The 56,671-nt window shown below is 58.2% G+C and carries 53 protein-coding genes, 3 tRNA genes and 1 pseudogene (1 of these 57 cut by a window edge); 41 read left to right on the top strand and 16 right to left on the bottom strand.

The genetic code is table 11. The features are described from left to right. Window positions 1-92: 92 nt before the first annotated feature. On the top strand, window positions 93-848 hold the full coding sequence (locus CK911_RS16030; RefSeq protein ID WP_042017967.1) for an outer membrane protein assembly factor BamD: 756 nt from the start codon (window positions 93-95) through the stop codon (window positions 846-848). 137 nt (window positions 849-985) lie between these two features. On the opposite strand, the gene CK911_RS16025 is transcribed toward CK911_RS16030, so the two are convergent. The 6 genes from CK911_RS16025 to asnA all read right to left on the bottom strand — a co-directional run bounded on the left by CK911_RS16025 (window position 986) and on the right by asnA (window position 8,256). Further along, entirely contained in the window at window positions 986-2,314 is a 1,329-nt protein-coding gene (locus tag CK911_RS16025) for a CoA-disulfide reductase (RefSeq protein ID WP_098971184.1), read from the bottom strand. A gap of 98 nt (window positions 2,315-2,412) precedes the next feature. After that, the gene (locus tag CK911_RS16020; protein WP_042017965.1) at window positions 2,413-3,813 is read right to left on the bottom strand and encodes an L-cystine transporter; all 1,401 of its coding nucleotides are present in this window, start codon (window positions 3,811-3,813) and stop codon (window positions 2,413-2,415) included. 136 nt (window positions 3,814-3,949) lie between these two features. Continuing rightward, complete coding sequence (locus CK911_RS16015; protein ID WP_172954036.1) at window positions 3,950-5,251, bottom strand: serine dehydratase subunit alpha family protein; 1,302 nt, start codon at window positions 5,249-5,251, stop codon at window positions 3,950-3,952. Between the two features lie 21 nt (window positions 5,252-5,272). After that, window positions 5,273-5,941 carry a transcriptional regulator gene (locus tag CK911_RS16010; RefSeq protein WP_098971179.1) on the bottom strand — a complete coding sequence of 223 codons (669 nt, stop codon included), beginning with the start codon at window positions 5,939-5,941 and terminating at the stop codon, window positions 5,273-5,275. Between the two features lie 148 nt (window positions 5,942-6,089). Then, the gene (locus CK911_RS16005; RefSeq protein WP_098971177.1) at window positions 6,090-6,878 is read right to left on the bottom strand and encodes an ABC transporter substrate-binding protein; all 789 of its coding nucleotides are present in this window, start codon (window positions 6,876-6,878) and stop codon (window positions 6,090-6,092) included. Between the two features lie 385 nt (window positions 6,879-7,263). Then, complete coding sequence (asnA, locus tag CK911_RS16000; RefSeq protein WP_098971175.1) at window positions 7,264-8,256, bottom strand: aspartate--ammonia ligase; 993 nt, start codon at window positions 8,254-8,256, stop codon at window positions 7,264-7,266. A 154-nt stretch (window positions 8,257-8,410) separates the two neighbouring features. On the opposite strand from asnA, the gene asnC reads away from it, so the two are divergent. Further along, on the top strand, window positions 8,411-8,872 hold the full coding sequence (gene asnC, locus CK911_RS15995) for a transcriptional regulator AsnC (RefSeq protein ID WP_033135290.1): 462 nt from the start codon (window positions 8,411-8,413) through the stop codon (window positions 8,870-8,872). A gap of 102 nt (window positions 8,873-8,974) precedes the next feature. Here the strand turns inward: asnC and CK911_RS15990 are convergent, their stop codons facing one another. Continuing rightward, window positions 8,975-9,739: an ABC transporter substrate-binding protein gene (locus CK911_RS15990; protein WP_098971172.1), complete on the bottom strand. Its 765-nt coding sequence runs from the start codon at window positions 9,737-9,739 to the stop codon at window positions 8,975-8,977. An 87-nt stretch (window positions 9,740-9,826) separates the two neighbouring features. On the opposite strand from CK911_RS15990, the gene CK911_RS15985 reads away from it, so the two are divergent. Continuing rightward, window positions 9,827-10,363: a DUF2301 domain-containing membrane protein gene (locus CK911_RS15985; RefSeq protein WP_042017958.1), complete on the top strand. Its 537-nt coding sequence runs from the start codon at window positions 9,827-9,829 to the stop codon at window positions 10,361-10,363. On the opposite strand, the gene CK911_RS15980 is transcribed toward CK911_RS15985, so the two are convergent. Then, window positions 10,360-10,764: a CBS domain-containing protein gene (locus CK911_RS15980; protein WP_098971169.1), complete on the bottom strand. Its 405-nt coding sequence runs from the start codon at window positions 10,762-10,764 to the stop codon at window positions 10,360-10,362. The genes CK911_RS15985 and CK911_RS15980 overlap by 4 nt on opposite strands. Before the next feature lie 162 nt (window positions 10,765-10,926). Here CK911_RS15980 and CK911_RS15975 point away from each other — a divergent pair, with 162 nt between their 5' ends. Then, complete coding sequence (locus CK911_RS15975; protein WP_098971167.1) at window positions 10,927-11,631, top strand: SDR family oxidoreductase; 705 nt, start codon at window positions 10,927-10,929, stop codon at window positions 11,629-11,631. Here the strand turns inward: CK911_RS15975 and CK911_RS15970 are convergent. Then, window positions 11,557-12,132: a 2-amino-4-hydroxy-6-hydroxymethyldihydropteridine diphosphokinase gene (locus CK911_RS15970; protein WP_098971165.1), complete on the bottom strand. Its 576-nt coding sequence runs from the start codon at window positions 12,130-12,132 to the stop codon at window positions 11,557-11,559. The genes CK911_RS15975 and CK911_RS15970 overlap by 75 nt on opposite strands. A 124-nt stretch (window positions 12,133-12,256) precedes the next feature. Between CK911_RS15970 and CK911_RS15965 the strand changes: the two genes are divergently transcribed. From CK911_RS15965 to CK911_RS15950, 4 genes are all read left to right on the top strand, one after another. Then, window positions 12,257-12,349, top strand: a complete 93-nt coding sequence (locus CK911_RS15965; RefSeq protein WP_005341891.1) for a YnhF family membrane protein — start codon at window positions 12,257-12,259, stop codon at window positions 12,347-12,349. A gap of 103 nt (window positions 12,350-12,452) precedes the next feature. Beyond that, entirely contained in the window at window positions 12,453-13,853 is a 1,401-nt protein-coding gene (locus tag CK911_RS15960) for a HAMP domain-containing sensor histidine kinase (RefSeq protein WP_098972733.1), read from the top strand. Between the two features lie 5 nt (window positions 13,854-13,858). Beyond that, window positions 13,859-14,377: a hypothetical protein gene (locus tag CK911_RS15955; protein WP_042017954.1), complete on the top strand. Its 519-nt coding sequence runs from the start codon at window positions 13,859-13,861 to the stop codon at window positions 14,375-14,377. After that, window positions 14,374-15,654, top strand: a complete 1,281-nt coding sequence (locus CK911_RS15950; RefSeq protein WP_098971163.1) for a sigma 54-interacting transcriptional regulator — start codon at window positions 14,374-14,376, stop codon at window positions 15,652-15,654. The genes CK911_RS15955 and CK911_RS15950 overlap by 4 nt, the downstream gene beginning before the upstream one ends. Window positions 15,655-16,027: 373 nt before the next feature. On the opposite strand, the gene CK911_RS15945 is transcribed toward CK911_RS15950, so the two are convergent. Next, window positions 16,028-16,510, bottom strand: a complete 483-nt coding sequence (locus CK911_RS15945) for a DUF1097 domain-containing protein (RefSeq protein ID WP_098971160.1) — start codon at window positions 16,508-16,510, stop codon at window positions 16,028-16,030. A 368-nt stretch (window positions 16,511-16,878) separates the two neighbouring features. Here CK911_RS15945 and msrP point away from each other — a divergent pair, with 368 nt between their 5' ends. Further along, window positions 16,879-17,880, top strand: coding sequence for a protein-methionine-sulfoxide reductase catalytic subunit MsrP (gene msrP / locus CK911_RS15935; RefSeq protein ID WP_098971155.1), 1,002 nt, complete (start codon window positions 16,879-16,881; stop codon window positions 17,878-17,880). After that, window positions 17,871-18,497: a protein-methionine-sulfoxide reductase heme-binding subunit MsrQ gene (msrQ, locus tag CK911_RS15930; RefSeq protein WP_098971153.1), complete on the top strand. Its 627-nt coding sequence runs from the start codon at window positions 17,871-17,873 to the stop codon at window positions 18,495-18,497. Before msrP ends, msrQ begins: the two co-directional genes overlap by 10 nt. Here the strand turns inward: msrQ and CK911_RS15925 are convergent. Continuing rightward, a complete protein-coding gene (locus CK911_RS15925; protein WP_098971150.1) occupies window positions 18,494-18,742 on the bottom strand; it encodes a PepSY domain-containing protein in 249 nt (82 codons plus the stop codon). The genes msrQ and CK911_RS15925 overlap by 4 nt on opposite strands. Before the next feature lie 63 nt (window positions 18,743-18,805). On the opposite strand from CK911_RS15925, the gene CK911_RS15920 reads away from it, so the two are divergent. The 4 genes from CK911_RS15920 to CK911_RS15905 are packed head-to-tail and all read left to right on the top strand — an operon-like array spanning window position 18,806 to window position 21,671. After that, the gene (locus CK911_RS15920) at window positions 18,806-19,144 is read left to right on the top strand and encodes a PepSY domain-containing protein (RefSeq protein WP_042017948.1); all 339 of its coding nucleotides are present in this window, start codon (window positions 18,806-18,808) and stop codon (window positions 19,142-19,144) included. Between the two features lie 21 nt (window positions 19,145-19,165). Next, window positions 19,166-19,822, top strand: a complete 657-nt coding sequence (locus tag CK911_RS15915) for a response regulator transcription factor (protein ID WP_042017947.1) — start codon at window positions 19,166-19,168, stop codon at window positions 19,820-19,822. Continuing rightward, window positions 19,819-21,168, top strand: coding sequence for a sensor histidine kinase (locus CK911_RS15910; RefSeq protein WP_098971149.1), 1,350 nt, complete (start codon window positions 19,819-19,821; stop codon window positions 21,166-21,168). Before CK911_RS15915 ends, CK911_RS15910 begins: the two co-directional genes overlap by 4 nt. 41 nt (window positions 21,169-21,209) lie before the next feature. Beyond that, window positions 21,210-21,671, top strand: a complete 462-nt coding sequence (locus tag CK911_RS15905) for a hypothetical protein (protein ID WP_098971148.1) — start codon at window positions 21,210-21,212, stop codon at window positions 21,669-21,671. Between the two features lie 85 nt (window positions 21,672-21,756). Here CK911_RS15905 and torA read toward each other — a convergent pair whose 3' ends face one another. Then, window positions 21,757-24,237, bottom strand: a complete 2,481-nt coding sequence (torA, locus tag CK911_RS15900) for a trimethylamine-N-oxide reductase TorA (protein ID WP_098971145.1) — start codon at window positions 24,235-24,237, stop codon at window positions 21,757-21,759. A gap of 23 nt (window positions 24,238-24,260) precedes the next feature. After that, window positions 24,261-25,391, bottom strand: a complete 1,131-nt coding sequence (locus tag CK911_RS15895) for a NapC/NirT family cytochrome c (protein WP_098971142.1) — start codon at window positions 25,389-25,391, stop codon at window positions 24,261-24,263. 276 nt (window positions 25,392-25,667) lie between these two features. On the opposite strand from CK911_RS15895, the gene CK911_RS21540 reads away from it, so the two are divergent. The 4 genes from CK911_RS21540 to CK911_RS15880 all read left to right on the top strand — a co-directional run bounded on the left by CK911_RS21540 (window position 25,668) and on the right by CK911_RS15880 (window position 30,228). Beyond that, window positions 25,668-26,432, top strand: a complete 765-nt coding sequence (locus CK911_RS21540) for a cyclic nucleotide-binding domain-containing protein (RefSeq protein ID WP_253860336.1) — start codon at window positions 25,668-25,670, stop codon at window positions 26,430-26,432. Next, the gene (locus CK911_RS21535) at window positions 26,420-27,631 is read left to right on the top strand and encodes an ATP-binding protein (RefSeq protein WP_253860335.1); all 1,212 of its coding nucleotides are present in this window, start codon (window positions 26,420-26,422) and stop codon (window positions 27,629-27,631) included. The genes CK911_RS21540 and CK911_RS21535 overlap by 13 nt, the downstream gene beginning before the upstream one ends. Window positions 27,632-27,686: 55 nt before the next feature. After that, window positions 27,687-28,184 carry a response regulator gene (locus CK911_RS15885; RefSeq protein WP_098971139.1) on the top strand — a complete coding sequence of 166 codons (498 nt, stop codon included), beginning with the start codon at window positions 27,687-27,689 and terminating at the stop codon, window positions 28,182-28,184. A gap of 67 nt (window positions 28,185-28,251) precedes the next feature. Next, window positions 28,252-30,228 carry a DNA topoisomerase III gene (locus tag CK911_RS15880; RefSeq protein ID WP_098971137.1) on the top strand — a complete coding sequence of 659 codons (1,977 nt, stop codon included), beginning with the start codon at window positions 28,252-28,254 and terminating at the stop codon, window positions 30,226-30,228. 125 nt (window positions 30,229-30,353) lie between these two features. Here the strand turns inward: CK911_RS15880 and CK911_RS15875 are convergent. Both CK911_RS15875 and CK911_RS15870 read right to left on the bottom strand, forming a co-directional pair. Further along, a pseudogene (locus tag CK911_RS15875) lies at window positions 30,354-31,708 on the bottom strand (TrkH family potassium uptake protein). Then, window positions 31,705-32,358 (bottom strand): TrkA family potassium uptake protein, encoded by a 654-nt coding sequence (locus tag CK911_RS15870; RefSeq protein ID WP_042017933.1) that lies wholly within the window; start codon window positions 32,356-32,358, stop codon window positions 31,705-31,707. Before CK911_RS15870 ends, CK911_RS15875 begins: the two are co-directional and overlap by 4 nt. Before the next feature lie 127 nt (window positions 32,359-32,485). Between CK911_RS15870 and murB the strand changes: the two genes are divergently transcribed. After that, complete coding sequence (gene murB, locus CK911_RS15865; RefSeq protein ID WP_098971134.1) at window positions 32,486-33,523, top strand: UDP-N-acetylmuramate dehydrogenase; 1,038 nt, start codon at window positions 32,486-32,488, stop codon at window positions 33,521-33,523. Further along, window positions 33,520-34,485 carry a bifunctional biotin--[acetyl-CoA-carboxylase] ligase/biotin operon repressor BirA gene (gene birA / locus CK911_RS15860; protein ID WP_098971131.1) on the top strand — a complete coding sequence of 322 codons (966 nt, stop codon included), beginning with the start codon at window positions 33,520-33,522 and terminating at the stop codon, window positions 34,483-34,485. The genes murB and birA overlap by 4 nt, the downstream gene beginning before the upstream one ends. A gap of 83 nt (window positions 34,486-34,568) precedes the next feature. On the opposite strand, the gene coaA is transcribed toward birA, so the two are convergent. Then, the gene (gene coaA, locus CK911_RS15855) at window positions 34,569-35,507 is read right to left on the bottom strand and encodes a type I pantothenate kinase (protein ID WP_098971128.1); all 939 of its coding nucleotides are present in this window, start codon (window positions 35,505-35,507) and stop codon (window positions 34,569-34,571) included. Between the two features lie 263 nt (window positions 35,508-35,770). On the opposite strand from coaA, the gene CK911_RS15850 reads away from it, so the two are divergent. From CK911_RS15850 to tuf (CK911_RS15750), 21 genes are all read left to right on the top strand, one after another. Then, window positions 35,771-35,855 (top strand) — tRNA-Tyr (locus CK911_RS15850). Window positions 35,856-35,893: 38 nt separating this feature from the next. Then, window positions 35,894-35,968: transfer RNA gene (locus CK911_RS15845), tRNA-Gly, on the top strand. Window positions 35,969-36,141: 173 nt separating this feature from the next. Then, entirely contained in the window at window positions 36,142-37,326 is a 1,185-nt protein-coding gene (tuf, locus tag CK911_RS15840; RefSeq protein WP_068978300.1) for an elongation factor Tu, read from the top strand. A 53-nt stretch (window positions 37,327-37,379) separates the two neighbouring features. Beyond that, window positions 37,380-37,456 (top strand) — tRNA-Trp (locus CK911_RS15835). Window positions 37,457-37,516: 60 nt separating this feature from the next. Continuing rightward, window positions 37,517-37,888, top strand: coding sequence for a preprotein translocase subunit SecE (gene secE / locus CK911_RS15830; protein ID WP_042019322.1), 372 nt, complete (start codon window positions 37,517-37,519; stop codon window positions 37,886-37,888). Window positions 37,889-37,897: 9 nt separating this feature from the next. After that, window positions 37,898-38,449, top strand: coding sequence for a transcription termination/antitermination protein NusG (gene nusG / locus CK911_RS15825; RefSeq protein ID WP_042019321.1), 552 nt, complete (start codon window positions 37,898-37,900; stop codon window positions 38,447-38,449). 135 nt (window positions 38,450-38,584) lie between these two features. Continuing rightward, window positions 38,585-39,013, top strand: coding sequence for a 50S ribosomal protein L11 (rplK, locus tag CK911_RS15820; RefSeq protein WP_042019319.1), 429 nt, complete (start codon window positions 38,585-38,587; stop codon window positions 39,011-39,013). 4 nt (window positions 39,014-39,017) lie between these two features. Next, window positions 39,018-39,719, top strand: a complete 702-nt coding sequence (gene rplA, locus CK911_RS15815) for a 50S ribosomal protein L1 (protein ID WP_042019318.1) — start codon at window positions 39,018-39,020, stop codon at window positions 39,717-39,719. A gap of 257 nt (window positions 39,720-39,976) precedes the next feature. Beyond that, window positions 39,977-40,477: a 50S ribosomal protein L10 gene (gene rplJ, locus CK911_RS15810; RefSeq protein ID WP_042019317.1), complete on the top strand. Its 501-nt coding sequence runs from the start codon at window positions 39,977-39,979 to the stop codon at window positions 40,475-40,477. A gap of 51 nt (window positions 40,478-40,528) precedes the next feature. Further along, entirely contained in the window at window positions 40,529-40,891 is a 363-nt protein-coding gene (rplL, locus tag CK911_RS15805) for a 50S ribosomal protein L7/L12 (protein ID WP_042019315.1), read from the top strand. Window positions 40,892-41,115: 224 nt separating this feature from the next. After that, entirely contained in the window at window positions 41,116-45,144 is a 4,029-nt protein-coding gene (gene rpoB / locus CK911_RS15800) for a DNA-directed RNA polymerase subunit beta (RefSeq protein ID WP_082186738.1), read from the top strand. A 91-nt stretch (window positions 45,145-45,235) separates the two neighbouring features. Then, window positions 45,236-49,540: a DNA-directed RNA polymerase subunit beta' gene (rpoC, locus tag CK911_RS15795; RefSeq protein WP_042019312.1), complete on the top strand. Its 4,305-nt coding sequence runs from the start codon at window positions 45,236-45,238 to the stop codon at window positions 49,538-49,540. Between the two features lie 341 nt (window positions 49,541-49,881). After that, window positions 49,882-50,598, top strand: coding sequence for a transcriptional regulator (locus CK911_RS15790; protein ID WP_042019310.1), 717 nt, complete (start codon window positions 49,882-49,884; stop codon window positions 50,596-50,598). Window positions 50,599-50,622: 24 nt separating this feature from the next. Beyond that, the gene (locus tag CK911_RS15785; protein WP_042019309.1) at window positions 50,623-51,003 is read left to right on the top strand and encodes a RidA family protein; all 381 of its coding nucleotides are present in this window, start codon (window positions 50,623-50,625) and stop codon (window positions 51,001-51,003) included. A gap of 84 nt (window positions 51,004-51,087) precedes the next feature. Further along, window positions 51,088-51,480, top strand: coding sequence for a sulfurtransferase complex subunit TusD (gene tusD, locus CK911_RS15780; RefSeq protein WP_098971126.1), 393 nt, complete (start codon window positions 51,088-51,090; stop codon window positions 51,478-51,480). Between the two features lie 9 nt (window positions 51,481-51,489). Beyond that, on the top strand, window positions 51,490-51,849 hold the full coding sequence (gene tusC, locus CK911_RS15775; protein WP_098971124.1) for a sulfurtransferase complex subunit TusC: 360 nt from the start codon (window positions 51,490-51,492) through the stop codon (window positions 51,847-51,849). Window positions 51,850-51,856: 7 nt separating this feature from the next. Continuing rightward, window positions 51,857-52,135: a sulfurtransferase complex subunit TusB gene (tusB, locus tag CK911_RS15770; RefSeq protein ID WP_042019303.1), complete on the top strand. Its 279-nt coding sequence runs from the start codon at window positions 51,857-51,859 to the stop codon at window positions 52,133-52,135. A gap of 182 nt (window positions 52,136-52,317) precedes the next feature. Then, window positions 52,318-52,692, top strand: coding sequence for a 30S ribosomal protein S12 (gene rpsL, locus CK911_RS15765; protein WP_005306278.1), 375 nt, complete (start codon window positions 52,318-52,320; stop codon window positions 52,690-52,692). A 93-nt stretch (window positions 52,693-52,785) separates the two neighbouring features. Beyond that, on the top strand, window positions 52,786-53,256 hold the full coding sequence (rpsG, locus tag CK911_RS15760; protein ID WP_042019301.1) for a 30S ribosomal protein S7: 471 nt from the start codon (window positions 52,786-52,788) through the stop codon (window positions 53,254-53,256). 75 nt (window positions 53,257-53,331) lie between these two features. After that, on the top strand, window positions 53,332-55,437 hold the full coding sequence (gene fusA / locus CK911_RS15755) for an elongation factor G (RefSeq protein ID WP_042019299.1): 2,106 nt from the start codon (window positions 53,332-53,334) through the stop codon (window positions 55,435-55,437). 54 nt (window positions 55,438-55,491) lie between these two features. Next, a protein-coding gene (gene tuf / locus CK911_RS15750; RefSeq protein ID WP_098971121.1) for an elongation factor Tu crosses the window boundary here: on the top strand, window positions 55,492-56,671 show its 5' portion. Its footprint extends 5 nt past the window's final position; 1,180 of the gene's 1,185 nt are visible here — the first part of the coding sequence; it begins with the start codon at window positions 55,492-55,494; its stop codon lies beyond the right edge, outside the window.

Genomic DNA, 56,671 nt, shown 5'->3' with positions numbered 1-56,671 from the left:
CAATTCGAAATAATCAGGGTATTCTAGCTTTTCTTTTAGCCAAGCATAACGGATACTTTGCCAATTTCGTGGAAATGGACCGGATGTTGTTGATGGGAAAGAAGTCTCACCTGCTGATGTCGCTCGCCTTGGTCGCTACCTTGATCACGGGCTGTTCCAGCACCAAACCCAAGGTACCCGACGAACCGCCGGAGACCCTGTACCAGAAAGCACGCCTCAAACTGGATGTTGGTAATTACGTGCAAGCTACTGAATTACTTGAGGCTTTGGACTCTCGTTATCCGTTCGGTGCTTACTCTAACCAGGTTCAGCTTGACCTTATCTATGCCTACTACAAGCAGGATGACACCGCTCAGGCGATCGCCAATATCGACCGTTTTATCCGCCTTAATCCGGCGCATAAAAATATCGATTACGTCTTCTATATGCGCGGCCTGACCAACATGGCGGCGGATTATAATTTCTTCCAGGACTTGTTCGGAATCGATCGGGACGACAAAGACCCGGCTTATGCCCGTCAGGCCTTCCAGGATTTCAAGACCCTGCTGCAGAATTATCCCAACAGCGTCTATGCCGCCGATGCGCGCGCTCGCATGACTGGCTTGAAGAATCGCTTGGCCAGATATGACCTGAGTGTGGCCAAGTACTACGTCAAGCGTGATGCATTGGTCGCAGCGGCCAACCGGGCCAAGCTGATTGTCGAGACTTATCCCGACACCGCTGAAACCGAGGCGGCGCTGGAGATCATGGTCGAGTCCTACGAGACCCTGAAGATGCCGCAGCTGGCCAAGAATGCCCGTGAAGTGTTGGCAAAAAACTACCCGGACAATCGCCTCGGCCGTGGCTGAGTAATGTGAATGAACCGGTAACAAAAAACCGATGCCAAGGCATCGGTTTTTTTATGCCTGCAATTTATTCGCAGACTACCGCGGTCTGCGGATAAATTGGCTGACGGCGCAGCTGATGCGCCGTCATTACTGTTCGGCTATTTGGCTACATTGCCTGCCACGTTCAGGGCATCCCAGGTGCGGGAGAAGGGTGGGGCATAAGCGAAGTCCAGCATGCCGAGCTGCTCGGTGGTCACCCCCATGGTGATGGCCACCGCCAGCGCGTCGATGCGGTGTACCGCCCCCTTGCGACCGAGGATCTGGCCGCCCAGCAGCCGCTTGCTGCCCGCCTCATAGACCAGCTTGACGTGGATGTCAGACTGACCCGGGCAGTAGTTTGTGTGGCACTTGTCCTTGATCACCACGGTGCGATAGTCGATGCCCATCGCCTTGGCTTCCTGCTCGGAAAGACCGGTTCGGCCTGCCTCCAGCCCCAGCACTTTGAGCGCTGCAGAGCCGAGGGTGCCCGGGAACTCCTGCTCGGCACCGGCCAGGTTCTCACCCACCATGCGGCCCAGCTTGTTGGCGATGGTGGCGAGCGGCACATAGACCTGCTGCTGCTTCACGCTGTGCCAGACGCTGGCACAGTCACCGGCCGACCAGACGTTGGCCAGCGAGCTGCGCCCCTGACGGTCAACCTTGATGGCGCCGTTGCCGAGCCGCTCGATGCCGGTATCGGCCAGAAACTCGGTATTGGGCTTGACCCCGGTGCAGACCACCACGATATCGGCCTCGTACTCGCCCTGGCTGGTGTGCACGCCGGTGACCCGGCCACCCCCCAGCAGCGCTTCAACTCGCTCACCCAGATGGAGAGAGACCCCCTGCTCGCGCAGTTCGGTTTCGATGTGTTGGGTGATCTCGCCATCAAACGCATCAGGGATGACCCGATCCGCCAGCTCGATCAGGCGCACCTCTTTGCCCTGATGGACCAGCGCCTCGACCACTTCCAGCCCGATAAAGCCGGAGCCAATCACCACTGCGCGGCGATTGTTCTTGTCTTGCACCGCGGCCTTCAGCGCCAGCCCGTCGGCCATCCGGCGCAGACCGAATACCCCTTGCTGCTGCAAGCCGGGGATAGGGGGCATCACTTCGCGGGCACCGGTGGCGATCATCAGCCGATCGTAGCGATCGGTGAAGGTGTCGCCGTTGTGCTCCACCTGCAGGGTCTGGGCAGCCGCGTCGACGCTCAGCACCCGATGGTCAATCTTGACCTCGATCCCCTTGGCGGCGAACTGCTCGGGGGTGAACTCGGCCATGTAGCCGGGCTCCTGAAACTCGTCACCGACGAAGTAAGGCAGGCCGCAGGCACCGAAGGAGATCACCTCGGAGGCCTCATACACCACGATTTCGGCATCTTTGGCCAGACGGCGCGCCTTGGCCGCCGCACTCATACCGGCGGCTTCGCCACCGATGATCAGAATTCTCATAGTTTTTCCTCTCAATGGCGCAGGGAGGGCATGCCCTCCCTGCGGTCTATGGCGGGAAAGGGTCACCCCTTTCCACGCACAGATCAACCGACAGCAAATCAGACGGTGGACTCTTCGCCGTCCAGACTCACTTCGTGATCGCTGTTGAACACATGCATGTCGGTTTCGCCCATCAGGCGGCTGGTGACCGTCCCTGCGGTGATGGATCCGGAGACGTTCAGTGCGGTGCGGCCCATGTCGATCAGCGGCTCGATGGAGATCAGCAGACCGGCCAGCGCCACCGGGAAGTCCAGCGCGGAGAGCACGATCAGCGCGGCAAAGGTAGCACCACCACCAATCCCGGCCACCCCGAAGGAGCTGACGGTGATGATGGCGATCAGGGTCATGATGAAGCCGGGATCCATCGGGTTGACCCCGACTGTCGGAGCAATCATCACCGCCAGCATCGCCGGATAGATACCGGCACAACCGTTCTGGCCGATGGTGGAACCGAAGGAGGCGGCGAAGTTGGCGATCCCTTCCGGAATACCCAGTGACTTGGTCTGGGTCTGCACGTTCATCGGGATGGAGCCCGCGCTGGTGCGCGAGGTGAAGGCAAAGGCCAGCACCGGGGTGATCTTCTTGAGGAAGCGCAGCGGGTTGATGCCAACCATGCTCACCAGCAGCAGGTGTACCGCGAACATGATAGCGATGGCACCGTAAGAGGCCATGACGAAGCTAAGCAAGTTGATGATGTCGGTGTAGTTGGAGCCAGAGACCACCTTGGTCATCAGCGCCAGCACGCCAAACGGAGTCAGGCGCAGCACCAGGGTCACCATTCGCATCACGATGGCGTGAGCCACGGCGATGAAGTGACCGAAACTGGCGAAGATCTCCGGCTTTTTGCGAGCGATGCCGGTGGCAGAGATGCCGATGAAGATGGAGAAGATCACCACGGCGATGGTGGAGGTCTTGCGCGCCCCTGTCATGTCGAGGAAGGGATTGGCAGGGATGAACTCCAGCATCATCTTGGCAAAAGACATGCTCTCGACGCTACCAAGGGAGCTTTGCAGCGCAGCACCACGGGCGCTCTCGGCTGCGCCGGAGGTCAGCCCTTCGGCGGTCAGGCCGAACAGGTTGGACATCAGGATGCCCGCTCCGGCGGCAATGGCGGTGGTGAAGATCAGCACGCCTATGGTCATGGCGCTGATCTTGCCAAGGGCGGTACCGCCATTGAGCTTCAAGATAGCGCTGATGATGGAGACCATGATCAGCGGGATGATGATCATCTGCAGCAGCTTCACATAGCCGCCACCGACGATATCCAGATAGTCGATGGTCTGGACTATGACCGGTGAACCGGCGCCATAGAGCAGCTGCAGAGCGGCACCGAACAGAATACCCAGGCCCAGACCGGCAAACACCCGGCGGGTGAAGCTCACATGTTTTTGCTGTAACCGGTAGAGAAAGAACAGCAACATGGCCAGGATGGCCAGATTACCGATAACGCTGAATGTCATGGTATGACTCCCCAAAAAGCGGGCTTACGCCCGAGAAATAAGAACAAGCGCCATGCTTGTCCTGGCAACCGTAGTGTCAGACGGCCTGACCCGTCCTGACATGACAAAGGGGGTCTGTTGCCCCCTTAGCGCGAACTCAACGCTTCTGCTGTTTCGCTCGCATGATGTTGATGATCTCGATATCGGTATCCAGCATCCCCTTTTTGGAGAGGCGGCCCAAATTGGCAATAGTCTCGTCCACGTCATCGGAGACGATCCCTTCGCTTTGGGGCACATGCAGGTTGTTGATCGCCATCAGCGAGGACTTCACCGCCGCCGAGGTGGAGGTGGAGACCTTCATGGAGCAGGCGCTGCCCGCGCCATCGCAGATGATGCCGGAGACATCGCCAATCATGTTGTTGATGCAGTGGCTGATCTGTTGATACTGACCGCCCAGCAGCCAGGTGATGGCCGCACCGGAGCCCATGGCGGCGGTACTGGCGGCGCAGAGGGCCGACAGCTTGTTCTGATAGGTCTTGATGTAGATAGCCACCAGATGGCTCATCACAAGCGCCCGGGTCAGTTGCTCGTCGTTCGCCTTGAGGAAGCGGGCGGCGGCGACCACCGGCATGGTGGCGGCGATGCCCTGATTGCCCGAGCCAGAGTTGGACATGGCGGGCAGCATGGTGCCATCCATCCGCGCATCGGAAGCGGCGGAGGAGAGGCGCATCGCCAGGGTCATCAGGTCGTCGGAGAGCAGCTTGCGCTCTACCTGTTCGGTGAGGATCTTGCCGATCTGCAGGCCGTAACCGTGCAGCCCTTCATCTGCCAGTGCCTGATTCATGGTGGCTGCCGCCTTGATGAAGTCGATTTCGGCCAGCGGCACTTCAAGGGCAAACTCCACGATCTGTTGCAAGGTCATGGTTGGCTTGGCGGATTTGGCGGGCTGGATCTGCACCCCGGGCGCGCTGTCTTGCTCCATCAGCACCTCGCCATCCTTTTCCATCAGAATGATGCGAGTGTGGTCGGTACAGATCACCACCCGGGCGCTGTGGCCTTCGACCTCGGCCAGTACCTCGGCATAGAGCACGTCCGGCACATCCTTCACATCCACCGCAATGCAGGGCAACAGCAGTTTGGCCGCTTCGACCTGCTCTGGCGTCAAGGTGTTGAGCACCTCCAGCCCGGCATCGGGATTACCGCCGGTGATACCGACTGCCGCCGCCACCGGCAGGCCGATCATGCCGGTGCCCGGCACCCCGACGCCCATGCCGTTCTTGAACAGGTTGCCACTGACCCAGACGCTGATGCGGGTCGGAGTTTCCCCCAGCAGCTTGCGACAATTGGCCGCCGCCAGCGCGACCGACATTGGCTCGGTACAGCCCAGGGCCGGTACCACTTCCCGCTTGAGCAGGGTAATAAAGTCGGTCCATTGTGCTTTCATTGCAGTGTTTCTCATGTTCATGGCGCCCGCAGGCCGTTATGGCTTGTTCAGGTCCGCCTTGTGATTGCGGATGTGCAAATAGACGGTATGACGGGAGATGCCGAGCATCCGGGCGACCAGCTGGGCCGCCTCCTTGATCTCGAAGATCCCCATGTCGTAGAGCCGGGTCACTATCTCCTTATTGCGCACCGTGCTGGCGAGTGAACTGTCCTGATCCACCTTCTCAATCACCTGGGTCACCAGATCGTCCACCGAGCTGGCAAAGGTTTCGTTATTGAGCTGCGCCGGTGCGGCAGGCTGCGCAAAGGTATCGAGCAGGCTACCGAGGGAGGTATTCAGACTGAAGTTCACGCAGAGCATACCGATAGGCTTGCCCAGCCGGTTGCTGATGGTGATGGAGGAGGACTTCATCAACGCCCCCTCGCGGGTGCGGCTGAAGTAGCTGCTCCACTGGCTACCGGACTCTCCTTGCAAGCGGTTGAGGGCAAAGTCGGTGACGGGAGCCCCCGCGCCACGGCCAGTGACATGGCCGTTGGCAATCTTGATGACTGAGGCATCCAGATTATCGAAGGCATGCAGCACTACCTCGCAGCCGGCACCAAACAGGGCTGCCAACGCCTCGACGGCCGGTTCGAAACTGGCGATCAGATGGCGTTCTTCATCCGTTAACGCATTGATGTGGTCAGTGGTGGCTGCTGTGGACATATATGAGTAACTTTGAGTAAACCGCAGTTGATTCTACTATCAACAAGATCAACTAATGTTGAGCGGCATCCCCTTTTTGCACACCATTATGCCCGCCTTTTAACAAAGTGCGAAAAATTGTGAAGCCACGCACAGACGCAGTGGCCAATCAGAGGTGATAGCGAGCCAGCAGCGCTTGATAGGCGGGGGTCTGCTTGAACAGTTTGAGTGCCTCCGAGAAGCGGATAGCCAGCTGATCGTGGCCGGGCTTGTGGGTAAATGCGAGGAAGTTGCGGTTATCATCCGTCAGTGGGAACAGGTGATGGCGCACCTGATCCTGCAGCCCCTGCGTATGCAGCAGATAGCGCCCGACCCGCTCGTTGAGTACCACCCCATCCAGTCGGCCAGCCATCATCAGATGCAGCTGTTTAACGGCATTCCCCTCACCGGTCATCGGCATCCGGATCACTCCGGGATCGGTCAGAAATGCCTTGCTATAGGCGTAGTCGGCCTGAATGCCGATCCTCAGCCCCTTGAGGTCGGAGATCTGCTCGAGATCCACCGGGCGAGCCGCCGGATAGAAGAGCACTTCGCCGCTGTAAGAGAGCGGCTCTTCGGGATAGTGGAGCCACTGCTGGCGGGAGGATTCGAAGAAAATGTCGAGCACCGCATCCCCCTGCTGGAGGTGGGCCTGCTGCAGTACCCGCTTCCAGGGCAGCACCTTTACCTCTGTGCGGTAACCGAGCTGGTGCAGTACGGCGCGTGCCAGATCGAGATCGGCGCCCACCGGCTCGCCCCTGTCATCCAGCATCATATAGGGGGGCCACACTTCTGCCAGCAGTGTCAGGGTTGGTGGCTCATCTGCCCACGATCCACTGGCCAAACACACAGATAGAATGACCCCGCAATAGAGCCATGCTCGTTGCCACGTTTTTCGCCAAGACTGCTGCCACACCATGGGACTATCTCCACATCGATATGATTTGAGCATATACAAAGCCCGGCAATAGACAGGACAAAAAGGCGGCAAGTGCTTGTTTGCTTGTCACGGCACCGGCAAAGCAGGCTTACCACGGCAGACCCAGATTGGCGCAGGATTCGAATACCGGTTTCCTGCATAAAAAAACGGCAATCCGAAGATTGCCGGGAGGAATGTAGTGATGCGACCTTGCGTGGGTTGAGCGGGTCGCAGGGGCAAGCCCCGGTTTCGCCGCGGGTCATCAGGGATGACCACACGGCTTACAGCATGTCCGGACTGCGCTCGTTCAGTCCGCACCGCCACACACCTTCAGGGCTGACCCGCGTGACACAGCTTGCGGGCCAGACCGATGAAATCAACGCGTTTACAGCATGCCCGGGATGGCGGCTTTCATTTCGGATGGCCACACACCGACTTGAACCTGCCCGATGTGCTCTTTTTGCAGCAGCAGCATGGCCAGACGGGATTGGCCGATGCCGCCGCCGATGGTTTGCGGCATCCGTGCTGCCAGCAGATCCTGATGCCAGTCGTACTGCAGGCGATCCTCGTCGCCGGTGATGGCCAGCTGGCGGCGCAGTGCCTCGGCGTCGACCCGGATCCCCATGGAGGAGATCTCGAAGCTGTCTTTCAGCACCGGGTTCCACACCAGAATGTCACCGTTCAGACCCGCCAGACCCAGCTCGCTGTGGCTGCTCCAGTCGTCATAGTCCGGGGCACGGACATCGTGGCGCTCGCCGTGGGAGAGGGCGCCACCAATACCGATCAGGAACACGGCTCCCAGCTCTTTGGCGATGGCGCGTTCGCGCCCCTTGGCATCGAGGTTCGGGTAGCGGGTCAGCAGCTCTTCGCTGTGCAGGAACTGGATCTCGGCCGGCAGGAAAGGGGTCAGCTCATGCTCGGCACAGACCGCGCGCTCGGTGGCCTTGATGGCGGCCCAGATGCCGCTGACTGTCTCCTGCAGATAGGCCAGATCGCGGCGCTCGCTCGGCATCACCTTCTCCCAGTCCCACTGATCCACGTAGACGGAGTGGATGGGGGTGAGCTTGTCTTCATCCGGACGCAGTGCCTTCATGTGGGTGTAAATCCCTTCACCAGGGCCGAACCCGAAGCGACCCAGGGTCTGGCGCTTCCATTTGGCCAGTGAATGCACCACTTCGTAGCTGTGCTCCGGCAGGGTTTTCACTTTGACCTGCACTGCATTCTCGTGGCCAGAAAGGTTGTCCTGAGTGCCATCACCGACCCGGCTCAGAATGGGGGCTTGCACCTCCATCAGGCCCAGTTGCTGGGCGAGTTGGCGGGAGAACATCTCTTTGACGAAGCTGATCTGTTGTTGGCTGCGAATGTAGTGCTGTTTCATGCTGAATTCCTGTTTCAAACCCCGTTGGATGTGGTGATTCTTCAACGGAATGACTACTAAATTCAATATTCGATAATAGAAATAGGCTTTGTGTGTTTTTTTCTTCAAAATAAGCCGTTATTTAATGAGGTATCGTCAACGGGAGTGCAAAAAAATGCCGGAAAATTACCGGATCGATAATCTCGATCAGGCCATCCTCACCGCTCTGATGGAGAATGCGCGGATCCCTTACGCCGAACTGGCGAAACAACTGGCTGTCAGCCCAGGCACTATCCATGTGCGGGTGGAGAAGATGAAGCAGGCGGGGATCATTGAGGGGACGCGGGTGCAGGTGAACGCGAAGAAGCTCGGTTACGACGTCTGCTGCTTTATCGGGATCAATCTGAAGAGTGCCAAGGATTACCCCTCGGCGCTGGCCAAGTTGCAGGCGCTGGACGAGGTGGTGGAGGCCTACTACACCACGGGTCACTACAGCATCTTCATGAAGGTGATGACCCGCTCCATCGATGAACTGCAGATTGTGCTGATCAACAAGATCCAGACCATCGACGAGATCCAGTCCACTGAAACCCTGATCTCGCTGCAGAATCCGATCTTGCGGGACGTGAAACCTTGAGTCGGGCTGCATAAAGAGTGGCCTAGAGATCCACCTCCCGAGCGAAACCCTGATCTCGCTGCAGAATCCGATCCTGCGGGATGTGAAGCCCTGACCGGTTGATCAGGGTTCGATATAGGGGATGGCGTACTTGTCGTAGAGGGTCTTGAGGCTGCCGTTGCGCTTCATGCGCAGCAGCTCGGCATCATAGGCTGCCATCAGGGCGGGGGTCTGTGCATCCGCCCGTGCGCGGGCCCAAGTGTTGAAGTAGGGGCTGCTCTTGAGCGGTTTGGGCAGGTAGTCGACCTTGCCCTCCATCCCCTCTTCCCTGATCTGGGTGAAGGCGGTGACCAGCGGCATGGGCACGGTATCGATGCGCCCAGCCAGCAGCTTGCGCAGTTGCAGCTGGTTCATGGTGATCTCCTGAAACTGATAGGTCGGGTCAGTCATCGCCGCCGTCAGCTCAGGGGTGTAGGAGAAATCCTTGGTCACCCCGATGCGCCAGGGTTTGAGGTCGGCCAGCGTCTCGTAGCGGATCTTCAACAGGTCCGCCTTGCGCACGAAGAAGTGCCAGCTGTGGCGAAGATGGGCCTGCTGGGGATAGATGAGATAACTCTCCCGCTCTGCCTTGTAGGAGTGGGTCATCACCAGGTCGCAGGCGCCGGTTTCGGCGTTGCGGGTGAGGCGGGCGCCGGAGTCGGCCAGCTCGATCCTAAAAGGCGTCTCCAGCTTGTCGAAGATGGCGGTGACGATGTCGATATCGAGTCCACGGGGTTTCTGATCGGCATCGAGAAACTTGAGCGGGGGCTCCATGGTGCCGCAGATCACCAGCTCTTTGGCGGGCAATCCGAGTGGAAACAGCAACCAAAACAGGGGGATCACACGCAAACTACGTCTCCTGAGCCCGTTTGAAGATATTCCAAGACCTGATTCCAGTATATTGGATGGCACCTGATCCGTTAGAAGCGACTGTTTATGGCAAATCCTGAAATCGAGAGCCCGCTGGACGGGATCGACAAGTTGACCGTCTCGCTCTACCGCCTTGGCTTGAGTGCGGCAGCCTTGTTGCTGCTTTGCCGCGGTGCGGCGCTGCTGAGCGGGATGGCACTGCTTCCGTCGGCACAATGGTTGATGTCGCTGGCAGTGGCAAGCGCTATCTGCGGCTTCTCGCTGCATATCTACGACAAGCGGATTCGCCTGATCCTGCAGGGATTTGGTTGGGGGGCGCTGGTGCTGGCGGCGGTAGGGGCGCCGGATGCGCTGGTGCTAGGGGCTGCGTTGGCGACCCTCTCCGGGCTGGCGTTCAAGGAGCAGTTTTGCTTTGCCATTCCCGGTATCAAGCTAGTGCCCGTGCTGCTGCCGCTGTTGTGGCTGCTGGAGTGGTTGCAAGTGGAGTGGGCCGCCGCGCTGGTAGCGCTGGTCTGCGGGGCCTTGCTGACTTTGTTGGCGCTGGCCAAGTGGCGGATGCCCCTGCACTTCGATATTGGTGACAAGGGGCGTTACCAGATCTAGGTCTGCTGGCACACCTTCATCTGCTGGTTGAGGGCCTGCATCACCTGACGGCGGCTGATGATGCCGATCACCTTGCCCTGTTGCAGCACCGGGTAGATTTTGGGCTTGGCATCGGCCATCTGGCGGGCCAGCTCCAGAATGCTGTCATCCGGCCCGACCGAGAGGGGCGTGCGGTTCATCATGTCTTCCACCTGGGTGCGGGTATCGCAGTGGTAGCTGCCGGTGAGCAGGCTGGGAATGCAGTCTTGTTCGGAAAGAAAGCCGATCAGCCGTTTCTGCTCATCCAGCACCGGCAGGCCGCCAAGGCCGGATTGATGCAGGCGATCCAGCGCCTCGGCCAGGCCGAGCTCAGCCGTGAGGGAGTGGGTCAGGCGACCCATGTGGTGGTGCACTTTCAGCATGGTGGTAACTCCGCAAGAGGGGGATGCCGCCACTATGACGCGGCCGGGTGGCCCGCGACCAATGGCTTGTGCCGCAGGGATTGATAGGCACCGGACATCGGCGGTGATCCTCTGGCAGGCGGGCTTCGTTCATGCAAGACCATGAAAGGGAAAGGAGATCGTATGCGTGCATTGGTAACGGGCTGCGGCCGTCGACTCGGATTTTATCTCTGTGAACAGCTGGTGGCGGCGGGCTGGCAGGTGACCGGCAGTTATCGCAGCGAGCGGCCGGAGCTGGCCACGCTGGCGGCGCTGGGGGTTGAGCTGGTGCAGGCGGATTTTGCCTGCGAGGCGGAGGTCGGCAAGCTGATCGACGTGCTGGCGGCCCATCAGGATCTGGCGCTAGTGATCCACAACGCCTCGGCCTTCGAGCCGCAGGCAGCCGATCCGGCTGCGCAGCTGGCCCAGTTCGAGCAGTTCTACCGGGTGCACATGGCGGCCCCCTTCCAGCTCAACCGGGCGCTGGCGCCCCGGCTGGCAAGCAATGCCAACGCCAGCATCATTCACATCACCGATATCTATATCCATGCCCCGGCCCCCCGTTTTGCCAGCTATGTGGCGACCAAGGCGGGCGCCCATTCGCTGGCCATGAGCTTTGCCCGCGAGCTGGCGCCCACGGTGCGGGTCAACACCATAGAGCCGGGGCCGATCCTGTTTCTCGACGAGCATGACGAGAGCTGGCGCCAGCAGGTGTTGGCGAAAACACCGTTGGCGCGGGAGGGGGGGCTTGAGCCCATCTGGCAGGCGGTGCAGCTACTGGTGGGGAACAGTTATATGACGGGGGCCAGCATCAAGGTGGATGGCGGGCGCGCTCTGGCCACCCTCTGAAGGCTCGCCTAGCACCCGCGGCCCCAGCCCAACCTGCCGGGTCAGCAAGCCCTTGCCGGGCTTGAGCTTGCCCGACGGGCCGGGGATCGTTACTTGCAGTGCTACCTTGGGGTCGTGTACCTCGCCATGGCCGTACAGCTCAGCCAGCAGCTCCGCCAGATAGGAATCGACCTCTGCCGTGGCAAAGTCACCGCTCCTGTTGCTGGCCAGAATATCGATGTCGAGCGGCCGATCGTGCACCTTGCAGAGCGGATCGCTGCGATCCCGGCCGTGAGCCACCTCGAGGGCGACAAAGTGCTGCTTGAGGCGGGCGGCATCGAGCGGGCTCTCCACTACCAGCAGGCAGTTGAGAAAGTCGTGGCTGGAGTGCATTCCCACCGGCTTGGTGCGGATTACCGAACTCAGCTGCAGGGGGCCGACCTGCGCAAACAGCTCGGCCAGCGCGCGGCTGACATGGGTGTGTGGGTCAAGATTGGAACCAATACTACACAGATAGAACATGCTCACCTTCCCGGGGTTGGGCTCATCTGAAATGTATACGCAGCTCACGGTTATCGGATTAACTATGGCGTAACATTATCTTATCTATTGTGATCCGGCACTGATTGGCAGAAAGGAGGTTTGCATGAGTGTGGAGCTGAAATGGGCGCTGTTGACCGCCTCGGGAGCGTTGGCGATGATCCTGACCATCTGTCTGGCCTCTGTCGCGTTGGCGTGAATCACCACAATCCAGATAATCCAAACCGGCCCGTTGGCCGGTTTTGTTTTTTGGGGCGCTGCGGCTATGCTGGCGCACCGGTGAGAATGCAAGAGAATAGATGATGACCAAGGTTCGCCCACGCTCCCTGCTGCAGGTGGTATTGATGGGATTCGTGCTGGTATTGATGCCGCTGGGCGGCATGATCTGGCACAACAGCACTGCCCTTGCCAACCTCAGCCAGCTCACCAGCGACGAGATGGAGCGGGCGGTCAAGGATACCCGCCGCGCCACCCTGCTGACGGCGCAAGCCATCGATATCGAACGCACCTTGCGCCGCTTCGCGGTGCTGGGGGATCGCCGCAGTCTCACCAGTTATCAGCAGCAACTCGATGGCTATCGGGTGTTGCTGGCAGAACACCGCAACTCCATCTCCGACGGTCAGCTCTACAGCGGGCTCGATCAGGGGCTTGCCTGGCTCGACAGCCTGCAGGATGCCGCGCTGGCCCGGGTGGCGGTAGCGGGCGACAAGCTCGAGCAGTTCAACGATGCCAACAAGCAGCTTGAAATGGTCACCCGCAGCCGGGTTGATGAACACATGGATTGGGTGCAGGTGACCATCAACGGGCTGACCAGGGAGCTCTGGTGGGTGAGCGGTTTTGTGGCGGTGATCAGCCTGCTGCTGGTCTTTATCTTCACTTACCTCATCATCCACCCGGTACGACAGATTGAGTCGCGCATTTTGAGCCTGGGGGCCGGGGTCGAGCCCGATCCTGACCCGGTTGATGGCCCCGCCGAGCTGGTGGTGCTGGGGGAGCGGATCCTCTGGCTGCACGACAAACTCAAGGCGCTGGAGCTGCAGAAGTACCAGTTCCTGCGCCATGTTTCTCACGAGCTCAAGACCCCGCTGGCAGTGCTGCGGGAGGGGTCGGATCTGCTCTGCGAGCAGCTGGTCGGGCCGCTGACGCCGGATCAGCTGGAGATCTGCCAGATGCTCGATGAGAGCAGTCGCCGTCTGCAGACCCTGATCGAGCGGCTGCTCGACTTCAACCGGCTCAGCCAGCAGGAGGCCTTCGAACTGGAGCCCGTCCCCCTGCTGCCGATGTTGTCGGAACTTTCTGCAGAGTACCGGCTGGCATTGGAGTCCAAGCAGATCTGTGTACACTTGCCGACCAGCGCAGTGACACTGTTGGCGGAGCCCTATCGGCTGCGACTGATCCTCGATAACCTCTTCTCCAATGCGGTCAGTTACGGCGCCAGCGAGGGTAATATCTGGATCAGGGCAGGGCAGGACGAACAGATGAGCTGGCTGGAAGTGGCCAACGAGGGGCCAAAGATCCCCGAGGCTGAGCAGCAACGTATTTTTGAACCCTTCGAGCAGGGCAGCACAGTGCGGCAAGGGGTTTTGAAAGGCTCAGGCATGGGCCTCTCCATCGCCCGCGAGTCTGCCCATAGTCTGGGGGGGGAACTGGTTCTGGTACAGGATGAGCAGGCGGATGTCTGCTTCAGGTTGACGTTGAAATGAGGTCTATGAAGATACAACGGGTATTTCCAGCCCTGATGGCAGGACTGCTTGCGGGTTGCACCTTGCTGCCGCAACAGGAGCCGCGGGATTCCTCCGATATCGCTTTTTCCAAGCGCATGGAGTTTGCCAATAAAGAGATGCAGGTACGCCTGCAATACTCTGACTGGCTGCTGGCCAGCCACCCCCAGCAGCGGGTACAGGAGCGTCAGCGGCTGAAAGGTGCCGACGATCTGGAGAGTCGGGTCAGTCTGGCGATGGTGGACTCCCACCCCGCCGAATCGGTGGCCAATCGTACCGCCGGTCTGGCACGCCTGAAGAAGATGCTGCCCGAGCTGGGTCTCGATGCGCAGGCCTTTTTGCGCAGCTGGATCGCCCTTGGCGAGCAGTTGCTGGTGCGCGACAGCCGTCGGGATGATCAGCGGCAAGAGGTCCAGCGACTGCGTCGTCAGATCGAACAGCTGACCGCCATCGACGACCAGCTCAACCAGCGCAAGTTGAACGAGAGCCGTGAGGTCATTCCATGAGCCGGATCTTGTTGGTGGATGACGATGTCAGTCTGCTCAAACTGATGAGTTTGCGACTGCGTAGTCAGGGTTATGAGGTGGATACCGCCGACAGTGCAGAAGGGGCCCTCGACCGGCTGCGTCAGCAACGGGCCGATCTGGTGCTGAGCGATCTGCGGATGGGGGGCATGGACGGGCTGGCGCTGTTCGAGCGGATCCAGGCCCAGTGGCTGGGTTTGCCGGTGATCATCATGACCGCCCACGGTACCATTCCCGATGCCATTCAGGCGACCCGTTCCGGGGTCTTCAGCTTTTTGACCAAACCCATCAACAAGGATGAGTTGTTCGCCACCATTGAACACGCTCTGAGCCTGACGCGGCCGAAACAGCAGCAGGAGTGGCAGTCGCTGATCCTGACCCGTAATCCCCAGCTGGAACAGCTGTTGATCCAGGCTCACAGCATTGCCACCATGGAGGTGCCGGTGCTGATCATGGGACCATCCGGTTCCGGCAAGGGGGCCATGGCGCTGGCACTGCACCAGGCCAGTCATCGTCGCAACCAGCCGATCCATACCATCAACTGTGCCGCCATTCCGTGGGCCTCACTCGACTTGCAGCTGTTTGGCGAAGATGGCCACTCCGGCCTGTTCGAGCAGGCCAAGGGGGCGACCCTGTTTCTCGACGAGATCGGCAGCCTTTCCGAATCCCTGCAGGCCAAATTACTGCAGGTGATGGAGGAGTACGGTCAGGGCACGCCTGAGGTGCGGGTGCTCAGCTCCAGCCATCAGGATCTGGTCAAGGCGATGGAGGAGGGGCGCTTTCGGGAAGATCTCTTCTACCGTCTCAACGTTGCCAACATCACCTTGCCATCCCTCAGTGCCCGCAGTGAGGATATCCCCCTGCTGGCCCGGCAGGCCCTCGATGATTACCGCAGCCGTCACAGCGACTGCGCCGCCATGGGCTTTTCACCGGAGTCGCTGGCGATGCTGGCTGCCGCCGCCTGGCCCGGCAACGTGCGCCAGCTTTGCAACGTGGTTGAGCAGCTTGCCAGCCTCTGTTGCAGCCCGGTGATCGGGGTCTCCATGGTGGAGTCAGCCCTGAGTGGCGGCGGCGGCGGCATGCTCTCGTTCAACGAGGCGCGGGCCGAGTTCGAGAAGGAGTATCTGATCCGCCTGCTGCGCACCACAGAGGGCAACGTGACCCTAGCGGCCAACATGGCGGGCAGAAACCGTACCGATTTTTACAAGTTATTGAATCGGCACGGTATCGAAGCTGCAAACTTCAAATCGAAGGGATAAATCAGGCGGGATCAACCACAGCCGGAGCGGCATTGGTTTTCTGGGAGAGCCTGAGGCCGCTCGCTTTCATCGGGTAGTTGAATTCAAGGGTGTGCCGATGATCTGGCGAGTGAATGAAATCAGGCTGGATCAACCACAGCCGGAGCGGCGTCGGCTTTCTGGGTTTTATGGGAGAGCCAGAGGCCGCTCGCCTTCATCGGGTAGCTGAATTCAAGGGTGTGCCGATGATCTGGCGAGTGAATGAAATCAGGCTGGATCAACCACAGCCGGAGCGGCGTCGGCTTTCTGGGTTTTATGGGAGAGCCAGAGGCCGCTCGCCTTCATCGGGTAGCTGAATTCAAGGGTGCGCCGATGATCTGGCGAGTGAATGAAATCAGGCGGGATCAATCACAGCCGGAGCGGCGTCAGCTTTCTGGGTTTTATGGGAGAGCCAGAGGCCGCTCGCTTTCATCAGATAGCCGAACAAGGCGCCAATGATGAGGGAGGGCAGGATCAGCCGCCACTCGCCAGCCGCGCCGAAGGTGGCGCAGCAACCGGCAAAGGTGCCGGGAATGTAGCCGAGCCACTGCTGCTTGGCCTGCACGCACATCAGGGTTGCGACCACACCTGTCATCACATAACCCGCCACGCCCGCCCCCCACAGGCTGTCGCCATGGATCAGCAACAGCGCCCACAACATGCCGCTGGTGTTGCAGAAGATGGTCTGCAGCAGCGCCTTGTAGCCACCGCTGGAGGCGAAATAGCTGGTGCAGCCGAGGAAGCCGACCCAGGAGATAAGGCCGAACGCGACGGCAATCCAGCCCCAGATGGCGGAGAGAATTCCAGTGGTGATAGCGATGGCGATCAGTGGGCTCATGGGGTGACTCTTTAGTTGGCTTCGCAAAAAGGGCAGCCTACCTCCGGCAATCGGGGCGGCAAGCGGGGGGCGAATTGTGTGTGATCTTCATCACCCCTTTCAACTCGGGAATACGCTTGCGCTCGCGAAAAAAATTCATTGGTGACCGGTCAAACGGTCGACCATAGTTAGAGGCCCTGTCCTGCTCATGGAGTGAGTCTGATGGTGCCCAATGTGATCGTCCCCCTGCTGGTGTTCGTAGTCCTGTTTCTGGTCGGCACCATGGCCAAGGCACTACCCCTGCACCACATGATGTAAATTTGTGTGAAATTAAAATCTGCCGGGGCGGGTCTTATCCATATCGCCTTACTTAGCCCCGGGAGTTTTTCATGTTGATTAAGCGTCGTGCCGCTCACCCCCTCACCGAACAGGATGTCACCCCGGAAGCCGTTTATCAGGATCGCCGCCTTATTCTCAAGGGGCTGGGTCTGGGCGCTGCCACCCTGGCGTTTCCCACTCAGGCCGGTGTGCTCGATCTGCTGCGTGGCGACCAGAGTGCTGCCAAGCCCGTGACCAAGCCGCTTAACAGCAAGCCAGCGGAGCGCCCGGCCAATCTGGTGCTGACACCGGAAGAGAAGGCCACCAGTTACAACAACTTCTATGAGCTGGGCACCGACAAGTCCGACCCGGCTCGTAACGGCCATTACCTCAAGCCCGAACCCTGGACCCTCAAGGTGGAAGGGGAGGTGGCCAAGCCCTTTACCCTCGACGTGTGGGATCTCATCAACAAAACCGAGCTGGAGGAGCGGATCTACCGGCTGCGCTGCGTCGAAGCCTGGTCCATGGTGCTGCCCTGGAACGGCATCTCGTTGGCGGAGCTCATTCGCCGCGCCGAGCCCACCAGTCGCGCCAAGTTTGTTGCCTTCGAGACCCTGTTTGATCCGAAACAGTTGCCGGGGCAGGCCTCGAGTCTGGGGGGCGGCATCGAGTATCCCTACGTGGAGGGGCTGCGTATCGACGAGGCGATGAATCCGCTCTCCTTCCTGGCGATGGGGCTCTACGGTAAGACTCTGCCCGCCCAGAATGGCGCGCCGATCCGCTTGGTAGTGCCGTGGAAGTATGGCTTCAAGAGCATCAAGAGCATCGTCTCGATCCGGTTGGTGGAGGAGATGCCACCCACTACCTGGAACCTGTTGGCCTCCAACGAATATGGCTTCTACGCCAACGTCAATCCGCATGTGGATCACCCGCGCTGGAGTCAGGCCAGCGAGCGCTTTATCGGCGAGGGCGGGCTGTTTGGCGCCAAGCGTCAGCCGACTCTGATGTTCAACGGCTATGGTGACGAAGTCGCCTCGCTCTATCAGGGGATGGATCTGCGCCAATGGTACTGAGATTGAAACCGGCCCATATCAGCGGCTTGCGAGCGCTGGTGCATCTGGGCTCCCTCGGTTTTCTGCTCTGGCTGGGGTTTGCCATTCCGGCGGGCCTGCTGGGCGGGGATCCGGTGCCCGAGCTTATCCACTACCTCGGCAAGGGGGCGCTCAACCTGCTGCTGCTCACCCTGCTGGTGTCGCCGCTGGCCAAGCGCTGGCGGCAGGGGCAGCTTATCAAGCTGCGCCGCCCCCTCGGGCTCTGGTGTTTTGCCTGGGCGCTGCTCCACTTCATGGCGTGGCTGGGGCTGGATCTGCAGTTTGACTGGGGCCTGATTGGCGGCGAATTGGTCAAGCGCAGCTACATAGTGGTGGGGATGGTGGCACTGCTGCTGCTGGCCGCCCTCAGCATCACCTCGCTGCCCGCATTGCAGCGCAGAATGGGGGCCGTGTGGCAGAAGTTGCACAACTGGGTCTATGCCATCTCCCTGCTGGTGCCGGTGCACTACTGGTGGTCGCTCAAGAGCGGTTGGGGGGAGCCCCTCATCTACCTGTTGCTGGCCTGTGCCCTGCTCTGGCCGAGGCGAGAGAAGCTGCTGCGCCCATTACGGGGACGCTGGAATGCAAAAGAGGCCTAATCGGCCTCTTGTTGTTTGATTTCGCCGGTGTAGGCATCGATGATGAGATGCACCTTCTGATCCTGGCGATTGAGGGTTTTGACCTCGAATTTGTCCCCTTCCAGCTCCACTTCCCGAATGTCGTGATACCCTTGCGCCAGCAGGAGTTTGACCAGCCTGGCCATGTCGAGACGGCTCTGGGCCGCCCAGCTTGTGGCACTCAACAGACAAAGGATCAGCAGGAAACTGCGCGGGATCATATTCATTCCGGATTCATGGCTGGCAGACTATAAACGCCATTATGTTAGGTTTTTGGAGATGAATCATCCATGAATAGAGCGCTCCCTCTGCTCGGGTTATTGCTGCCGGTGCTGGCACAGGCGGTCACGCCTGATGAAGCCCAGCTGCAGCAAGCTGTCCATGAGGGACGGGTTCGGCCATTCCATGAAATGATGGAGGTGGCGGCCAGATTGCCGGTGCGGGTGTTGCGGGTAGATCTGGGGGAAGAGGATGGTATCTGGCTCTATGAACTGCGAGTTATCGATCGGGCAAATAGCGTGATCAAGGTTGCCTATCGGGCAGATAACCTTGAGCTGGTGTGGGCCAAGGGCCACCATCTGGAGCGGCTGTTCGAGCCGCCCAAGCCATCGGTCGAGGGTGATGAATAACCTCTGTTTGGAAGCCTGTTGATGCGAATTCTGATTGTTGAAGACGAAAAAACGCTGGCGGGGCAGTTGGCTGAACAGCTGCGCCTCTCCGGCTTTGTCACCGATCTTTGCCACAATGGCAACGACGCCGGTTTTCTCGGTGAGACCGAGCCCTATGATGCCATTATTCTCGATCTCGGTTTGCCGGGGCGCGATGGCCTGAGCGTGCTGAAAGAGTGGCGCAGCAAGGGTATCGATACCCCTGTGCTGGTACTGACCGCCCGTGGCCAGTTGCACGAGAAGATCGAGGGGCTCAACGCCGGTGCTGATGACTACCTGACCAAGCCGTTCCAGGTGGCCGAGCTGGTGGCGCGGGTGCAGGCACTGGTGCGGCGGGCGGCGGGCAACGCCAGCTCCATTCTGGAGATTGGCGGGGTGCGGCTCGATATGGCGGCATCGCAGGTGTGGTACGAAGGCACCCCCATCAAGCTGACCGCCCACGAGTTCCGGGTGCTGGGTTACCTGATGCAGCACAGGGGCAAGGTGGTGTCGCGCAGCGAGCTGATCGACCACATCTACGCTCAGGATTTTGACCGCGACTCCAACACCGTCGAGGTGTTCATCGGCCGGATCCGCAAGAAGACCCATGCCGATTTGATCGAAACGGTGCGCGGCCTCGGGTACCGGATCAACGAATGAGGCTGGTCAGAACCCTGCGGGGGCGACTGCTTGCCATTGCGCTGGTGTGGTGCGGGCTGTTTCTGTTCGCCACCGGCTTCAGTCTGCAGACTATGATGCGCAACTACTGGCAGGAGGCGGAAGCCGACGGCCTGCGTTTGCAGGTTTATGATCTGCTCGCCCGGATCGAGGTGCAGCATGATGGCTTGCCCGTAGTCACCGAGGCGATGACGGACCCTCGCTTTAACCAGCCCTATTCAGGCTACTACTGGCAGCTGGAGCTGGGCCACGATGTGGTGGGACGCTCTCGCTCCCTGTGGGATACCAATTTGAAAACCGAGGGGCTCAAGTCCGCCTTCGGCGATCCGGATTTGTTTGTCGGCAAGGGGCCCAATCGCGAGCCCTTGCTGGTGATGACCCGTACTGTGCTGCTGCCTGGTTCCGATCGGGTGTTCACCCTGGTGATGGCCAAGGACAGCAGTGCCCTGACGTTGACCCTTAGCAAAACCCGTATCAGCCTGTTCCTTGGCCTCGGCTTTGCTGCCGCCGGTCTGGTGCTCGGCTTTATGTTCCAGATCCTCTATGGCTTGCGGCCATTACATCTGCTGCGTCGCGAGCTGGGCTATGTCCATCAGGGCCATCAGGAGGGATTCCGCCTGCGCTATCCGCTGGAGATCCAGCCGCTGGTGGAGGATATCAACCGGCTGCTGCACCATTACGGCGAGCTGCTGCAACGGGCGCGATCCCACACCGGTAATCTGGCCCACGCCCTCAAGACACCGCTCAGCATCATGCGCAATCAGGTGGCCCAGTTGCCGCCGGAAGATCAGGCCGCCATCGGCGAGCAGCTCGACCAGATCCAGCGCCACATCGATTACCACCTTGGCAAGGCGCGGGTGACCGGCGCTGCCAAAATCCTCGGGGTCTCGACGCCGGTGCGGGCGCGGGTGGAGTACATCTGCCGCGCCTTCTCCCGCCTCTATCCGGGCAAGGTGGTGGATCTGCAGGTGCCCGCCAATCTGGCGGTCGGGGTGGAGGAGCAGGACTTCGACGAGATGGTGGGTAACGTGCTGGAAAACGCCTTCAAATGGTCGGCTACTCAGCTGCGGATCTCCAGCGCCGAGCTGGGGGGCTGGATCACCTTGCGTATCGAGGATGATGGCCCTGGCATGAGCGAGGATCAGATCGCCAAGGCGGTACTGCGCGGAGTACGCCTCGACGAGAAGGTGCCGGGCTCCGGGCTGGGTCTTAATATTGTCTCCGATCTGGCAGAAGCCTATCGGGGCAGTTTCATCATGGGCCGCGCCGAACTGGGCGGTCTGGCTGCCTCCCTCTCGTTGCCCAAGGTGGCAAGAGTCGAGAGCTAGGCATAACATATGGCATTTGTTTTAGCCTGAGGAAGAGAAGCATGACCGACGATCCGTGGGCACTGTGTCACCTTGACGATTCATTTGATGCCTCTGTGCTGGGGGTCAAGGGCGCCCAGATCCAGTGGTTTGAAGACAGGGATGGCCTGATCGCGTTCCTGCTGGAAGATTTTGTCGACCTGCTGGCCGAGGTGGGCGAGCTGGAGGAAGATCAGACCGAGCAGGCGCGGGAGCGCTTCACCCTGCTGGTGGAGCAGAGCTTCGATGATCGCACCCTGATGGATGCCATCAACGATCTCGCCTCCGGTCTGCGTCGCATCGCCTGGTTGGGGCCGCTCTCGGAGCTGGCCGAGATCAGCGACGAGTTCGCCTCCGGCCTGCGCTGCTATTTCTGGAGCCAGTACGACGGGGATGAAGATGACCCGGACGCCTGGGTGCCGGAAGAGCTGTGGCCGCAACTGGTGGAGTGCGCGCAGGAGTATATGGAGGAAGGGGATTTTTAAATCCGTCCCGACACCGTGTGCTCTTTGGCAGACAGATAAAGAAACGGCGCCTTGATGGCGCCGTTTTTATTGGGTTGCAACTGCCTTAGCCGTTGGCCGGTACCGCGTGGGCGGTGTTGGCCAGCACCGGGCCTGTGTACTTCTCGATCTGCAGCTGGGCCATGTGGCCGCAGTTGCCCTGCGCCAGGCTGGACGAGCCTTCGTCGAAGGTGAGGCAGTTGACGTTGCCGTTCTTGCAGATGCTACCCGCTTCGCCCGGCTTGGCCGGGTCGTACCAGGCCCCTTCGCAGATCCGCACCACCCCCTGACGCACATCTTCGGAGAGCAGGGCGCCCACCAAAATCTGGCCGCGCTCGTTGAAGGCGCGCACCAGATCCCCCTGCGCAATGCCACGGGCCTTGGCATCTTGCGGATGGATCATGATCGCTTCGCGGTCGGCGATGGCGAACTTGTCCCGCAGCGGGGTGTTGTCGAGCTGGGAGTGCAGCCGCTGGGTCGGGTGGGCGGTGTTGAGCGACAGCGGATAGCGCGCCGCCACTTCGCTCTTCACCCACTCCTTGGGCTCATACCACTTGGGATGGCCGGCGCAGTCGGCATAACCCATTCCCGCCACAGTGTTGGAGAAGATCTCGATCTTGCCGGACGGGGTACCGAGCGGGTTGAGCAGCGGGTTTTCGCGAAAATCAGCGTGACGGATCCACTGGCGGTTTGCCTCGGGGATCGGGAAGCGGATGTAGTTGTTGGACTCCCAGAACATGTTGAACGGCGGCAGCGCCACGCGGGCACCACGGGCTTGCGCCGCCATGCCATCGTACATCTGCTTGAGCCACAGCATCTCGTCCTTGCCTTCGGTGTACTGCTCCTGCACACCCAGCTTGGCGGCGATGGCGCTGAAGATATCGAAGTCGTTGCGGGACTCGTGCTGGGGCGGCACGCACTGGTGCATCGGGAACACATAGCGCTGGGAGTAGTCGCCACCCATCTCCAGATCGTTGCGCTCGTAGCTGGTGGTGACCGGCAGCACGATATCGGCATGCTTGGCGGTGGCCGTCCAGTAAGGCTCGTGAACGATCACGGTCTGCGGCTTGCGCCACGCTTGCAGCAGGTTGTTGGTGTCCTGATGGTGGTGGAAGGGGTTACCGCCCGCCACGTAGACCAGCTTGATGTCCGGATAGGTCACCTTGCGGCCGTTGAAGTCGATGGTCTTGCCCGGGTTGGCGAGACAGTCGGCGATGCGGGCCACCGGGATCGGTGCCGGGCTGTTCTTCGGTGCGTTACCGGCGGAGATACCCGCCAGAATGCCGCCCTTGGCGGTGGGGCTGCCACCGGAGGAGTAGTGGTAGCTGAAACCGTAGCCGCCGCCCGGCAGGCCGATCTGGCCCAGCATGGCGGCCAGGGTCACCAGCATCCAGTTGGGCTGTTCGCCGTGCTGCTGACGCTGCATGCCCCAACCGGCCATGATCATGGTGCGCTTGGCGGCCATGTCGAGGGCCAGCTGGCGAATTACCTTGGCATCGACGCCGCAGACCGTGCTTGCCCACTCGGCGCTCTTCGGCTGACCGTCATCCTTGCCCAGCAGGTAGGCGAGGAACTTGTCGAAGCCGACGCTGTAGCGATCGAGGAAGGCCTGATCGTGTTTCTGTTCGGTATAGAGGGTGTGGGCCACACCCAGCATCATGGCCACGTCGGTGTAGGCGTTCGGGGCAATCCACTCGGCGCCGACCAGCTTGGCAGTCTCGTTGTAGATGGGGTCGATGCTGATGATGCGGGTGCCCTTCTCCTTGAGGGCCATAAAGCCAGCCTGCCCTTCGTGGTCCGGAATATTCCAGCTGTTTTTCAGGGTGACCTGAGCGTTGACCCCCCACAGCACCACCAGTTCGGCATTCTCGACCACATTGGGCCAGGCGGTCTGCTGTTCGTACACCTCGATGGAGCCCATCACGTGGGACATGATCACTTGGGCCGCGCCGGTGGAGTAGTCACCGGCATAACCGGTGAAGCCGCCGGAGAGGTTCATCAGGCGGTGCAGCAGGGTGCGGCTGTTGTGGAACATGCCGACGCTCTTCCAGCCGTAGGAACCGGCGTGGATTGCCTGCGGGCCGAAGTCGGTCTGGACCCGCTGGATTTCACCGGCCACCAGTTCAATCGCCTTGTCCCAGCTCACCCGCACCCACTGGTCGGCGCCGCGTAGCTCGGGTTTGGCCCCCGGGCCGTGCTCCAGCCAGCTCTTGCGTACCATGGGGTACTTGATGCGGTTCTTGGCGTGCACCTGGAACGGTGCCATGTCGATGAGAGCGTTCGGTGCCGGATCATCGGCCACCGGCTGGACCCGCACCATGCGGCCATCCTCGACGACCGCTTCAAACGCACCCCAGTGGGCGCCGGTCAGAATGCCCTTCTGGGCGGGAACCAGCGTCGGGAACTGGCTCAATGCGGTGCTGATGGCTTGCGCCAGCGCACTCTTGGGAAAAATACCGCCGAGCAGGGGCAGGGCTGCGCAGGCGCCGAGGCCCTTGAGCAGGTTGCGGCGGGACAGATTGGTCTTGTTGTCGTTGAAAAAAGTCATAACGGTGTTCCTCTGTTCCAGCCTTAGTGGGCCGCGCTCATGTCACTGGCATGTTTCTGGACATACTGGGTCAGCATGCGAGCCTGTTCCGGGGTCAGGGAGGTACGAGATTCCATCCCCTTGATGACGCCGATCCACTGGTTGGCATTGAAGTGATCCAGCGCGGTGAGGCCGTGGCAGCCGGTACAGTTGTTGGACATCAGGGTGGAGGCGTATTGCCACAGCTTGCCCTGATCGCCGATGAGCTGGGTCTGGTCGACCCAGGCGGTCAGCTTGACCTGATGCCAGGTGAGGTTGGTGGTGCTGTCGGTTTCGCTCTGGCCGGTGACCAGCGCTTTCTTGGCGGTATCGCCGACCAGTACGCTGAGGATCCGTTTGCCCGGTGCGGCGTAGAACACTTCGCTCACGCCATCCTGTTGCCAGCCTTCTATCTGTACCTTGGCGCGGCCGTTTTCATTGGCCAGCACTTCCACCCTGGTGGAGGGCATCAGGGTGCCTTCGTCCGTCTTGGCGGCGGCATCGAGGAACAGCGGGGTGGTAGCGATGGCGTAACGGGTGGTGACGTTGGCCGGAGTCTGGGCCGCAGCCTGCGCCAGTTCGCTGGCACCGGCGGCAGCCAGGCCGCTCATGTCAGGCATGATGTGGGCGACACCGCGGTGGCAGTCGATACAGGTCTGACCCTCCTTGATGGCGACCGGGTGTTCGGCACGGGCATTGGGGCGCTGGGCCAGAATGTCCATCGCCGCATAGCTGTGGCAGCTGCGGCAGGTGGCGGAGTCGTTGGCCTTCAGTTCATCCCAGACGGATTGGGCCATCCGCAGCTTGTGGGCCTCGTATTTCTCAGGCGTGTCGAGCGTGCCGATCGCTTCGTGATAGATATCCTTCACGGCGCGGACTTTGGTCCACAGGTAGGAGGTGGGGTCGCCCGGGATGTGGCAGTCGGCGCACTCGGCGCGGATCCCTTTGGGATTCTGGAAGTGGATGCTGCCCTGATACTCGGCGAGCGGAGTCTGCATGGAGTGGCAGGAGACGCAGAATTCGGTGGAGCTGGTCTTGTGCAGCACGGTCACGGTGACACCCAGTGCCGCGACACCCAGCAGGGCCCCGAGCAGCAGGAGCCAGAACCAGGTTTTTCTTATCAGTTTTCCAATCATGGCGGCGTTTTCCTGTGGTCAATTTTTACCAACATAGTACTAGCCCAATAGTAGTAGTAATGACAGGGATAAGGCGTTGACCTCCATCATGGTTTATATTTTTGACTGTCGTCACATTTTGTCTTTTATTTCCATATTGACTAATAACTCGAATTTTATTCAATAAATCGCCGATTGAGCGATTTTTACACTTTCCACGCCAGCTGTTAGCCTCCTCGCAAAACCCCACAAGATTTGTTGATATAGTGAGCAGTGAGCCACAACGGAGTGTCGCTGATGAGCCCTTTCTCGCTGCTGTGTGTCGCCGCCAACGTGCAACTGCTGGCCGAATTCGAACAGGAGCTGGCCCCGCTGCTCGGCCATTTTGCGCTGGTGGTGGTGGTCGGGCAGGAGTCGGCGGAGCTGGCCCTCGACGAGCTGGATCGCAAGGGGCAACCACCCGCCGTGGTGGTGTGTGACAGCGATCTGGGGGATGGGCGAGGGGCCGATTTTCTGATCCGCCTCGGCAACCGTCACGAGGCGTGCCGCAAGATCCTGCTGGGCAGCCAGCCGGAGATGAAATCGATCATCGAGGCGGTCAACCTCGGTCGTCTCGACTACTACCTGCAACGCCCCTGGCGCGATGGCAGCATGCGCCGGGCGGTGATCGAGCAGGCCAGCCACTTTGTGCTGCTTCAGCCCGAGGCTGACCTGCTGAGCTATGCCGCCGTGCTCGATAACCAGAAGCTGCTGCGGGCCCACGTCGATCGCCAGCTGGCGGCCTATCGGCAGGGCTTTATGGATTACACCCGTTGCAGCGATGAAGAGCTGTCGCGGGTGGTGATCGACGGCCTCTATCAGTTTTTCGATGGCAACGACGAGGGGCAGGTCTGCCGCCACTACAGTCCGGGCCATGTGTTGACCCGCGAGGGGGAGCCCAACAGCTTCCTCTGGTTTATCGCCAAGGGGGAGGTGGTGCTGCGCAAGCGGGACGAGCAGGGGATCGATCAGGAGGTGGTGCACTACCGTACCGGCTCGCTGGTGGGGGCATGTCCTTCGTGACTGGCGAACCCGCCTTTACCACCGCAGTGACCCTGACCGGCGCCGAGGTGATCAAGCTCGACAAGCTGCAATTCTCCCGGGTGATGCAGGCGCGCAGCGAACTGCTCCCCTCCTTTACCAATCTGCTGCTGCGCCACTTCAACCGCCGCCTGCAAAACAGCATCCGTACCGAGATGCGGTTGCAACAGACCCTCAACTCCCTCGATGCCGCCCACGCCCAACTGGTGGAGAGCGAGAAGATGGCGATGCTGGGGCAGCTGGTGGCGGGGGTCGCCCACGAGCTGAACAACCCGGTGGCGGCCATTATCCGTGGCAGCAAGACCCTGCGGGCCGCCATCCCCGATCTGGTCAATCTCGAGCTGCCCGCCGCCATCAAGGGGCTGGGTAATCAGACCCTCTGTCAGGCGCTGACCACCCAGCCGGTCTCGACCAGCGAGATCCGTGACAAGACCCGCCAGGCGGAGGGGCGTTTTGGCGATCGTCAGCAGGCGCGGCTGGCGGTGCAGATGAATCTGGATGACGAGCTGAACTGGCAGCGCTGGTTTGCCAGCCGCACCGTCGCCGAACGGGCGGCGCTGCTCTCCCGGCTGGAGCTGTTCCAGCAGACCGGCAGCTTCCTGCGCAATATCGAGGTGTGTGCCCGTCGCATCGGCGATCTGGTCAAGAGCCTCAAGCAGTATGCTCGGCAGGATCGGGCCGAACCCTCGCTGCTGGACCTGCACGAGGGGCTGGAAGATACCCTGATGATTTTCGAAAACCGCCTCAAGCATCATGAGCTCTGCAAGGAGTACCAGCCGCTGCCGCTGGTACGCTGCCACCCCGTTGCCCTGCAGCAGGTGTGGACCAACCTGATCGCCAACAGTCTGGATGCCATGAGCGGCCCGGGGCGGCTCACCATCCGTACCGGATTGCTGGATCCCGAGTGGGCCATGGTGGAGATCGAGGATAGCGGTTGCGGCATCGAGCCCGAGCTGTGGCAGCGGATCTTCGATCTCAACTTTACCACCAAGCGGGAGGGCCATTTCGGCCTCGGCATTGGCCTGAGCGTCTCGCTGCAGATAGTTCAGCAGCACCATGGCCGGATCGAGGTGGCCTCCGAGCCGGGCCGCTACACCCGGATGCGGGTCTGTCTGCCGCTGGACGGCATGGGGCAGGCCAGTTATGGGGGCGATCCTCGCCACAAGGAGCATGCTGCCTGAGCCGTCGCCAGCATCAATCGCGCGGCGTGCCAAACCATGTCGCCAAGGAGGAGCAATGAACAAACACTATCTGATCCTGTGTGTGGACGATGAGCGGGAGGTGCTGGATGCGGTGATCCACGATCTCGCCCCGTTCCGTTCCCACTTCGAGCTGGAGGCTGCCGAGAGCGTCGATGAGGCGCGGGCGGTGGTGGAGGAGTGGGAGAGCGACGGCAACAAGCTTGCGCTGATCCTCTGTGATCACATTATGCCGGGGACCTTGGGGGTCGATTTTCTGGTGGAGCTGAACCAGCGCGCCGCGACCAGAGCCAGCCGCAAGTTGCTGCTGACCGGGCAAGCGGGGCTGGAGGCTACCGTCGAGGCGGTCAATCGCGGCGGGTTGCACTACTACCTTGCCAAGCCGTGGCAGCTGGAGACCCTGCAAGAGGCGGTGCGCGAACAGCTGACCGACTACCTGCTGGCGGAAGATGGCGACAATGCCTTCCACTATGCGCCGCTGCTTAATCAGGTGCGGCTGTTTGCCGCCATCCACGATCACCCGTTCGACCAATAGGAGCAGTTGGGCTTTCGCGGCGGCAGTTGTATACTGTCTACATATACAGTATTGCAGGTAGCCACCGATGCGACTCTTTATCGCCGAGAAGCCCACGCTGGGCCGCGCCATTGCCGATGCCCTGCCCAAGCCCCACAAGAAGGGCGACGGTTTTATCGAAACAGCCCAGGGGGATGTGGTCACCTGGTGTATCGGCCATCTGCTGGAACAGGCTGAGCCCGATGCCTATGACGCCGCCTTCAAGCAGTGGCGGATGGAGCATCTCCCCATCATCCCCGCCCAGTGGCAGCTGGTGGCCAAGCCCAAGACCAAAACCCAGCTCACCGTTATCAAGCGACTGATCAAGCAGGCGGACTGTGTGGTCAACGCCGGTGACCCGGACCGGGAAGGGCAGCTGCTGGTGGACGAGGTGATCGATTTTCTCGGCTATCCGAAAACCAAGCCGGTGCAGCGCTGCCTGATCAGCGATCTCAACCCCCCCGCGGTGCGCCGTGCCCTCGACAAGCTCAGAGACAACAAGGAGTTCGTGCCGCTGGCGGTCTCCGCGTTGGCCCGCAGCCGGGCCGACTGGCTCTATGGCATCAACATGACCCGCGCCTATACCCTGCTCGGGCGCAAGGCCGGTTGCAGCGAGCTGCTCTCGGTCGGCCGGGTGCAGACCCCGCTGCTGGGGCTGGTGGTGCGGCGGGATCTCGAGATCGAGGCCTTCGTGCCCAAACCCTTCTACGAGGTGCTGGCCCACCTGCTGACCGATAGCAACGAGCGCTTCACCGCCAAGTGGCTGCCGTCGGAAGCCTGCTTGCCGTGGCAGGATGAGGAGGGGCGGGTGCTCAACCGGGCGCTGGCCGACAAGGTGGTGAGCCGGATCAACGGCCAGCCGGCTCAGGTCGAATCGGTGGAGGAGCAGGCCCGCAAGCAGGGAGCGCCGCTGCCTTACAACCTCTCCAGCCTGCAGATCGATGCCGCCAAGCGGTTCGGCATGGATGCCAAGCGGGTGCTCGACATCTGCCAGAGCCTCTACGAGCGCCACAAGCTCATCACCTATCCGCGCTCCGACAGCCGCTATCTGCCGACCGACCACTTCAAGCGGGCCGAGCAGGTGCGCGGCGCTATTGCCGCCACGGCGCCCACGCTGGCCAAGGCGGTGGCCGAGGCTGATGGCAAGATCCGCAGCAAGGCGTGGAATGACAGCAAGGTGGATGCTCACCACGCCATCATCCCCACCGAGAAGCAGGGCAACCCCGCCACGCTGGGGGCTGACGAGGCGAAGGTCTATAGCCTGGTAGCCCGCCAGTACCTGCTGCAGTTCTATCCGCCGTTCGAATACAACGACAGCAAGGTACTGCTGCGCATCGCCGGTGGTCTGTTTCAGGCCAAGGCGCGGCGTATTCTCAAGGCGGGCTGGAAGGCACTGCTCGGGGTGGAGGAGGATGACGACGAAGAGAAAGCGGGCACCTTGCCTGCCTTGAAGGAGGGGGAGCAACTGCTGTGCGAGCGGGGCGAGCTGCTGGAGAAGATGACCCAGCCGCCCAAGTCGTTCACTGATGCCACCCTGCTGGCGGCCATGACCGGCATCGCCCGCTATGTGCAGGATCCCGAGATCCGCAAGACCCTGCGCGATACCGACGGTCTTGGCACCGAAGCGACCCGAGCGGGCATTATCGACCTGCTGTTCAGGCGCAGTTTTCTGGTGCGTCAGGGCAAGAGCATCAAGGCGACCCCGACCGGGCGGGCGCTGGTGCAGGCGCTGCCTGCCACGGCCACCACGCCGGATATGACGGCGCTGTGGGAGCAGCACCTCGGCCAGATTGCCGAGCGCCACGGTAGTTACCAGCAGTTTATGGGGCCGCTCACCGAGCAACTCAACGGCCTGATCGAGGGGGCGCGGCAGGACTCCGGCGCCAGCTTCAGCGCCCTGCCCAAGGAGGCGCCGGGTGCCAGCAAGCGGCGCTTTACCAAGCGCAAGAGTCCGGCGAGCAGCGGCGCTGGTGGGGCTCCTCGCAAAAGCACGGGCAAGCGACCCGCCAGAAGCAAGGCGGCCTGACCGTGTGAGGGTGAGTGCTGGCTGATTAGTTGATGAGCTGATCGGCTGATGCGCCGCCAGCTGAAAAAAGAGAGAGGAGCCATAAGCCCCTCTCTCTTTTTATCGCGGTAATGGCATGGCACCACTTAGCCGGTGTAGACGTTCTCTTCCGGATAACGGATGCGGGTCTCGACCGGGCGGGCCAGCATAAAGGCCAGGGTGAGCGGGCCGAGACGGCCGCAGATCATCACCAGCACCAGAATCAGCTTGCCCGGCTCGCTGAGAGAGGCGGTAATGCCGGTCGAGAGGCCAACGGTGGCAAATGCCGAGATGGTCTCGAACATGATTTTGTCGAACGGCAGATCCTCGGTCACCATCAGCAGGAACATCGCCAGCATCAGTACCATGGTGCTGACGATGATGATGGCCAGCGAGCGGGTCACGATCTGGGGCGACAGGGTGCGGCCAAAGGCGGTGACATGGGGCCGCTTGGTCAGAAACGCCTTGGTCGCCAGCAGCACTACCGCGAAGGTGGTCACCTTGATACCACCACCGGTTGAGGTGGCGCCGGCCCCGATAAACATCAGCATCATCAGGAACAACAGGGCCGCCGGGGTCATCAGCCCGATATCTATGGTATTGAAACCGGCGGTACGGGCGCTGGCAGACTGGAAGAAGGCCGCCAGCAGATGGCCACCGATACTGGCGTTGCCGAGGGTGCCCGGGTTGTTGTGTTCCAGCAGCCAGAACATCAGGGTACCGACCAGCAACAGGGCCGGGGTCATCAGCAGCATCAGCTTGCTGTGCAGCTTCAGCTTGCGCCAACTGCGGTTGCGCACCAGATCGACGATGACGGTGAAACCAATCCCCCCAGGATCAGCAGACCGGCGATGGTCAAACTGATGATGGGGTCGTCTCTATAGTCGATGAGATTGTTGGCAAACAGCGAAAAACCGGCGTTGTTGAAGGCCGATACCGCATGGAAGAAGCTGACATAGAGGCCGTGCACCCAGCCCAGCTCCGGCACCCAGCGGATCGCCATGATGCCGGTGCCGATCAGTTGGGCAATAAAGGCGAACAGCACGATGCGTTTGACCAGCTGGATGATATTGACCGAGCCCTCCTGTCCCAGCGCCTCCTTGGCCAGTACCTGCTGGCGCAAGCCGACCCGCTTGCTGAAGATGGCGATCAGCAACAGGGTCATGGTCATCTGACCCAGCCCGCCGATCTCCATCAGCATCAGCAGGAAAATCTGCCCCTGCAGGGTGAAGGCTGTGCCGGTGTCCACCACGCCAAGACCAGTCACGCTGATGGCTGAGGTGGCGGTGAACAGGGCGTTGACGAAGGTGACCTCGCCATTGTGGCTGGAGGGTTGCACCAGAAAGATGGTGCCAACCAGCAGAATGATCAGGAAGCTGCCGAGGATCAGCCGAGCCTCGCTCCAGCGGGAGTCGCGCTCCCGATGAAGGGCAAAGGCGTAGCTGCTGCGCCAGTTGATCATAGGGTTTCGAGCCAGCGGTCGATGGCGTGTTTGTTGCCTGCCAGGATCAGGATGTCACCCAGTTGCAGCGCCATCTTGCCGGTCAGCACGTTGTGCAGCACCTCACCGCGCTTGATGGCGAGCAGTTGGAAGTCGCTCTGCTGCAACAGGTGGAGGTCACCGAGCGCCTTGCCATTTTGCGGCAGGCCGATGACGAACTCGGTCAGCACCATGTCGTGCCCCAGCTCCAGATAGTCGAACAGCCGGTTATCCAGCATGCTCTGGGCGACCCGGCGCCCCATATCCCACTCGGGATTGATCACCTTGTCGGCACCGACTTTCTGCAAAATTTTGGCGTGGAACTTGTCGCGCGCCTTGACCCACACCTTCTTCACCCCCGCTTCCTTCAGAACGAGCGTGGTGAGGATGCTGGTCTCCAGGTTGTCACCGATGGCGACGAAGACGATGTCGAAATTAGCCAGTCCCAGCTCGGCAACGGTTGCCTCGTCGGTGGCATCCGCCACGATCACATGGTTGCAGAGGGCGGCGATTTGCCGGGTTTTGCTCTCGTCGATGTCGATAGCCAACACTTCGGCATCCTGCCGCTGCAGCTCTTCGCATAGCGCACTGCCAAACAGACCCAGGCCGATGACGGCAAACTGGTTGTTCATGAGTTCATCCTCAATAGTTGAAGCGGTCTACTCTAACCCACTGTTATTCGCGAGAAAAGATCTCGGGTTTTTCGTCACCGACCAACTTGAGGTAGACTGCGCCCTTGCACCAAGCCGGGATAGACTGATGAAACTGAATGCCAACGCCTCCTTGTTGAAGCTCAACACCCTTGCCCTCGATGCGCACTGCCTCTGGCTGGCCGAGGTGGAGCAGGTTACCGATCTGGTTACCCTGCGTAGCGATCCCGAGCGGAGTCTGCTCCCCCGTCTGAATCTTGGTGGTGGCAGCAATGTGCTCTTCACCAGCGATTTTCTCGGCCTGGTGGTGCTCAACCGACTCAAGGGAATTGCAGCTGAAGATTGTGGCGATCACTGGTTGCTTCATGTGGCGGCGGGGGAGGATTGGCATCAGCTGGTGCGCCATAGCTTGCAGCAGGGCTGGTATGGGCTGGAGAATCTGGCGCTTATTCCCGGTACGGTCGGTGCGGCGCCGGTGCAGAACATCGGTGCCTACGGGGTCGAGCTGGCTGACTTCTGCACCTATGTCGAGGCATTCAACTGGCATAGTGGCGAGGTCGAGCGGATCGCTGCGGCAGAGTGCCGTTTCGGTTATCGCGATAGCATCTTCAAGCATGAATATCAGGATTCCCACCTGATCACCGCCGTCGGGTTCAAGCTGCCCAAGGCGTGGCAGCCGGTGTTGGGCTATGGCCCGCTGGCGGCACTTGGTGACTCTCCTTCGGCCCAGGCCATCTTCGATACCGTCTGTGCCACCCGCATGGCCAAGCTGCCGGATCCCGCGGTGCTCGGCAACGCTGGCAGTTTCTTCAAAAATCCGCTGGTGCCCGCCGCGCTGGCGGAGAATCTCAAGTCGCGCTACCCGCAGATGCCCTGCTATCCGGCGAGCGAGGGGCAGGCCAAGCTGGCCGCTGGCTGGCTCATCGATCAGTGCGGTCTGAAAGGGTTCGCTATCGGCCGCGCCGCTGTTCATCAGGAGCAGGCACTGGTGCTGGTCAATCTGGGGGGCGCCAGTGCCATGGAGCTGATCGCGCTGGCGGCTCATGTCCGCGATAGTGTGGAACAGAAGTTCGGCGTGGTGCTGGAGCACGAGGTGCGCTTTATGGGGCCACAGGGCGAAACCTGGCTCGATGAGGTGCTCTCATGACCTTGACCCCCATCAGGCAGACCCTGATTACCTTGCTCAGCGACGGTCAGTTTCACTCCGGTGAGCAGCTGGGCGAGCAACTTGGTATCAGTCGGGCGGCAGTGAGCAAGCACATGGCGGCGCTCAAGGAGCTTGGGCTGGATCTGTTCAGTCTGACCGGCAAGGGCTACCGGCTGGCGGTGCCGATGGCACTCTATGAGCAGGGGACATTACAGGCGCTGGCCCCCATGGCGCCGGTGCACTGCTTCCCGGTGATCGACTCTACTAACCAGTATTTGCTGGAACGGGTAAGCCGGTTGCAATCCGGCGAGAGCTGCCTGGCCGAGTGCCAGACCGCCGGTCGTGGTCGTCGTGGCAAGCCATGGGTCTCCCCCTTTGGTTGCCAGCTGATCCTTAGCATGTACTGGCGCTTGGAGCAGGGAATGGCGGCGGCCATGGGGCTGAGTCTGGCGGTCGGGGTGGCTGTGGTTCAGGCATTGGAATCCCTTGGTTATCAAGGTGTCGAGCTCAAATGGCCGAACGACCTCTATTATCAGGGGCGCAAGCTGGCCGGTATATTGGTGGAGATGAGCGGCAGTGCTGGTGCCAGCTGTCATCTGGTGATTGGGATTGGCCTCAATCTGGCGATGCCAGCCCGCGAGGGGGAGAAAATCGATCAGGTCTGGTCCGAGCTACGTCATATTCAGTCGGAACTGGTGGGCCGCAATCAGCTTGCTGCCCGAATGCTCTGCTACCTGCAGCAAGCCTTGGTGGACTTCGAGCAACACGGGTTGTCGCACTTTGTCGAGGACTGGAACCGGCTCGATCACTTTGCCGGTCGCCCGGTGCGTCTGTTGATGGGGGATCAGGAGATCCGCGGCATCGCCCGTGGCATCGACGATCGCGGTGCCCTGCGGCTCGAGACAGAGGAGGGGATCAAGTTCTATCTGGGGGGGGAGATTTCCCTGCGCCGGGGCGACTGACCGTTATTGAGGCGGTTTGATGATGGCAAATGTCGAAGAGGGGGCCTGCGGGCCCCCTCTTCGTTATCCGGTAAACGCTGTCATCATTTGCGCAGTTTGATCTGCTCGATGGCGTGCTCTTGTCCCTTGGTCAGGATCAGGTTGGCACGCTCGCGGGTTGGCAGGATATTTTCCTGCAAGTTCAGATGGTTGATATCTTTCCAGAGGTTGTTGGCGATCTGGGTTGCCTCGCTTTCGGCCAGCTTGGCATAGTGATGAAAGTAAGAGTCGGGATCCGAGAAGGCGCCGCTGCGGAACTTGAGGAATCGCTCGATATACCAGGTGCGCAGCAGTTCGGCTTCTGCATCGACATAGATGGAGAAGTCGACAAAATCTGACACAAAGACCCGATGGGGCTCTTGTGGATAATCCATGCCACTTTGCAGCACGTTCAACCCCTCCAGGATCAGGATATCCGGCTGCTCCACCACCTTCTTCTCATCGGGAATGATGTCGTAGATCAGGTGAGAGTAAACCGGCGCCTCGACCTTCTCGTGACCGGCGCGCAGGTCGGTGACAAACTCCACCAGATGACGGATGTCATAGGACTCCGGGAACCCCTTGCGGCGCATCAGGCCGCGTGCTTCCAGCACCTTGTTGGGGTAGAGGAAGCCGTCGGTGGTCACCAGCTCCACCCTTGGATGCTCCGGCCAGCGCTCCAGCAGCGCCTGCAAGATGCGGGCTGTGGTGCTTTTGCCCCCCGCCACGCTGCCGGCAATGCTGATGATATAGGTGCCCTTGCCACGGGACTGGCCGAGGAACTGCTCCAGCACCCGACTGCGGCGCTGTTTGGCTTTGACATAGAGATTGAGCAGGCGGGAGAGGGGCAGGTAGATCTCTTCCACTTCCCGCAATGACACCTTCTCGTTGATCCCGCGCAGGGTCTGCAGATCGTGTTCGGTCAGGGTCAGGGGAACCGAATCGCGCAATAACGCCCATTGTTCACGGGTAAATTGCAGATAGGGGTTATGCTCTTTCGTCATGGTGTCATCACTGTTTCTTGGGCACGGCGACCATACACCAAGGGGGGGGGGGCGACAAGGGACGTGGCAGGATTGGCGGGGTTGCCGCCATTTTTTTGTTATTTTCCCGGCAATAAAGCATATTTTGCCCAGCTCAGTGGTTGCATCCCCCAAATCCTTACAATAAAATGCGCGACGCTTGAATGTCTGTCGTCTATTTGCCCTGCAAAAGCGATAAAAACAACGGGTGCAAGCAGAATTACCGTTGTGACAATCTGGCATCTGGAGGGGTTCCCGAGCGGCCAAAGGGATCAGACTGTAAATCTGACGGCTCTGCCTTCGAAGGTTCGAATCCTTCTCCCTCCACCATATTTCTCTGCGGTTTGAGTTCTTTGGGTTAGAGAAATGCGGGCATCGTATAATGGCTATTACCTCAGCCTTCCAAGCTGATGATGCGGGTTCGATTCCCGCTGCCCGCTCCAAGATGCTGATATGGCTCAAACGATATCATTGACCACGCCTTCGGGTTGAGGTCGGCAGTTGAATCTGCCTGTCAGCTCCAGTCTCTCTTCCCCACCAGATTCAAACCCATCTTATCAACTGTTCTGTGGTTAGCTTGCCACCGCGTACTCAGCGTTAGTTTAGAGGGACGATCATGTCTAAAGAAAAATTTGAGCGTAACAAACCGCACGTAAACGTGGGTACCATCGGCCACGTTGACCACGGTAAAACCACCCTGACTGCAGCTATCACCAGCGTACTGGCCAAGGCCTACGGTGGTAAAGCTTTCGCCTTCGACCAGATCGACAAGGCACCGGAAGAGCGTGAGCGTGGTATCACCATCAACACCTCCCACGTAGAATACGACACCCCGATCCGCCACTACGCACACGTAGATTGCCCGGGCCACGCCGACTATGTTAAGAACATGATCACCGGTGCTGCCCAGATGGACGGCGCAATTCTGGTAGTAGCAGCGACTGACGGCCCGATGCCGCAGACTCGTGAGCACATCCTGCTGGGTCGCCAGGTTGGTATCCCGTACATGATCGTGTTCATGAACAAGTGCGACATGGTAGATGACGAAGAGCTGCTCGAACTGGTTGAGATGGAAGTTCGTGAACTGCTGACCGAATATGACTTCCCGGGTGATGACCTGCCGGTAGTTCGTGGTTCCGCGCTGAAAGCGCTGGAAGGCGAAGCGCAGTGGGAAGAGAAGATCATCGAGCTGGCTGGCCACCTGGATACCTACATTCCTGAGCCGGAGCGTGCAATTGACCTGCCGTTCCTGATGCCAATCGAAGACGTATTCTCTATCGCTGGCCGCGGTACTGTAGTTACCGGTCGTGTAGAGCGCGGTATCGTTAAAGTAGGTGAGTCTGTAGAAATCGTTGGTATCAAAGATACCGTGACTACTACCTGTACCGGTGTAGAAATGTTCCGTAAGCTGCTGGACGAAGGTCGTGCAGGCGAGAACGTTGGTGCACTGCTGCGTGGCGTGAAGCGTGAAGACGTAGAGCGTGGTCAGGTACTGGCCAAGCCGGGCTCAATCAAGCCGCACACCAAGTTTGAATCTGAAGTGTACGTACTGTCCAAAGAAGAAGGTGGTCGTCATACTCCGTTCTTCAAGGGCTACCGTCCGCAGTTCTACTTCCGTACAACCGACGTGACCGGTACCATCGAACTGCCGGAAGGCGTAGAGATGGTAATGCCAGGCGACAACATCAAAATGGTTGTTACCCTGATTGCGCCGATCGCGATGGACGACGGCCTGCGTTTCGCTATCCGTGAAGGTGGCCGTACCGTAGGTGCTGGTGTTGTAGCTAGCGTAATCGCCTAATCTTTGGCTTACATAAATAAAGCAAAGCCCCTATAATAGGGGCTTTCTTATGTAGGGGTGTAGTTCGAATTGGTAGAACAGCGGTCTCCAAAACCGATGGTTGCGGGTTCGAGTCCTGCCACCCCTGCCATATACCTCGTCTCGTACGGGGCTTTTGTGTCTTAGGTTACGTCAGATACAGGTGGGTTGTATGAGTGTTAGTTCTGAGAGCCAGGGCGGAAGCAAGGATACCCTGCTGTGGGGCCTGGTTTTCATTATCCTGGCGGCCGCTGTAGTGGGTAATTACCTGCTCAACGATGTCATCGCTGCCGTCCGCGCCCTGGGTGTGGTCGTTGTCATTGCTGCTGCTGGTGCAGTAGCCCTGCAAACCACCAAGGGAAAGAACACACTGGCATTTGCCCGTGAGTCTCGCCTGGAAGTCCGCAAGGTCGTATGGCCAACCCGTCAGGAAGCCATTCAGACAACCCTGATTGTGCTGGCGGTGACCGCCGTGATGGGTTTGTTGCTGTTCGTACTGGACGGTGCCTTGGTATGGTTGGTCAACCTGATTACCGGTGTGTAAGGATAAGCCATGACTGAACAACGTGAACAACGTATGAGATGGTATGTCGTGCAGGCATTCTCCGGCTATGAAGGCCGTGTAGCTAAATCCCTGCGTGAGCATATCAAGATGCATGGCATGGAAGACATGTTCGGTGAAGTACTGGTCCCGACTGAAGAAGTGGTCGAGATGCGTGCTGGCCAGAAGCGCAAGAGTGAGCGCAAATTTTTCCCGGGTTATGTCCTGGTCCAGATGTTGATGGATGAAACCACATGGCACCTGGTGCGTAATGTACCCCGTGTAATGGGCTTCATTGGCGGTACTTCTGACCGTCCAGCGCCGATCTCTGATAAAGAGGCCGATGCTATCCTCAACCGTCTGCAGGATGCCCAAGACAAGCCGCGTCCGAAAACCCTGTTTGAACCGGGTGAAATGGTGCGGGTTGCCGATGGTCCGTTTGCTGACTTCAACGGTACCGTTGAAGAGGTGGATTATGAGAAGAGCCGCGTGAAGGTCTCTGTACTGATCTTCGGTCGTTCTACTCCTGTTGAGCTGGATTTTGGTCAGGTCGAAAAGGGCTGATTGAATTTCGTACGTTCAACTGTTGTCAGGGGCAGCGAATATCTCTATAATTCGCTGCCCCTTTATTTAGTTGGGGAGCCGTTTGCAGGAGCATGTCTCCGAGGCGCTAGAACCCATATCTGAGGTATTTTTCTAATGGCTAAGAAAGTCACAGCTTATATCAAGCTGCAAGTTAAGGCTGGCAGTGCTAACCCCAGCCCTCCCGTTGGTCCTGCTCTGGGTCAGCACGGTGTGAACATCATGGAATTCTGTAAGGCGTTTAACGCTCGTACAGAGAAGCTGGAAAAAGGTTCACCGACTCCGGTCGTGATCACCGTTTACAGCGACCGTTCCTTCACCTTCGAAACCAAGACTCCTCCAGCGTCCTTCCTGCTGAAGAAAGTTGCCGGTATCAAGTCTGGTTCTGCCAAGCCGAACAAAGACAAGGTTGGTAAGGTGACCGTAGCCCAGCTGCAAGAAATCGCCAAGACCAAAGAGCCGGATATGACCGGTGCCGATCTGGATGCAAAAGTACGTTGCATCGCAGGCTCCGCTCGTTCCATGGGTCTGGTAGTGGAGGATTAAGACAATGGCAAAACTTTCCAAGCGTATGCGCGTTATTCGCGAAAAAGTTGACGGTACCAAAGAGTACTCCATCAACGAAGCCATTGCCCTGCTGAAAGAACTGGCTACTGCCAAGTTCGTTGAAAGCGTTGACGTTGCTGTCAACCTGGGTATCGACGCTCGTAAATCTGACCAGAACGTACGTGGTGCTACTGTACTGCCGCACGGTACCGGTCGTGATGTACGCGTTGCCGTATTTACCCAAGGCGCAAACGCCGAAGCTGCTAAAGCAGCCGGTGCTGAGCTGGTAGGTATGGAAGACCTGGCCGATCTGGTCAAGAAAGGCGAGATGAACTTCGACGTCGTTATCGCATCCCCGGATGCCATGCGTGTTGTTGGTCAACTGGGTCAGATCCTGGGCCCGCGCGGCCTGATGCCGAACCCGAAAGTTGGTACTGTAACTCCTAACGTTGCTGAAGCAGTCAAGAACGCTAAAGCGGGTCAGGTTCGTTACCGTAATGACAAGAATGGTATCATCCATACCACTCTGGGTAAGGTTTCTTTCAACGAAAGTCAGCTGAAAGAAAACTTGGAAGCTCTGCTGGTTGCCCTGAAAAAAGGCAAACCTTCTTCCGCCAAAGGTGTATTCATCAAGAAAGTCAGCATCTCCACCACCATGGGTGCCGGTGTTGCTGTAGATCAAGCGACTCTGGAAGCTAAGATCTAATTGATGGATTTTACAAGGCGCAAAATTTAATCTATAATTTTGCGCCTTGATTGGTTGGGGGTTTCGACCTCCGTCCAAGACCGCAGGTGGCGTTAAACGCCTTAATTTTTCCTGCGTAGACGGTGCCGGAAACCCAGCGAGAAAGATTCTTTCTCTTCTGGAATCCTGCTACCGCATCGTTCCCCTCTGTTGTAAAGGTAGGGGGGATGTGTCAGTACTGAGTCATGAGACTCAGATTCAATCCAGGAGTTATGCCAATGGCATTGGGACTCGAAGACAAAAAGGCAATTGTTGCTGAAGTCAACGAAGCTGCCAAAGGCGCTCTGTCTGCAGTAATCGCCGATACTCGCGGTGTTACTGTTGATAAGATGACCGTCCTGCGTAAAACCGCTCGCGAAGCCGGTGTGTACATGCGCGTAGTGCGTAACACCCTGCTGCGTCGTGCAGTTGAAGGCACCGATTACGCGTGCCTGAACGACGTATTGACTGGTCCTACCTTGATTGCATTCTCTAACGAACACCCGGGCGCTGCTGCTCGTCTGTTCAAAGATTTTGCCAAAGCGAACCCTAAGTTCGAAATCAAGGCTGGCGCTTTTAACGGTGAGTTTATCGCCGCAGCACAAATTGATCGTCTGGCCACGCTGCCGACCTACAACGAAGCAATTGCGAAGTTGATGGCGACTATGAAAGAAGCCTCTGCTGGCAAGCTGGTTCGTACCATCGCTGCTGTGCGTGATCAGAAACAAGCTGCTGCTTGATTCTCGCCTATTTAGGCTGTTTGAGTTTATTCAACATCAGGAATTTTTGTCATGTCTATCACTAAAGACCAAATCATCGAAGCCGTTGCTTCCATGTCTGTAATGGAAGTTGTTGAGCTGATCGAAGCTATGGAAGAGAAGTTCGGTGTTTCTGCCGCTGTTGCTGTTGCTGCCGGTCCGGCTGCTGAAGCAGTAGAAGAGAAGACCGAGTTCGACGTAGTACTGACCGCTGCTGGCGCCAACAAAGTTGCCGTTATCAAAGCTGTACGTGCTGCCACCGGCCTGGGCCTGAAAGAAGCCAAGGACCTGGTAGAAGCTGCACCGACCAACCTGAAAGAAGCCATCTCCAAAGATGAAGCTGAAGCTCTGAAGAAGCAGCTTGAAGAAGCTGGTGCTTCTGTTGAGATCAAATAATCTGCATTTATGTAGATTAGCCTGATAAAACAGGCTAGGGCTGGTGAATATTTGTTCACCAGCCTTTTTGCGCTGTAGACTGAGAGCATTTCACACCGTTTACGACTCTCGGTGCACCAGCAATCCGGACCGTTTCCATTCGTCCGGGTCAACACAAAACGGTGTTGAGACAGAGCTGTCCCGCGGGACAGAGTGGGTCACTTATCAGCGAGCTGAGGAACCCTATGGTTTACTCTTATACCGAAAAAAAACGCATTCGTAAGGACTTCGGTAAGCGAGACCAGGTACTGGACACGCCTTATCTGTTGTCCATCCAGCTGGACTCCTTCAAGCAGTTCATCGAGGCCGACCCGGAAGGTGAATATGGCCTAGAGGCCGCTTTCCGAAGCGTTTTCCCGATCACCAGTTACTCCGGTAGTGCTGAGCTTCAATACGTCAGCTATCGCCTGGGTGAGCCGGTATTTGACGTAAAAGAATGCCAGATCCGTGGAGTGACCTACTCCGCGCCGCTGCGTGTCAAGCTTCGTATGGTTCTATACGACCGAGAAGCAGCTGCCGGCACCGTCAAAGACATCAAGGAACAAGAAGTGTACATGGGCGAAATTCCGCTCATGACCGAGAACGGCACCTTTGTTATCAATGGTACCGAACGGGTAATCGTCTCCCAGCTGCACCGCAGCCCGGGCGTCTTCTTCGACCACGATAAAGGCAAAACTCATTCATCCGGTAAGGTACTGTATAACGCCCGCGTTATTCCCTACCGTGGTTCCTGGCTGGACTTCGAGTTCGATGCAAAAGACAACCTGTTTGTCCGTATCGACCGTCGTCGTAAATTGCCAGCATCCATTATGTTGCGCGCCCTGGATTTCACTTCCGAACAGATCCTGGCCACCTTCTTCGAGACCATCGGTTTTGAAGTAAAAGATGGCAAGTTGATGATGGATTTGGTGCCTGAGCGTTTGCGTGGCGAAACAGCGACCTTTGACATCGTGGCCAATGGCGCCGTGGTGGTTGAGACCGGTCGTCGTGTCACTGCGCGCCACATTCGTCAGTTGGAAAAAGATGCCGTTACCCAGATTGAGGTACCGGTTGAGTATGTTGTTGGCAAAGTTGCAGCCAAGGACTACGCACATCCGCAAACTGGTGATGTGGTCGCGACCGCTAACCAGGCGTTGAGCCTGGAAGCAATTGCTAACCTTTCCCAAGCCGGCTTCAAGCACTTCGAGGTTCTGTTCACCAACGAACTGGATCACGGTGCTTATATCTCCGAGACCCTGCGTGTCGACTCCAGCTCCAACCGTTTGGAAGCGCTGGTCGAAATCTATCGCATGATGCGTCCAGGTGAGCCGCCGACGCGTGAAGCAGCAGAACAGCTGTTCGAAAACCTGTTCTTCTCTCCTGAGCGTTACGACCTGTCTACCGTAGGTCGGATGAAGTTCAACCGCCGTCTGGGTCGTGAAGTCGAGACTGGCGTTGGCGTTCTGACCAAAGACGACATCGTCGAAGTCATGAAGCGTCTGATCGACATCCGTAACGGTAACGATGAAGTGGACGATATCGACCACTTGGGTAACCGTCGTATCCGTTCTGTCGGTGAAATGGCTGAAAACCAGTTCCGTGTCGGTTTGGTGCGTGTCGAGCGTGCGGTCAAGGAGCGTCTCTCCTTGGGCGACCTGGACACCCTGATGCCGCAGGATCTGATCAACGCCAAGCCGATCTCCGCCGCAGTCAAAGAGTTCTTTGGTTCCAGCCAGCTGTCCCAGTTTATGGACCAGAACAACCCGCTCTCCGAAGTGACCCACAAGCGCCGTATTTCTGCGCTGGGCCCGGGCGGTTTGACTCGTGAGCGTGCCGGCTTTGAAGTCCGAGACGTACACCCGACCCACTACGGTCGTCTGTGCCCTATCGAGACTCCTGAAGGTCCGAACATCGGTCTGATCAACTCTCTGTCCGTGTACTCTCGTACCAACGAGTATGGTTTCCTCGAGACGCCGTACCGTAAGGTCATTGACGGTGTGATCACCGACGAAGTGGACTACCTGTCTGCTATTGAAGAAGGCAAGTACGTGATCGCCCAGGCTAACGCCGCGACCACCGAAGATGGCCGTCTGAAAGATGAATTGATCCCGTGCCGTCACAAAGGTGAATCCACCTTTATGAATGCCGACCAGATCCAGTATATGGACGTGAGCCCGCAGCAGATCGTATCTGTGGCAGCTGCTCTGATCCCGTTCCTGGAACACGATGACGCCAACCGCGCATTGATGGGTTCAAACATGCAACGTCAGGCTGTACCGACTCTGCGCGCTGACAAGCCGCTGGTAGGTACTGGTATGGAACGCGCTGTGGCCGTTGACTCCGGGGTAACCGTAGTAGCCAAGCGTGGCGGCGTAATCGACTACGTCGATGCCTCCCGTATCGTCCTGAAGGTCAATGAAGATGAGCTGATGCCTGGCGAAGCCGGTATCGACATCTACAGCCTGACCAAATATACCCGTTCTAACCAGAACACCTGTATCAACCAGCGTCCTTGCGTGATGTTGGGTGAGCCGGTGATGGCTGGTGACGTGCTGGCTGACGGTCCGTCCACCGACCTAGGTGAACTGGCGCTGGGCCAGAACATGCGCGTCGCGTTCATGCCGTGGAACGGTTACAACTTCGAAGACTCGATCCTGGTGAATGAGCGTGTTGTTCAGGAAGATCGCCTGACCACCATCCATATCCAGGAGCTGGCCTGTATCTCCCGTGACACCAAGCTGGGTCCGGAAGAGATCACTGCCGACATCCCGAACGTGGGTGAAGCCGCACTGTCCAAGCTGGACGAGTCCGGTATCGTCTACGTGGGTGCCGAAGTGAAGGGTGGCGACATTCTGGTTGGTAAGGTTACACCGAAAGGTGAAACCCAGCTGACGCCGGAAGAGAAGCTGCTGCGCGCCATCTTCGGTGAGAAGGCCTCCGATGTGAAGGACTCCTCCCTGCGTGTGCCGAACGGTGTGTACGGTACCGTAGTTGACGTGCAAGTCTTTACCCGCGATGGCGTGGAAAAAGACAAGCGCGCCAAAGAAATCGAAGAGATGCAGCTGAAGGAAGCGAAGAAGGACTTGACCGAAGAGTTCAAGATCCTGGAAGACGGCATTTTCGGCCGCTCCCGCAACCTGCTGCTGGCCGCCGGTTACAGCGAAGATCGTCTGAACAAGCTTGATCGCTCCAAGTGGTTTGAACTGGCCATCGAAGATGAAGGCAAGCAGACCGAACTGGAACAGATCGCTGAACAGCACATCGAGCTGAAAGCTGATTTCGACAAGAAGTTCGAGAACAAGCGTCGCAAGATTATCCAGGGTGATGATCTGGCGCCGGGCGTACTGAAAATCGTCAAAGTTTATCTGGCAGTCAAGCGTCGCATCCAGCCGGGTGACAAGATGGCAGGCCGTCACGGTAACAAGGGTGTTATCTCCAAGATCTGCCCGGTCGAGGATATGCCCCATGACGAGTTTGGCCGTCCGGTAGACATCGTACTGAACCCGCTGGGTGTACCATCCCGTATGAACATCGGTCAGATCCTCGAAGTGCACCTGGGCCTTGCGGCCAAGGGTATCGGCGAGAAGATTGACCGCATGATCAAAGAGCAGCGCGAGCTGCACGAGATGCGCAACTTCCTGCAGCAGGTCTATGACCTGGGCGAGAAGGACACCAAGCAAGTCGATATCGCTGAACTGTCTGATCACGACGTACGTGTGTTGATGGGTAACCTGCGTAATGGTCTGCCAGTTGCTACACCGGTGTTTGATGGTGCCAAAGAGCGCGAAATCAAAGCACTGCTGAAGCTGGCTGATCTGCCGGAATCCGGTCAGATTGACCTGTTCGATGGCCGTACTGGTAACCGCTTCGAGCGTAAAGTAACCGTTGGTTACATGTACATGCTGAAGTTGAACCACTTGGTTGACGACAAGATGCACGCGCGTTCTACCGGTTCTTACAGCCTGGTTACCCAGCAGCCGCTGGGTGGTAAGGCACAGTTCGGTGGTCAGCGTTTCGGTGAGATGGAAGTGTGGGCCCTGGAGGCTTACGGTGCGGCATATACCCTGCAGGAAATGCTGACCGTCAAGTCTGACGATGTGAATGGCCGTACCAAGATGTATAAGAACATCGTGGATGGCGACCACCGTATGGAGCCGGGCATGCCCGAATCTTTCAACGTATTGTTGAAGGAAATCCGCTCTCTGGGTATCAACATCGAGCTGGACGAAGAGTAAGAGCTCGCTCTTATTGTTCGAGAATTGACGTGGGCGCCCCGCTGCTTTGGCAGTAGGGGCGCCGAGGTTAGACTCCTGACAGGGGAAACACGTGAAAGACTTACTCAAGTTTTTGAAGGCTCAGACCAAGACCGAAGAGTTTGACAGTATCAAGATCGGTCTGGCCTCTCCTGACATGATCCGCTCCTGGTCATTCGGTGAGGTCAAAAAGCCTGAGACCATCAACTACCGGACTTTTAAGCCGGAACGTGATGGTCTGTTCTGTGCCCGTATCTTCGGACCGGTGAAGGACTACGAGTGTCTGTGCGGCAAGTACAAGCGCCTGAAACACCGTGGTGTGATCTGTGAGAAGTGCGGCGTTGAAGTGACTCAGACCAAGGTCCGTCGCGAGCGTATGGGCCATATCGAGCTGGCCAGCCCGACTGCCCACATCTGGTTCCTGAAGTCGCTGCCGTCTCGTATCGGCCTGCTGCTGGACATGACCCTGCGCGACATCGAACGCGTGCTCTACTTCGAATCTTTCGTAGTAATCGAGCCGGGCATGACCAACCTCGAACGCAGCCAGATGCTCTCTGAAGAGCAGTACCTGGATGCGCTGGAAGAGTGGGGCGACGAATTTGACGCCAAGATGGGTGCCGAAGCAATCCTGGCATTGCTGCGCGCCATCGATCTGGAAGGTGAAGTCAAGACTATGCGTGAGGAGCTGGATCAGACCAACTCCGAGACCAAGCGCAAGAAGACCACCAAGCGTCTGAAGTTGATGGAAGCATTCCTGCAGTCTGGCAACAAGCCGGAGTGGATGATCATGACAGTGCTGCCTGTGCTGCCGCCGGACCTGCGTCCGCTGGTACCGCTGGACGGCGGCCGTTTCGCGACTTCCGATCTGAACGATCTGTACCGCCGTGTGATCAACCGTAACAACCGCTTGAAGCGTCTGCTGGACCTGGCTGCTCCGGACATCATCGTGCGCAACGAAAAGCGTATGCTGCAAGAGTCCGTCGATGCGCTGCTGGATAACGGCCGTCGTGGTCGTGCCATCACCGGTTCCAATAAGCGTCCGCTGAAATCCTTGGCCGATATGATCAAGGGTAAGCAAGGTCGTTTCCGTCAAAACCTGCTGGGTAAGCGCGTCGACTACTCTGGTCGTTCCGTTATCACCGTAGGTCCGACTCTGCGTCTGCATCAGTGCGGTCTGCCGAAGAAGATGGCGCTGGAACTGTTCAAGCCGTTCATCTATGGCAAGCTGGAAACTCGCGGTCTGGCGACCACGATCAAGGCTGCCAAGAAGATGGTTGAGCGCGAAGAAGCTGTCGTTTGGGATATCCTGGACGAAGTGATCCGCGAGCACCCGGTCCTGCTGAACCGTGCACCGACTCTGCACCGTCTGGGTATCCAGGCATTCGAACCGACCCTGATCGAAGGTAAAGCGATCCAGCTGCATCCGCTGGTTTGTGCCGCCTATAACGCGGACTTCGACGGTGACCAGATGGCGGTCCACGTACCGCTGACGATCGAAGCTCAGCTTGAAGCGCGTGCGCTGATGATGTCTACCAACAACATCCTGTCGCCTGCCTCTGGTGAGCCGATCATCGTTCCTTCTCAGGACGTGGTCTTGGGTCTGTACTACATGACCCGTGCCCGTATCAACGCCAAGGGCGAAGGTATGGTGCTGGCCGGCCCGAAAGAAGCCGAGAAAGTATATCGCGCCGGTTTGGCCGATCTGCATGCTCGCGTCAAAGTGCGTATCACCGAATATCTCCGTCAGGAAGATGATTCACTGGTTGAGCGTACCGAGATGAAGAACACCACCGTTGGTCGTGCGATCCTGAGCCTGATCCTGCCAAAAGGCATGGAATACGCGCTGATCGACGAGCCGAAGGTGCTGACTGCAGCTGAGCAGGCTGATCTGGATGCCAATCCGCAGAACTGGATCAAATCTGTATCCAACAAGGCGCTGGGCAAAAAGCTCATCTCCCGTCTGCTGAACACCTGCTATCGCAAGCAGGGGCTGAAGGACACCGTCATCTTCGCTGACCAGCTGATGTATACCGGTTTCCATTATGCAGCGCTGTCTGGTGCTTCTGTTGGTATCGATGACATGGTCATCCCGGATGCCAAGAAAGACATCATCGCCGCTGCCGAAGCTGAAGTTGCCGAGATCCAGGACCAGTTCCTGTCCGGTCTGGTGACCGCTGGCGAACGCTACAACAAGGTTATCGATATCTGGGCCAGCGCCAACGAGCGCGTCTCCAAGGCCATGATGGAGAACTTGTCCAAAGAGCGTGATGTTAACTCGCTGGGTGAAGAAGAAGAGCAAGCCTCGTTCAACAGCATCTTTATGATGGCCGACTCTGGTGCGCGTGGTTCCGCCGCCCAGATCCGTCAGCTGGCCGGTATGCGTGGCCTGATGGCCAAGCCGGATGGCTCCATCATCGAGACGCCAATCGTCGCGAACTTCCGCGAAGGTCTGAACGTACTGCAGTACTTTATCTCCACTCACGGTGCTCGTAAGGGTCTGGCGGATACCGCACTGAAGACCGCGAACTCCGGTTATCTGACCCGTCGTCTGGTTGACGTGGCACAGGACATGGTGATCACCGAGGACGATTGCGGCACCGTTGAAGGTCTGTGGATGACTCCGCTGATCGAAGGTGGCGACGTAGTCGAGCCGCTGCGTGAGCGCGTGCTGGGCCGTGTGCTTGCCGACGACGTGATCAAGCCGGGTACTGAAGATGAAGTACTGGTAGCGCGCAATACTCTGCTCGATGAGCAGCTGTGTGATCTGCTGGAACAGAACTCTGTTGACCGTGTGAAGGTGCGTTCTGCCATTACTTGTGAAACTGACTTCGGTAACTGTGCTCGCTGCTACGGCCGCGATCTGGCTCGTGGTCACCTGGTGAACAAAGGTGAGGCAGTCGGTGTTATCGCCGCTCAGTCCATCGGTGAGCCGGGTACCCAGCTGACGATGCGTACCTTCCACATCGGTGGTGCCGCATCCCGAGCTGCTGCCGAGAACAGCATTCAGGTCAAGAACACCGGTAGCATCAAGCTGCAGAACGCCAAGTTCGTTCTCAACAGCGATGACAAGCTGGTTATCACCTCTCGTTCTACCGAACTGACCATCATGGATGACATGGGCCGTACCAAGGAAAGCCACAAGCTGCCTTACGGTTCCGTGCTGGAAGTGAAGGACAACCAGGCTGTGAACGCTGGCGAGACTGTTGCCAACTGGGATCCGCACACCCACCCGATCATCACCGAAGTAGCAGGTCGTCTGCAGTTCGAACACATGATCGATGGCGTGACCATCACTCGTCAGACCGACGAGCTGACCGGTCTCTCTTCTATCGTCGTACTGGATGTCAACGAGCGTCCGAGTGCCGGTAAAGAGATGCGTCCGACCGTTAAACTGGTCGACCTGAACGGCAAAGATGTGATGATTCCGGGTACCGATGTAGCTGCCCAGTACTTCTTGCCGGGCAAGGCGATCGTCAACTTGGAAGATGGTGCCAACGTGGGTGTGGGTGACGCGGTAGCGCGTATCCCGCAAGAATCCAGTGGTACCAAGGACATCACCGGTGGTCTGCCGCGCGTTGCGGATCTGTTCGAAGCACGTATTCCGAAGGAACCGGCTATTCTGGCCGAGGTCTCCGGTACCATCTCCTTCGGGAAAGAGACCAAAGGCAAGCGCCGTCTGGTCATCACCCCGACTGATGGTGGCAGCGTCTACGAGGAGATGATTCCGAAGTGGCGTAACCTGAACGTGTTCGAAGGTGAAAAAGTTGAGAAGGGTGAAGTGCTGGCGGACGGTCCTGAGTCTGCTCACGATATCCTGCGTCTGCGCGGTATCAGCCCGGTCGCCAACTACATCGCCAACGAAGTGCAGGACGTTTACCGTCTGCAAGGCGTTAAGATCAACGACAAGCACATCGAAGTCATCGTTCGTCAGATGCTGCGTAAGTGCGAAATCTTGAGCGCTGGTGATACCGACCTGATCGAAGGTGAGCAAGTTGAAGTTGCTCGTGTGAAGATTGCCAACCGTAAACTGGTTGCCGAGGGCAAGGCCCCCGCTACCTTCCGTCATATCCTGATGGGTATTACCAAGGCATCTCTGAGCACTGAGTCCTTCATCTCTGCGGCTTCCTTCCAGGAAACCACCCGTGTTCTGACCGAAGCTGCCGTTGGTGGCAAGCGTGATGAACTGCGTGGCCTGAAAGAGAACGTCATCGTGGGTCGTTTGATCCCGGCTGGTACCGGCTTTGCCTACCACCATAGCCGGATCAACCAGCGTGCCGCCGCAGCGCGTGCTGTTGGTACCCCGCAGGTGACTGCCGATGAAGCTCAACAGAACCTGGCGGATCTGCTGAACGCAGCCGGTAGCTTCGACGAAGAGTAAATCGTCATCCGCGATTTAAAGAGCGCCTCCTGGGGCGTCTCTTATACAAAAATCCCCAAGCATCGCTTGGGGATTTTTTTTTGCTCGTTTTTCGTCTTCCCTGCCCCGAGAGTCATCCTGAGAGATTGATGGTGCGACATACCTTGATGCAATTCATTCAATTGACTGTTTGCATAATAGAGCTCTTCTGCGGTGGGCCAATTCCTCGGCAAAGGCAGGCACTGCGCGGTTTACAAGATGATCCAGAGCAAAGTTGTAGAGTAAAAAATCAAAAAAAGTTGACTTTACTGCCCCGCAATTTAAAACTCGGGCAAGTTGAATGGTTATTACAGGGGTAGAACATGACTGTCGGTATCGAGGAAACGATGTTTCCCGAAGAACAGCTGATCAGCCGCACTTTTACAGATGAAGACAGGGAATTGTTGCGCTCATACGATGGGCTCATCGATGGCTTGGCCGAATTGTTCGGCAAGCATTGTGAAGTGGTCCTCCACTCCCTGGAAAATCTGCATGAGTCGGTGATCAAGATCGCCAACGGATTTAATACCGGACGCACCCTGGGGGCGCCCATTACCGATCTGGCATTGCGGATGCTCAAGGATATCGAGAGCACGGGCCAGGATTATACCCAGAGTTATTTTGCCCGTAGCCGCACTGGCGCCTTGATGAAATCGAGCACTATTTCTATCAGAAACAGTGAGCGGCAGGTAATCGGTCTGATCTGCATCAACCTGCACATCAATGCACCTTTCCATGAATTTGTGGCCGAATTTTTTCCGACGCCCCAACAGGCGGCGCGCCAGTCACCAGAGACCTTTGCCAACAGCGTAGAAGAGCTGGTTGCCCAGACGGTGGATAACACCATCGACGAGATCAACCGCGATCCCACGGTGGCCAACAATGCCAAGAACCGTTTCATCGTGACCCAGCTGTTCGAGAAGGGAATTTTCGACATCAAAGATTCGATCAATCTGGTGGCGGATAAACTCAATATTTCAAAACATACCGTTTATCTTTACATCCGACAGCGCAAGCAGGGTGAAGACGAGAACGAGTAACTTATTCCAGAAGGGGATAGATGAATGGCTAAAGAAGTGATTGCAACCGACAAGGCGCCTGCTGCGATTGGTCCCTATGTTCAGGCTACCAAGGTTGGCGAGATGATCTTCACCTCCGGGCAGATCCCGCTCGATCCTGCCACCATGGAGATCGTGGCTGGCGGTATCGAAGAGCAAGCCGAACGGGTAATGAAGAATCTGGTTGCCGTGTTGCACGCTGCCGGTGCCGATGCCAGCAACGTGGTTAAAACCACCTGCTTCCTGAGCGACATGAACAACTTCGTTGCCTTCAATCAGGTCTATGCCCGTTACTTTGGCGATGCGGCACCTGCCCGCTCCTGTGTTGAGGTAGCCCGCCTGCCTAAAGATGTGCTGGTCGAGGTCGAGGCCATCGCCCATCTCTGATTAACACATCGAATCAAGCCCCTCCTGGCAGGGGCTTTTTTATTTTTGGCGTAAAATTGACCGGGTCAGTACAGGAGCCCTGCTATGAGTTTGAGTTTTGCCATCCTGGTAACGGGGCCAGCCTATGGCACCCAGTCGGCCAGTACTGCCTATCGCTTTGCCCGCACGCTGTTGGCGCAAGGACATACCTTGTCTCACCTGTTTTTCTATCAGGATGGCATCCATAACGGTAACGGTTTGCATCAGCCCGCGTCCGATGAGACCGACCTGGTGCGTCTGTGGCGAGAGCTGGCAGAAGAGCAGGGGATCCATATCGACGTCTGTGTCGCCGCCGCTATGCGGCGCGGTGTGCTCGATGAGCAAGAGGCCAAGGGGGCAGGGCAGGCGCACTTCAATCTGCAAGCGCCATTTTGCCTGAGCGGTCTGGGCCAGTTGGCCGAGGCGGCGCTCACCGCCGATCGGTTGGTTCAGTTCTAGGGGATAGCCATGAGCAAGAAAATCGCCTTTATCTGCAGTCGTGGCCCCCATGGCCATGCCGCCGGTCGGGAAGGGCTGGATGCCCTGTTGGCCACTTCGGCCATGACTGATTCACTGGCGCTGTTCCTGATTGGGGATGGCGTGCTGCAGCTGCTCAAAGAGCAGCAACCGGCCACTATTTTGCAGCGCCACTACGCTCCCACCTTCAAAATGCTGGAACTCTACGACATCGAAGAGGTCTATGTTTGTGCTGACTCGTTGGCAGAGCGTGGTGTGACCGTGGATGATCTGCTGATCCCCATCGACAGTTTGCCGCGCCATGAATTGGCTCGGCGCTGGGCGCAATGTTCGACTCACATCAGTTTTTGAGGTCTCCATGTTGCATCTGATATTGAATTCTCCCTTCCAAAGTCAGGCGCTGGCAGAGGCACTCTCCTATCTTCAGCCGGAAGATGAGCTGGTGCTGATGCAGGATGCGGTCATTGCTGCCGCGGCCCCCAAGTGGTGTGAACGACTGGCGGGCATTCCGCTTTATGTGATGCAAGATGACTTGCAGGCCCGTGGTCTGCACCATGGCGTCGGCATTGCGCTGGATATGGCGGGTCTGGTGGCGCTGATCGCGAAAAATGGATCACCTCGCACCTGGGGAGGGTGATCATATTATTTTTATTGAAATTCAGTATGTTAGCTTTGTTGTGATCGGATCCAGATTGTCCTTTTGTGACGCAAATTGTATAAATCTTGACTCCCCAGACAACAGGGCATAAAATTTCGCGTCCCCGTATCTGCGGGGAGGATTTTCCACACGTTTATGAAGTCATTATCAGGAGCCTCTTGATGGCAACTATTAACCAGTTGGTTCGCAAGCCACGCATCAAGCTCGTTGTTAAGAGCAACGTGCCGGCGCTGGAAGCGTGCCCTCAGAAGCGTGGCGTATGCACCCGTGTATATACCACCACCCCGAAGAAGCCTAACTCTGCACTGCGTAAAGTGTGCCGTGTACGTCTGACCAACGGCTTCGAAGTCACCTCCTACATCGGTGGTGAAGGTCACAACCTGCAAGAGCACTCTGTTGTTCTGATCCGTGGCGGTCGTGTAAAAGACTTGCCAGGTGTTCGTTATCACACCGTTCGTGGTGCGTTGGACTGTGCCGGTGTTAAAGACCGTAAGCAGGCTCGCTCCAAGTATGGCGTGAAGCGTCCTAAAGCTTAATGGTTCTCCGTTAAGTAAGGCCAAACGTTAATTCGTTTCTAGTTAGATAACTTTCTAGTTTTGGGTAATCCCTGAAGTTACGGAGAATTTGAAATGCCAAGACGTCGTGTTGTTGGTCAGCGTAAAATCCTGCCAGATCCCAAGTTCGGATCAGAGCTGCTGGCTAAATTCGTCAACGTAGTAATGGTTGACGGTAAGAAATCTGTTTCCGAAGCCATCGTATATGGCGCCCTGGACATCATTGCCACCAAGAGCGGCAAAGATCACCTGGCCGTCTTCGAAGAAGCTCTGGATAACATTCGTCCGTCCGTCGAGGTTAAATCTCGTCGTGTCGGTGGTGCAACCTATCAGGTACCGGTAGAAGTTCGTCCGGTCCGTCGCAATGCCCTGGCAATGCGCTGGTTGGTTGACGCCGCTCGTAAACGTGGTGAAAAATCAATGGCTCAGCGTTTGGCTGGCGAGCTGCTGGATGCCTCTGATAACAAGGGTTCGTCTGTCAAGAAACGTGAAGACGTTCACCGTATGGCTGAAGCGAACAAAGCCTTCGCTCACTTCCGCTGGTAATCCGCTTACGCAGAGCCTCATGGCTCTGCGTGCCTTTCATTACCTAGGGCGAAGCGCCTTAGTAAGAGGATGACAATGGCTCGTACAACTCCTATTGAGCGTTATCGTAACATCGGTATCTCCGCTCACATTGACGCCGGTAAAACTACTACTACCGAACGCGTTCTGTTTTACACCGGTGTAAGTCACAAGATCGGTGAAGTTCACGATGGCGCAGCCACCATGGACTGGATGGAACAGGAACAGGAGCGTGGTATTACCATCACCTCCGCCGCGACCACCGCATTCTGGTCCGGTATGGGTAAACAGTATCAACCGCACCGTATCAACATCATCGACACCCCGGGCCACGTTGACTTTACTATCGAAGTAGAGCGTTCAATGCGTGTTCTGGACGGTGCCGTGATGGTGTACTGTGCCGTAGGTGGCGTACAGCCACAGTCTGAAACCGTATGGCGTCAGGCTAACAAGTACAAAGTTCCCCGTATCGCGTTCGTCAACAAGATGGACCGTACCGGTGCTAACTATTTGCGCTGCGTTGAGCACATCAAGACCCGTCTGAAAGGCGTTCCGGTTCCCCTGCAACTGAACATCGGTGCAGAAGAGAACTTCAAGGGCGTTGTTGACCTGGTCAAGATGAAAGCCATCAACTGGAGCGAAGCTGATCAGGGCGTATCCTTCGATTACGAAGAGATCCCGGCTGAACTGCTGGAGCAGGCGCAAGAAATGCGCATGAACCTGGTTGAAGCAGCTGCTGAAGCATCTGAAGACTTGATGGAAAAGTACCTCGGCGGTGAAGAACTGACCGAAGAAGAAATCAAGAAAGCTCTTCGTTTGCGCGTTCTGAACAACGAGATCATCCTGGTTACCTGTGGCTCTGCGTTCAAGAACAAAGGCGTTCAGGCTATGCTGGATGCCGTAGTTGACTATCTGCCGGCACCGACCGACGTAGCAGCTATCGACGGCCTGAAAATGGACGGCGAGACCAAAGACGAGCGTCATGCTTCTGATGACGAGCCGTTCTCTGCTCTGGCGTTCAAGATCGCTACCGACCCGTTCGTTGGTAACCTGACCTTCTTCCGCGTCTACTCCGGTGTTGTTAACTCCGGTGACACCGTGCTGAACTCCGTTAAGGACAAGCGCGAGCGTTTTGGCCGTATCGTTCAGATGCACGCCAACAAGCGTGAAGAGATCAAAGAAGTACGCGCTGGCGACATCGCTGCTGCTATCGGTCTGAAAGATGTGACCACCGGTGATACCCTGTGTGATGAAAAATCACCGATCATCCTCGAGCGTATGGAATTCCCGGAGCCGGTAATTTCTATCGCAGTTGAGCCGAAAACCAAGGCTGACCAAGAGAAGATGGGTCTGGCACTGGGCCGTCTGGCGCAAGAAGATCCGTCTTTCCGTGTATGGACTGACGAAGAATCTGGCCAAACCATCATCGCCGGTATGGGCGAGCTGCACCTGGACATCATCGTTGACCGTATGCGTCGCGAGTTCAAGGTTGAAGCTAACGTTGGTAAGCCGCAGGTTGCCTACCGTGAAACCATTCGTGAAACCGTCAAGGATATCGAAGGTAAGCACGCCAAGCAGTCTGGTGGTCGCGGTCAGTACGGTCACGTTGTGATCGACATGTACCCGCTGGAAGCCGGTAAAGCCTACGAGTTCGTTAACGACATCAAAGGCGGCGTGATCCCAGGCGAATACATCCCGGGTGTTGATAAGGGTCTGCGTGAGCAGCTCAAATCTGGCCCGCTGGCTGGCTATCCGGTTATGGATGTCGGTGTTCGTCTGCACTACGGTTCTTACCACGATGTCGACTCTTCCGAGCTGGCGTTCAAGATCGCTGCATCTCTGGCATTTAAAGCTGGCTACATGAAAGCCAAGCCAGTGCTGCTTGAGCCGGTTATGCAGGTTGAAGTCGAGACTCCGGAAGATTACATGGGCGACGTTATCGGTGACCTGAACCGTCGTCGTGGCCTGATCGAAGGTATGGAAGATGGCCCGTCCGGCAAGATCGTACGTGCTCTGGTGCCGCTGGCCGAAATGTTCGGTTATGCAACTGCACTGCGTTCCGCTACCCAAGGTCGTGCTTCCTACGCAATGGAATTCGCTAAGTACTCTGATGCCCCGACTAACGTGGCTCAAGCAGTAATCGAAGAGCGCAAATCCAAGTAATTTATGATTCCCCGCTTACGACGGTAGGCGGGTTTAACCTAGAAGGACTACGTCGTGTCTAAAGAAAAATTTGAGCGTAACAAACCGCACGTAAACGTGGGTACCATCGGCCACGTTGACCACGGTAAAACCACCCTGACTGCAGCTATCACCAGTGTGCTGGCCAAGCACTACGGTGGTAAAGCTTTCGCCTTCGACCAGATCGACAAGGCACCGGAAGAGCGTGAGCGTGGTATCACCATCAACACCTCCCACGTAGAATACGACACCCCGATCCGCCACTACGCACACGTAGATTGCCCGGGCCACGCCGACTACGTTAAGAACATGATCACCGGTGCTGCCCAGATGGACGGCGCAATTCTGGTAGTAGCAGCGACTGACGGCCCGATGCCGCAGACTCGTGAGCACATCCTGCTGGGTCGCCAGGTTGGTATCCCGTACATGATCGTGTTCATGAACAAGTGCGACATGGTAGATGACGAAGAGCTGCTCGAACTGGTCGAGATGGAAGTTCGTGAACTGCTGACCGAATATGACTTCCCGGGTGATGACCTGCCGGTAGTTCGTGGTTCCGCGCTGAAAGCGCTGGAAGGCGAAGCGCAGTGGGAAGAGAAGATCATCGAGCTGGCTGGCCACCTGGATACCTACATTCCTGAGCCGGAGCGTGCAATTGACCTGCCGTTCCTGATGCCAATCGAAGACGTATTCTCTATCGCTGGCCGCGGTACTGTAGTTACCGGTCGTGTAGAGCGCGGTATCGTTAAAGTAGGTGAGTCTGTAGAAATCGTTGGTATCAAAGATACCGTGACTACTACCTGTACCGGTGTAGAAATGTTCCGTAAGCTGCTGGACGAAGGTCGTGCAGGCGAGAACGTTGGTGCACTGCTGCGTGGTGTGAAGCGTGAAGACGTAGAGCGTGGTCAGGTACTGGCCAAGCCGGGCTCAATCAAGCCGCACACCAAGTTTGAATCTGAAGTGTACGTACTGTCCAAAGAAGAAGGTGGTCGTCATACCCCGTTCTTCAAGGGCTACCGTCCGCAGTTCTACTTCCGTACTACCGACGTGACCGGTACCATCGAACTGCCGGAAGGCGTAGAGATGGTAATGCCAGGCGACAACATCAAAATGGTTGTTACCCTGATTGCGCCGATCGCGATGGACGACGGCCTGCGTTTCGCTATCCGTGAAGGTGGCCGTACCGTAGGTGCTGGTGTTGTAGCTAGCGTAATCG

The sequence above is a fragment of the Aeromonas sp. CU5 genome (assembly GCF_002586745.1).
Lineage (GTDB): Bacteria > Pseudomonadota > Gammaproteobacteria > Enterobacterales > Aeromonadaceae > Aeromonas > Aeromonas sobria.
The sequence above is the reverse complement of the archived record's forward strand: the minus strand, read 5'-3'. Positions and strand labels throughout refer to the sequence as shown.

Bases quoted from the DNA above. Each gene is read 5' to 3' on its own strand.
- CK911_RS16030 (WP_042017967.1), top strand. From the start codon at position 93: ATGGGAAAGAAGTCTCACCTGCTGATGTCGCTCGCCTTGGTCGCTACC.
- CK911_RS16025 (WP_098971184.1), bottom strand. From the start codon at position 2,314: ATGAGAATTCTGATCATCGGTGGCGAAGCCGCCGGTATGAGTGCGGCG.
- CK911_RS16020 (WP_042017965.1), bottom strand. From the start codon at position 3,813: ATGACATTCAGCGTTATCGGTAATCTGGCCATCCTGGCCATGTTGCTG.
- CK911_RS16015 (WP_172954036.1), bottom strand. From the start codon at position 5,251: ATGAGAAACACTGCAATGAAAGCACAATGGACCGACTTTATTACCCTG.
- CK911_RS16010 (WP_098971179.1), bottom strand. From the start codon at position 5,941: ATGTCCACAGCAGCCACCACTGACCACATCAATGCGTTAACGGATGAA.
- CK911_RS16005 (WP_098971177.1), bottom strand. From the start codon at position 6,878: ATGGTGTGGCAGCAGTCTTGGCGAAAAACGTGGCAACGAGCATGGCTC.
- asnA (WP_098971175.1), bottom strand. From the start codon at position 8,256: ATGAAACAGCACTACATTCGCAGCCAACAACAGATCAGCTTCGTCAAA.
- asnC (WP_033135290.1), top strand. From the start codon at position 8,411: ATGCCGGAAAATTACCGGATCGATAATCTCGATCAGGCCATCCTCACC.
- CK911_RS15985 (WP_042017958.1), top strand. From the start codon at position 9,827: ATGGCAAATCCTGAAATCGAGAGCCCGCTGGACGGGATCGACAAGTTG.
- CK911_RS15980 (WP_098971169.1), bottom strand. From the start codon at position 10,764: ATGCTGAAAGTGCACCACCACATGGGTCGCCTGACCCACTCCCTCACG.
- CK911_RS15975 (WP_098971167.1), top strand. From the start codon at position 10,927: ATGCGTGCATTGGTAACGGGCTGCGGCCGTCGACTCGGATTTTATCTC.
- CK911_RS15970 (WP_098971165.1), bottom strand. From the start codon at position 12,132: ATGTTCTATCTGTGTAGTATTGGTTCCAATCTTGACCCACACACCCAT.
- CK911_RS15965 (WP_005341891.1), top strand. From the start codon at position 12,257: ATGAGTGTGGAGCTGAAATGGGCGCTGTTGACCGCCTCGGGAGCGTTG.
- CK911_RS15960 (WP_098972733.1), top strand. From the start codon at position 12,453: ATGACCAAGGTTCGCCCACGCTCCCTGCTGCAGGTGGTATTGATGGGA.
- CK911_RS15955 (WP_042017954.1), top strand. From the start codon at position 13,859: ATGAAGATACAACGGGTATTTCCAGCCCTGATGGCAGGACTGCTTGCG.
- CK911_RS15950 (WP_098971163.1), top strand. From the start codon at position 14,374: ATGAGCCGGATCTTGTTGGTGGATGACGATGTCAGTCTGCTCAAACTG.
- CK911_RS15945 (WP_098971160.1), bottom strand. From the start codon at position 16,510: ATGAGCCCACTGATCGCCATCGCTATCACCACTGGAATTCTCTCCGCC.
- msrP (WP_098971155.1), top strand. From the start codon at position 16,879: ATGTTGATTAAGCGTCGTGCCGCTCACCCCCTCACCGAACAGGATGTC.
- msrQ (WP_098971153.1), top strand. From the start codon at position 17,871: ATGGTACTGAGATTGAAACCGGCCCATATCAGCGGCTTGCGAGCGCTG.
- CK911_RS15925 (WP_098971150.1), bottom strand. From the start codon at position 18,742: ATGAATATGATCCCGCGCAGTTTCCTGCTGATCCTTTGTCTGTTGAGT.
- CK911_RS15920 (WP_042017948.1), top strand. From the start codon at position 18,806: ATGAATAGAGCGCTCCCTCTGCTCGGGTTATTGCTGCCGGTGCTGGCA.
- CK911_RS15915 (WP_042017947.1), top strand. From the start codon at position 19,166: ATGCGAATTCTGATTGTTGAAGACGAAAAAACGCTGGCGGGGCAGTTG.
- CK911_RS15910 (WP_098971149.1), top strand. From the start codon at position 19,819: ATGAGGCTGGTCAGAACCCTGCGGGGGCGACTGCTTGCCATTGCGCTG.
- CK911_RS15905 (WP_098971148.1), top strand. From the start codon at position 21,210: ATGACCGACGATCCGTGGGCACTGTGTCACCTTGACGATTCATTTGAT.
- torA (WP_098971145.1), bottom strand. From the start codon at position 24,237: ATGACTTTTTTCAACGACAACAAGACCAATCTGTCCCGCCGCAACCTG.
- CK911_RS15895 (WP_098971142.1), bottom strand. From the start codon at position 25,391: ATGATTGGAAAACTGATAAGAAAAACCTGGTTCTGGCTCCTGCTGCTC.
- CK911_RS21540 (WP_253860336.1), top strand. From the start codon at position 25,668: ATGAGCCCTTTCTCGCTGCTGTGTGTCGCCGCCAACGTGCAACTGCTG.
- CK911_RS21535 (WP_253860335.1), top strand. From the start codon at position 26,420: ATGTCCTTCGTGACTGGCGAACCCGCCTTTACCACCGCAGTGACCCTG.
- CK911_RS15885 (WP_098971139.1), top strand. From the start codon at position 27,687: ATGAACAAACACTATCTGATCCTGTGTGTGGACGATGAGCGGGAGGTG.
- CK911_RS15880 (WP_098971137.1), top strand. From the start codon at position 28,252: ATGCGACTCTTTATCGCCGAGAAGCCCACGCTGGGCCGCGCCATTGCC.
- CK911_RS15870 (WP_042017933.1), bottom strand. From the start codon at position 32,358: ATGAACAACCAGTTTGCCGTCATCGGCCTGGGTCTGTTTGGCAGTGCG.
- murB (WP_098971134.1), top strand. From the start codon at position 32,486: ATGAAACTGAATGCCAACGCCTCCTTGTTGAAGCTCAACACCCTTGCC.
- birA (WP_098971131.1), top strand. From the start codon at position 33,520: ATGACCTTGACCCCCATCAGGCAGACCCTGATTACCTTGCTCAGCGAC.
- coaA (WP_098971128.1), bottom strand. From the start codon at position 35,507: ATGACGAAAGAGCATAACCCCTATCTGCAATTTACCCGTGAACAATGG.
- tuf (WP_068978300.1), top strand. From the start codon at position 36,142: ATGTCTAAAGAAAAATTTGAGCGTAACAAACCGCACGTAAACGTGGGT.
- secE (WP_042019322.1), top strand. From the start codon at position 37,517: ATGAGTGTTAGTTCTGAGAGCCAGGGCGGAAGCAAGGATACCCTGCTG.
- nusG (WP_042019321.1), top strand. From the start codon at position 37,898: ATGACTGAACAACGTGAACAACGTATGAGATGGTATGTCGTGCAGGCA.
- rplK (WP_042019319.1), top strand. From the start codon at position 38,585: ATGGCTAAGAAAGTCACAGCTTATATCAAGCTGCAAGTTAAGGCTGGC.
- rplA (WP_042019318.1), top strand. From the start codon at position 39,018: ATGGCAAAACTTTCCAAGCGTATGCGCGTTATTCGCGAAAAAGTTGAC.
- rplJ (WP_042019317.1), top strand. From the start codon at position 39,977: ATGGCATTGGGACTCGAAGACAAAAAGGCAATTGTTGCTGAAGTCAAC.
- rplL (WP_042019315.1), top strand. From the start codon at position 40,529: ATGTCTATCACTAAAGACCAAATCATCGAAGCCGTTGCTTCCATGTCT.
- rpoB (WP_082186738.1), top strand. From the start codon at position 41,116: ATGGTTTACTCTTATACCGAAAAAAAACGCATTCGTAAGGACTTCGGT.
- CK911_RS15790 (WP_042019310.1), top strand. From the start codon at position 49,882: ATGACTGTCGGTATCGAGGAAACGATGTTTCCCGAAGAACAGCTGATC.
- CK911_RS15785 (WP_042019309.1), top strand. From the start codon at position 50,623: ATGGCTAAAGAAGTGATTGCAACCGACAAGGCGCCTGCTGCGATTGGT.
- tusD (WP_098971126.1), top strand. From the start codon at position 51,088: ATGAGTTTGAGTTTTGCCATCCTGGTAACGGGGCCAGCCTATGGCACC.
- tusC (WP_098971124.1), top strand. From the start codon at position 51,490: ATGAGCAAGAAAATCGCCTTTATCTGCAGTCGTGGCCCCCATGGCCAT.
- tusB (WP_042019303.1), top strand. From the start codon at position 51,857: ATGTTGCATCTGATATTGAATTCTCCCTTCCAAAGTCAGGCGCTGGCA.
- rpsL (WP_005306278.1), top strand. From the start codon at position 52,318: ATGGCAACTATTAACCAGTTGGTTCGCAAGCCACGCATCAAGCTCGTT.
- rpsG (WP_042019301.1), top strand. From the start codon at position 52,786: ATGCCAAGACGTCGTGTTGTTGGTCAGCGTAAAATCCTGCCAGATCCC.
- fusA (WP_042019299.1), top strand. From the start codon at position 53,332: ATGGCTCGTACAACTCCTATTGAGCGTTATCGTAACATCGGTATCTCC.